This is a genomic window from Streptomyces sp. NPDC003691 (assembly GCF_053981115.1).
This window is the reverse complement of record NZ_JBSFNQ010000001.1, coordinates 1-57,671: the sequence shown is the minus strand read 5'-3', so window position 1 is coordinate 57,671 and position 57,671 is coordinate 1. Positions and strand designations below refer to the sequence as shown.

The 57,671-nt window shown below is 74.5% G+C and carries 41 protein-coding genes, 2 pseudogenes and 2 riboswitches (1 of these 45 running past the window's edge); of the genes and pseudogenes, 25 read left to right on the top strand and 18 right to left on the bottom strand.

Annotated elements, in window-relative coordinates; genetic code table 11:
- On the bottom strand, window positions 1–278 hold the 5' portion of the coding sequence (locus tag ACWDR0_RS00215) for a hypothetical protein (RefSeq protein WP_456349298.1). The gene continues 136 nt to the left of window position 1, outside the view; 278 of the gene's 414 nt are visible here — the first part of the coding sequence; its start codon is at window positions 276–278; its stop codon lies off the left edge, out of view.
- A 312-nt stretch (window positions 279–590) separates the two neighbouring features.
- Between ACWDR0_RS00215 and sigJ the strand changes: the two genes are divergently transcribed.
- From sigJ to ACWDR0_RS00200, 3 genes are all read left to right on the top strand, one after another.
- Window positions 591–1,484, top strand: coding sequence for an RNA polymerase sigma factor SigJ (gene sigJ, locus ACWDR0_RS00210; protein ID WP_456349297.1), 894 nt, complete (start codon window positions 591–593; stop codon window positions 1,482–1,484).
- A gap of 216 nt (window positions 1,485–1,700) precedes the next feature.
- On the top strand, window positions 1,701–2,510 hold the full coding sequence (locus ACWDR0_RS00205; RefSeq protein WP_456349296.1) for a hypothetical protein: 810 nt from the start codon (window positions 1,701–1,703) through the stop codon (window positions 2,508–2,510).
- Window positions 2,511–2,597: 87 nt separating this feature from the next.
- Window positions 2,598–3,851 carry a DUF7638 domain-containing protein gene (locus tag ACWDR0_RS00200; RefSeq protein WP_456349295.1) on the top strand — a complete coding sequence of 418 codons (1,254 nt, stop codon included), beginning with the start codon at window positions 2,598–2,600 and terminating at the stop codon, window positions 3,849–3,851.
- Here the strand turns inward: ACWDR0_RS00200 and ACWDR0_RS00195 are convergent.
- The 3 genes from ACWDR0_RS00195 to ACWDR0_RS00185 form a co-directional block, all read right to left on the bottom strand.
- Entirely contained in the window at window positions 3,796–4,149 is a 354-nt protein-coding gene (locus ACWDR0_RS00195) for a hypothetical protein (RefSeq protein ID WP_456349294.1), read from the bottom strand. The genes ACWDR0_RS00200 and ACWDR0_RS00195 overlap by 56 nt on opposite strands.
- Window positions 4,150–4,164: 15 nt before the next feature.
- Window positions 4,165–5,277 carry an ABC transporter substrate-binding protein gene (locus ACWDR0_RS00190; RefSeq protein WP_456349293.1) on the bottom strand — a complete coding sequence of 371 codons (1,113 nt, stop codon included), beginning with the start codon at window positions 5,275–5,277 and terminating at the stop codon, window positions 4,165–4,167.
- Between the two features lie 179 nt (window positions 5,278–5,456).
- The gene (locus ACWDR0_RS00185) at window positions 5,457–6,530 is read right to left on the bottom strand and encodes an enoyl-CoA hydratase/isomerase family protein (protein ID WP_456349292.1); all 1,074 of its coding nucleotides are present in this window, start codon (window positions 6,528–6,530) and stop codon (window positions 5,457–5,459) included.
- 204 nt (window positions 6,531–6,734) lie between these two features.
- On the opposite strand from ACWDR0_RS00185, the gene ACWDR0_RS00180 reads away from it, so the two are divergent.
- The 6 genes and pseudogenes from ACWDR0_RS00180 to ACWDR0_RS00155 form a co-directional block, all read left to right on the top strand.
- Complete coding sequence (locus tag ACWDR0_RS00180) at window positions 6,735–7,925, top strand: acyl-CoA dehydrogenase family protein (protein ID WP_456349291.1); 1,191 nt, start codon at window positions 6,735–6,737, stop codon at window positions 7,923–7,925.
- A gap of 269 nt (window positions 7,926–8,194) precedes the next feature.
- Entirely contained in the window at window positions 8,195–8,998 is an 804-nt protein-coding gene (locus tag ACWDR0_RS00175) for a HEAT repeat domain-containing protein (protein WP_456349290.1), read from the top strand.
- Window positions 8,999–9,147: 149 nt separating this feature from the next.
- Entirely contained in the window at window positions 9,148–11,334 is a 2,187-nt protein-coding gene (locus ACWDR0_RS00170; RefSeq protein WP_456349289.1) for a WD40 repeat domain-containing protein, read from the top strand.
- A gap of 639 nt (window positions 11,335–11,973) precedes the next feature.
- Window positions 11,974–12,240 (top strand): hypothetical protein, encoded by a 267-nt coding sequence (locus ACWDR0_RS00165; protein WP_456349288.1) that lies wholly within the window; start codon window positions 11,974–11,976, stop codon window positions 12,238–12,240.
- Between the two features lie 10 nt (window positions 12,241–12,250).
- Window positions 12,251–12,463, top strand: a pseudogene (locus ACWDR0_RS00160) (helix-turn-helix domain-containing protein); the annotation flags it as partial.
- 453 nt (window positions 12,464–12,916) lie between these two features.
- Window positions 12,917–14,680, top strand: a pseudogene (locus ACWDR0_RS00155) (BTAD domain-containing putative transcriptional regulator); the annotation flags it as partial.
- A 98-nt stretch (window positions 14,681–14,778) separates the two neighbouring features.
- Here the strand turns inward: ACWDR0_RS00155 and ACWDR0_RS00150 are convergent.
- Window positions 14,779–15,579 (bottom strand): response regulator, encoded by an 801-nt coding sequence (locus ACWDR0_RS00150; protein ID WP_456349287.1) that lies wholly within the window; start codon window positions 15,577–15,579, stop codon window positions 14,779–14,781.
- Entirely contained in the window at window positions 15,576–16,868 is a 1,293-nt protein-coding gene (locus tag ACWDR0_RS00145; protein ID WP_456349286.1) for a sensor histidine kinase, read from the bottom strand. The genes ACWDR0_RS00150 and ACWDR0_RS00145 overlap by 4 nt, the downstream gene beginning before the upstream one ends.
- Window positions 16,869–17,230: 362 nt before the next feature.
- Between ACWDR0_RS00145 and ACWDR0_RS00140 the strand changes: the two genes are divergently transcribed.
- The 4 genes from ACWDR0_RS00140 (at window position 17,231) to ACWDR0_RS00125 (ending at window position 21,955) form a co-directional block, all read left to right on the top strand.
- Window positions 17,231–18,598, top strand: a complete 1,368-nt coding sequence (locus tag ACWDR0_RS00140) for a 3-hydroxybutyrate oligomer hydrolase family protein (protein ID WP_456349285.1) — start codon at window positions 17,231–17,233, stop codon at window positions 18,596–18,598.
- Between the two features lie 121 nt (window positions 18,599–18,719).
- Window positions 18,720–19,280: a hypothetical protein gene (locus ACWDR0_RS00135; protein ID WP_456349284.1), complete on the top strand. Its 561-nt coding sequence runs from the start codon at window positions 18,720–18,722 to the stop codon at window positions 19,278–19,280.
- A gap of 45 nt (window positions 19,281–19,325) precedes the next feature.
- Window positions 19,326–19,766, top strand: a complete 441-nt coding sequence (locus ACWDR0_RS00130) for a hypothetical protein (RefSeq protein ID WP_456349283.1) — start codon at window positions 19,326–19,328, stop codon at window positions 19,764–19,766.
- Window positions 19,767–19,813: 47 nt separating this feature from the next.
- The gene (locus ACWDR0_RS00125) at window positions 19,814–21,955 is read left to right on the top strand and encodes a HEAT repeat domain-containing protein (protein ID WP_456349282.1); all 2,142 of its coding nucleotides are present in this window, start codon (window positions 19,814–19,816) and stop codon (window positions 21,953–21,955) included.
- Window positions 21,956–22,144: 189 nt separating this feature from the next.
- On the opposite strand, the gene ACWDR0_RS00120 is transcribed toward ACWDR0_RS00125, so the two are convergent.
- A complete protein-coding gene (locus ACWDR0_RS00120) occupies window positions 22,145–24,031 on the bottom strand; it encodes a helix-turn-helix domain-containing protein (protein WP_456349281.1) in 1,887 nt (628 codons plus the stop codon).
- A gap of 193 nt (window positions 24,032–24,224) precedes the next feature.
- On the opposite strand from ACWDR0_RS00120, the gene ACWDR0_RS00115 reads away from it, so the two are divergent.
- Both ACWDR0_RS00115 and ACWDR0_RS00110 read left to right on the top strand, forming a co-directional pair.
- On the top strand, window positions 24,225–25,028 hold the full coding sequence (locus tag ACWDR0_RS00115) for a class II aldolase/adducin family protein (protein ID WP_456349280.1): 804 nt from the start codon (window positions 24,225–24,227) through the stop codon (window positions 25,026–25,028).
- A gap of 58 nt (window positions 25,029–25,086) precedes the next feature.
- Window positions 25,087–26,490, top strand: a complete 1,404-nt coding sequence (locus ACWDR0_RS00110) for an amidase family protein (RefSeq protein WP_456349279.1) — start codon at window positions 25,087–25,089, stop codon at window positions 26,488–26,490.
- Between the two features lie 205 nt (window positions 26,491–26,695).
- On the opposite strand, the gene ACWDR0_RS00105 is transcribed toward ACWDR0_RS00110, so the two are convergent.
- The 8 genes from ACWDR0_RS00105 to ACWDR0_RS00070 all read right to left on the bottom strand — a co-directional run bounded on the left by ACWDR0_RS00105 (window position 26,696) and on the right by ACWDR0_RS00070 (window position 37,401).
- Entirely contained in the window at window positions 26,696–27,559 is an 864-nt protein-coding gene (locus ACWDR0_RS00105) for an NAD(P)-dependent oxidoreductase (protein ID WP_456349278.1), read from the bottom strand.
- Window positions 27,560–27,661: 102 nt separating this feature from the next.
- Complete coding sequence (locus ACWDR0_RS00100) at window positions 27,662–28,801, bottom strand: RNA polymerase sigma factor (protein ID WP_456349277.1); 1,140 nt, start codon at window positions 28,799–28,801, stop codon at window positions 27,662–27,664.
- 107 nt (window positions 28,802–28,908) lie between these two features.
- Window positions 28,909–29,316, bottom strand: coding sequence for a YciI family protein (locus ACWDR0_RS00095; RefSeq protein ID WP_456349276.1), 408 nt, complete (start codon window positions 29,314–29,316; stop codon window positions 28,909–28,911).
- Window positions 29,317–29,467: 151 nt separating this feature from the next.
- Window positions 29,468–30,442, bottom strand: coding sequence for an ECF transporter S component (locus ACWDR0_RS00090; protein WP_456349275.1), 975 nt, complete (start codon window positions 30,440–30,442; stop codon window positions 29,468–29,470).
- Window positions 30,439–32,112, bottom strand: coding sequence for an ABC transporter ATP-binding protein (locus tag ACWDR0_RS00085; RefSeq protein WP_456349274.1), 1,674 nt, complete (start codon window positions 32,110–32,112; stop codon window positions 30,439–30,441). The genes ACWDR0_RS00090 and ACWDR0_RS00085 overlap by 4 nt, the downstream gene beginning before the upstream one ends.
- Entirely contained in the window at window positions 32,109–33,284 is a 1,176-nt protein-coding gene (locus ACWDR0_RS00080; RefSeq protein WP_456349273.1) for an energy-coupling factor transporter transmembrane component T, read from the bottom strand. Before ACWDR0_RS00080 ends, ACWDR0_RS00085 begins: the two co-directional genes overlap by 4 nt.
- Before the next feature lie 11 nt (window positions 33,285–33,295).
- Window positions 33,296–34,144 (bottom strand): hypothetical protein, encoded by an 849-nt coding sequence (locus ACWDR0_RS00075; RefSeq protein ID WP_456349272.1) that lies wholly within the window; start codon window positions 34,142–34,144, stop codon window positions 33,296–33,298.
- A gap of 473 nt (window positions 34,145–34,617) precedes the next feature.
- A complete protein-coding gene (locus ACWDR0_RS00070) occupies window positions 34,618–37,401 on the bottom strand; it encodes a prenyltransferase/squalene oxidase repeat-containing protein (protein ID WP_456349271.1) in 2,784 nt (927 codons plus the stop codon).
- A gap of 119 nt (window positions 37,402–37,520) precedes the next feature.
- Window positions 37,521–37,618, bottom strand: a riboswitch (cobalamin riboswitch).
- A 162-nt stretch (window positions 37,619–37,780) separates the two neighbouring features.
- Window positions 37,781–37,855, top strand: a riboswitch (cobalamin riboswitch).
- Between the two features lie 189 nt (window positions 37,856–38,044).
- Between ACWDR0_RS00070 and ACWDR0_RS00065 the strand changes: the two genes are divergently transcribed.
- From ACWDR0_RS00065 to ACWDR0_RS00055, 3 genes are all read left to right on the top strand, one after another.
- Window positions 38,045–39,433, top strand: a complete 1,389-nt coding sequence (locus ACWDR0_RS00065; RefSeq protein WP_456349473.1) for a hypothetical protein — start codon at window positions 38,045–38,047, stop codon at window positions 39,431–39,433.
- 169 nt (window positions 39,434–39,602) lie between these two features.
- The gene (locus tag ACWDR0_RS00060; RefSeq protein WP_456349270.1) at window positions 39,603–41,810 is read left to right on the top strand and encodes a tetratricopeptide repeat protein; all 2,208 of its coding nucleotides are present in this window, start codon (window positions 39,603–39,605) and stop codon (window positions 41,808–41,810) included.
- Window positions 41,811–41,949: 139 nt separating this feature from the next.
- Complete coding sequence (locus tag ACWDR0_RS00055) at window positions 41,950–44,232, top strand: WD40 repeat domain-containing protein (protein WP_456349269.1); 2,283 nt, start codon at window positions 41,950–41,952, stop codon at window positions 44,230–44,232.
- Between the two features lie 381 nt (window positions 44,233–44,613).
- Here ACWDR0_RS00055 and ACWDR0_RS00050 read toward each other — a convergent pair whose 3' ends face one another.
- The gene (locus ACWDR0_RS00050) at window positions 44,614–45,327 is read right to left on the bottom strand and encodes a hypothetical protein (RefSeq protein ID WP_456349268.1); all 714 of its coding nucleotides are present in this window, start codon (window positions 45,325–45,327) and stop codon (window positions 44,614–44,616) included.
- A 191-nt stretch (window positions 45,328–45,518) separates the two neighbouring features.
- Between ACWDR0_RS00050 and ACWDR0_RS00045 the strand changes: the two genes are divergently transcribed.
- From ACWDR0_RS00045 to fabG, 4 genes are all read left to right on the top strand, one after another.
- Window positions 45,519–45,680: a hypothetical protein gene (locus ACWDR0_RS00045; protein ID WP_456349267.1), complete on the top strand. Its 162-nt coding sequence runs from the start codon at window positions 45,519–45,521 to the stop codon at window positions 45,678–45,680.
- A 334-nt stretch (window positions 45,681–46,014) separates the two neighbouring features.
- On the top strand, window positions 46,015–46,980 hold the full coding sequence (locus ACWDR0_RS00040; protein ID WP_456349472.1) for a LysR family transcriptional regulator: 966 nt from the start codon (window positions 46,015–46,017) through the stop codon (window positions 46,978–46,980).
- Between the two features lie 9 nt (window positions 46,981–46,989).
- Window positions 46,990–48,525 (top strand): phytoene desaturase family protein, encoded by a 1,536-nt coding sequence (locus ACWDR0_RS00035; RefSeq protein ID WP_456349266.1) that lies wholly within the window; start codon window positions 46,990–46,992, stop codon window positions 48,523–48,525.
- A gap of 349 nt (window positions 48,526–48,874) precedes the next feature.
- Complete coding sequence (gene fabG / locus ACWDR0_RS00030) at window positions 48,875–49,651, top strand: 3-oxoacyl-ACP reductase FabG (protein WP_456349471.1); 777 nt, start codon at window positions 48,875–48,877, stop codon at window positions 49,649–49,651.
- A 66-nt stretch (window positions 49,652–49,717) separates the two neighbouring features.
- Here the strand turns inward: fabG and ACWDR0_RS00025 are convergent, their stop codons facing one another.
- A complete protein-coding gene (locus ACWDR0_RS00025) occupies window positions 49,718–51,502 on the bottom strand; it encodes a serine hydrolase (protein ID WP_456349470.1) in 1,785 nt (594 codons plus the stop codon).
- Between the two features lie 392 nt (window positions 51,503–51,894).
- On the opposite strand from ACWDR0_RS00025, the gene ACWDR0_RS00020 reads away from it, so the two are divergent.
- The 3 genes from ACWDR0_RS00020 to ACWDR0_RS00010 all read left to right on the top strand — a co-directional run bounded on the left by ACWDR0_RS00020 (window position 51,895) and on the right by ACWDR0_RS00010 (window position 55,932).
- A complete protein-coding gene (locus tag ACWDR0_RS00020) occupies window positions 51,895–53,016 on the top strand; it encodes an NAD(P)H-dependent flavin oxidoreductase (RefSeq protein ID WP_456349265.1) in 1,122 nt (373 codons plus the stop codon).
- Entirely contained in the window at window positions 53,016–54,599 is a 1,584-nt protein-coding gene (locus ACWDR0_RS00015) for an acyl-CoA synthetase (RefSeq protein ID WP_456349264.1), read from the top strand. Before ACWDR0_RS00020 ends, ACWDR0_RS00015 begins: the two co-directional genes overlap by 1 nt.
- A 232-nt stretch (window positions 54,600–54,831) precedes the next feature.
- Window positions 54,832–55,932 carry a calcium:proton antiporter gene (locus tag ACWDR0_RS00010; RefSeq protein ID WP_456349263.1) on the top strand — a complete coding sequence of 367 codons (1,101 nt, stop codon included), beginning with the start codon at window positions 54,832–54,834 and terminating at the stop codon, window positions 55,930–55,932.
- A gap of 116 nt (window positions 55,933–56,048) precedes the next feature.
- Here the strand turns inward: ACWDR0_RS00010 and ACWDR0_RS00005 are convergent, their stop codons facing one another.
- Window positions 56,049–57,638, bottom strand: coding sequence for a hypothetical protein (locus tag ACWDR0_RS00005; protein WP_456349469.1), 1,590 nt, complete (start codon window positions 57,636–57,638; stop codon window positions 56,049–56,051).
- Window positions 57,639–57,671: the final 33 nt, after the last annotated feature.

Here is a 57,671-nt window from a genome sequence, read left to right as displayed (position 1 = left end):
TGCACCGATGCCAGGGCGAGAAACCCGGACGCGTAGACGACCGGCCGGCGCGACCCGCCACCCGCCCGCCGGGCCAGCACCGCGGCGAGCAGATACACCATGGCCGAGCCGTACATCACGCGGGAACCTCCGTCGTGCAGGGCGTGCCCATGGGACGCGAACAGCAGCGTCCCGGCGGTGACCGCCTGGAAGAGGAGCGCCGCGGTCTGCGCGGCGACGGCGACCCGGAGAAAGGTGCGGCTGCGGTTCCCCGGCTCTGTGGTGGCGGCTCCGGCCATGGCACGGTCCTCTTCTCTGCCTCGCGGCGCTGTTCCGAAACGTCTCGCCGATCCGACGGAACAGGCCCCCGGAATGTCAGGCGGGGCGCCGGAATCACCGCCGGATGCGGTGATTTCCCGTACCGGAGACCATGGGCCGGTCACCAGTGAGCAGGGGGAGCCGCGACCATGAGCACGCCGTCCCGGCCGGATCACGACCGGCCGCACCCGCACCCACACCCGTACCGGTACCAGGGGCCGCACCCGGGCCCGGACCCGCGCCCGGAGCCGGACCCCTGCCAGGCGCCGGACCCGTACCCGTATCCGGACCCGGTGACCGGGGAGCGGCACCGGCTGACCGGGCTCGCCTACCGGCTGCTCGGCTCCCTGGCGGAGGCGGAGGACGCCGTCCAGGAGACCTACGCCCGCTGGTACGCGATGCCACGGCCGCGGCGCGAGGACATCGGGTCGCCGGCCGCCTGGCTGACCACGGTGGCCACCCGGGTCTGCCTGGACCTGCTCGGCTCGGCCCGGGTGCGGCGCGAACGCTATGTCGGGGCCTGGCTCCCCGAACCGCTGCCGGACGGTACGGAGTGGACCGGCGGCCCGGTGCCCGGCGGCCGGTCCGGACCCGCCGACCCGGCCGACCGGGTCGCCCTGGACGAAACGGTCGGGATGGCGTTCCTCGTCGTCCTGGAGTCGATGACACCGGCCGAACGCGCGGCGTTCGTCCTGCACGACGTCTTCCGCTACCCCTTCGCCGAGGTCGCCGGGATCCTCGGCCGGACCCCCGCGGCCTGCCGCCAACTGGCGTCCTCGGCCCGCCGCCGCGTCCGCGCCGCCCGCACCCCGCCGGTGCCGCCGGAGCACCAGGCCCGTACGGTGCGGCACTTCAAGGAGGCATGGGAGGCCGGGGACATCGAGGCCCTCGTCGCACTCCTCGACCCGGACGCGACGATGACCGCCGACGGCGGCGGACTGGCGGGCGCGGTGCGCCGCCCGGTCGAAGGCGGCGAGCGCATCGCCGGATATCTGCTGCAACTCGCCGCCGGAGCCCGCGCGCCGGTGCTGCGGGAGCGGACCGTCAACGGCCGGCCCGGTCTGGTCGCCGAGTACGACGGAACCGTGGTGACCGTGGCCGCGTTCGGCCTCACCGGCGGCCGCATCACCCGTATCTGGGCGGTCCGCAACCCGGAGAAGCTCCGCCGGTGGAACCTGCCGGGCTGACCGGTCGCCCGCGCCCGGCCGCCCGTGCGGGACCGGTGCGCCGGAGCGGCCCTCGGTACCACCGGCCCGCGGAACCACCGACCTGTTTAATTGCATTAGGCACCGAACGGGTCCTGATGTGATGATCATGCGTGCCGCCGCCGGTCTGCGCTGTCTGAGCAGCGCTTCCGGCCGACGGCGTTCACCAGCCCCTGAGCACCACCGGAGCCGTACCCCGTGTCTGTCGTTTCCCGTCGCCCGTCCCGCGCCCTCACCACCGCTCTCGCCCTGCTCGCCCTCGGCGCGGCGGGCTGCGGCGGCGACCCGGTGGCCGGGCCGGGCAGCACCGCGGTCGCCGAGAGCAGCGCCCCGCCGAACGGTGAACGGGCGTGGGCCGAGAAGGGCATACCGGCGGTCCGGGCCTTCCACGCGGCCCCCTCGATGAGGATGGACCTGGTCGCCGAGCGGAGCAGTGGAGATGTGCGGGCCACCATTCGGGCGGCCCGTACCGGGGAATGCCTGTTGGACCTGAAGATCGGCTCCGCGCGCTCCTCCCAGACGCTCAGGACGAGTGACGGCGTGATGTACATGAAGATCAGCGAAGCCCAGATCAGAGCCGCCGTGGCGCACAAGGGTCCGGAGCGGACCGAGGCGGAGGTACGCCTGTTCGCGGACCGCTGGCTGCAGGGCGACCCGGTCTCACCGACCGTGCGCCAGGCACACGGCCTCTGCGACTTTCGGAACCGGATCCCCACGGATCCGGGGGACCCGCGGACCGCCCCGGTACCCGTGACGACCACGGAGAACGGCCGGGAGCTGCTGGTCTACCGGATGCGGGACAGCGGCACCGACATCGACATTGAGATGCAGGTGACCACCGGACCGGAGCCGGTGCTCCACCGCTTCCGGCTGTCCGGGCCGGACGCGGCCACCCTCACCTTCTCCGAGTACGGCAAGCCCGTACGGGCCGAGCGCCCCCCGGCGCGTGACGTTCTCACCACCGAACAGGCAAAGGCGCTCTACGAAGCGGCCCCGGACGGCCGGTAGCGGCCGCGGCGGACGGGCGGCGAACCGGCCCGCGGCGAAGCGTCAATGGGCATGCGCCGCGGCCGGGCCGTCGGGCATGATCACCGGATGATCGGCAGCAACGTCACCCACCGCACGGCGGACGGCATCCGGATCCCCGGCACCTGGCGCCACGCGTTCATCCGCAACGGCGACACCTACTTCCTCACCGACCTGTTCATCTACGCCGACGGTCTGGTCGACTGCTGGGGACTGGTCACGCTCGACGAGTTCGAGGAGAAGCTCCGCAGCGGATGGGTGGCCACCACGCTGCCCGAGGGCGGTGTGGCGTCCGCGCACCAGCTGGCCCGCTGGAAGTTCGCCGAACCGCAGACCTGGACGACTCCTGAGGAACTGCTCGCCGAGGTCCGCGACACCGTCGACGAGCTGAACGGCCGTTCCGACTCGACCGATCGCTGCCTCGCCGCGGTGGACGTCTTCCTCGCGGACCGCACCGAGGAGAACCGGGACGCTGCCAGGGCCGCCTATCTGGCGATCCCCGAGACCGTACGCCACTACGCACTCGGCGACATGGACAACAAGGACGGCCCGCTGCGGGACCTGGTGGCGGGCCCGGGCGGGCGGATACCCGGCGGGTACCCGGTCACCCCGAAGGAGTACGAAGCGGCCCTCGCCTACTTCGAGGAGCGCTTCCGGTGGACCGCCCGGGCCGCCGAGCGGGTGCCCGCGGACGGACCTGTGGACTCCTTTGCCCCCGCGGTCCGGCTGCCCCACTCGTATCCTCTGCGCGCCCTGGAGAACCCGGACAACCGGGCCCTGCGCAACGACTACCCCGCCCCCGTCACCGTGGACGGGATCACCTACCCGTCGGTCGCCCACGCCTACTGGGCCCGGTCCGTCGCCGACCCGGCGGACAGCGCGGCAGTCGCCGCCGCGGAGACCGGGGCGCAGGCCGCCCGGCTCGCCGCCGGTGCGGCCCGCCACGACGGCTGGGAGCGGACCCGTACCGCGGTCATGGCCCGGCTGCTGCGCGCCAAGTACGCGCAGCACCCCGCGCTCGCCGCGGTCCTGCTGGCCACAGGGGACGCCACCGTCCTGTACAACGACGCCGACTCGGACTACTGGGGCGACAACGGGGGCCGCGGCCGCAACTGGGCGGGGCGCCTGCTGGAACTCGTCCGGTCGGAGCTGGCGGCGGACGACGACGGTACGGATGGCGACCGTGCGGACGGCGACCTTACGGGCGACGGGGGTACGGGCGGCGACGCGGCGGACGGCTCCGCGCCCGTCGCCCGGGACCGCGGCCTCAGCCGCTGGCCTCGCGCAGCAGCTCCTCGTCCGCCCCGTACAACTCCAGAGTGAAGCCCAGGCCGAAGCGGGTGATCAGCTTTGCGAGAAGGCCGAGCCGGTCCGGGTCGATCACTCCGTTCATCAGGACCTCGCCCTTGTGCGGGTCGAGTTCGAGGCGGCACCAGTCCGTCTCGACCTCGTACCCGTACCAGGACGACGACCGCGACCGCCAGCCGGCCCGGGCGAACCACTCGGCCACCGTGGACGCGTTGCGCACCCGCACGGTCCCGTAGAGGGCGAAGTCGGCCTCCTCCCACTCGGGAGCGAGCTTCGGGCCCTCGTCCTGCTCACCGTCCACCAGACCGTCCACGACCGGACCTCCCCCTCAGCCGTTGCGCAGCACCCGGAACCGGCCGGGTGCCGCTGGATCCCGGTCCACGACCTGGACGGGTGGCCAGGCCCACTGCCGTACGCCGATCCCCGGGGTGCGCGTGAGGGCGACCGTGCCCCGGGTGCCCTCCACCGCCGTCCGGGCCCAGGCCGCCGCGACGGCCGCCCGGCCGGTGCCATGGGTGCGCAGGGCCTCGGCGAGGACGGTGACGGTGTCCCAGCCCTCGAAGGCCACGAACGACGGCGCCGTACCCAGCCGGGCGGTGAGCCGCTTCCCGACGCGTTCGCCGAGCGGGCCGGGGCGCTCCGGCAGATAGCGCAGAAACGGGATTCCGGCGCCGTCCCCGCCCAGCTCCGCCGCCCATCCGGCGAACTCCGGCTGTCCGGCCGGAGCGCCGATCAGCAGGTCCGCCAGCCGCCGGTCGGCCCGGACGGCCCGGACGATCGGCACCGCCGGATCGGGCTGGCCGACCAGCAGCAGCAAGGCCGTCGCACGGTGCGCGGCGAGCGCGTCGCACAGTGCCTCGGGCGTCAGCTCGACGGCGTCGAGTTCGACGACGGTGCCGCCGCGGGGCGCCAGCCGGTCGCGCAGGATCCGGGTTCCCGCGGCCCAGTAGGCACTGGGCTGCGCCGCGACGGCGATCCGGTCGCGGCCGGAGGCGAGCAGGAAGTCCGCGTAGATCCGCCAGCCGTGGGACTGGGCCGGGGCGATACGCGCGACCCACTCCGTCGGTTCGTCGGTGAGCGCGTCGAGGACGGCCGACGAGCAGAGGAACGGCACTCGGAGGGCGTCGGCTCGGGCGGCCGCGGCGCGCGCGACGACGCTGTGGTACTCGCCCACGACGGCCGTGGCCCCCAGGGCGGCCAGTTCGTCCACGGCCGCCGCGGCCCGCTCCGGATCGGCCGCGGTGTCCCGGACCAGCAGCTCCAGCGGCCGGCCGTGGATCCCGCCGGCGGCGTTCGTCTCGTGGACCGCGAGGTCGAGTCCCGCCAGCAGATGTTCACCGGCCTCCGTCCAGCCGGGCCGCGTCAGCGGGGCGAGCGCACCGACGAGGATCGCGGGCCTGTCGGCGGGGTCCGTCCCGGAGGGCGCGGAGGGCGTGTTCATGGGACGGGGTCTCCCTCGGGTTCGGGACCGGACCGGCCCGGCCCGCAGCGGCCGGGCGGCGGGCAGCGGGGCCGTACGCCGGGTCATTGGAACCGCCGCCGCGCCCCGGAGGCAACCGAATATCGCCCGCTGCCCGCTGCCCGCCGCCCGGCGGTTCACCAGTTCACCGGTTCACCGACTCAGCGGCCCGGGGGCCGGACCAGCCCCAGCCCGCTCCCCGCCGCCTCCCCTGCCGCGAAGAAGCGCGCCACCGCCGCCTCCGTCACATCCGCCGGGTCCGCCGGTGACCAGCGCGGGCGGCGGTCCTTGTCGACGACCTGGGCCCGGATGCCCTCCACCAGGTCGGGGGAGGAGAACGCGGCGCACGACACCCGGTACTCCTGCTCCAGGACCGCTTCCAGCGATTCCAGCTCCCGGGCCCGCCGCAGCGCGGCCAGGGTCACCTTGAGGGAGGTGGGGGAGCGGGTGAGGATCGTCCCGGCGGCCTCCTTCGCCGCGGGGGAGCCGTGGGCGAGCAGGCGGCGCACGATCTCCTCCACCGAACCGGCCGCGTAGCAGGTGTCGATCCACTCCCGCTGCTCCGCGAGTTCGCCCGCCGGGGCCGGGCGCGCGTACTGCCGTACGGTGTCCCGTACGTCCCTCTCCGCCAGCGCGGCCGTGAACGACGGCAGGTCGCCCGACGGCACATAGTGGTCGGCCAGCCCGCACCGGATCGCGTCGGCCGCGCCCACCGGGAGCCCGGTCAGCGCCAGATGGGTGCCCGTCTCGCCCGGCGCGCGGGCCAGCAGATACGTACCGCCGACGTCCGGGACGAACCCGATACCGGTCTCCGGCATGCCCACCGCCGACCGCTCGGTGACGATCCGTACGGAGCCGTGCGCCGAGACCCCTACCCCGCCGCCCATCACGATGCCGTCCATCACCGCCACATACGGGGTGCGCAGCCGGGCGATCCGGGCGTTGAGCCGGTACTCGTCGTACCAGAAGTCGAAGGACTCCCGGCCGCCCGCGACGGCGTCTGCGTGGATGGCGCGGATATCGCCGCCCGCGCACAGCCCCCGCTCCCCGGCGCCCGTGAGGACCACGACCGCCACCGAGGGGTCGTCCTCGAACCGGTCCAGCTCCGCGGCAAGGGCGCGGACCATCCGATGGGTGAGTGCGTTGATGGCCCGCGGCCGGTTGAGCACGAGATGCCCGGCCCGGCCCTCGGTGCGCGACAGTACGGGCGCGGGGTCCACCTCGTCGTGGGCCATGCGGCGGTGTCCTTCCTCGTCGGGCTGCTTGCGGATCTTCCCCGCCATCCTCCCGGCCCCGGCCGCCGCGTCAATCCCTCCCCGCCGCCGCCCGCGCCGGGACCCGCCCGCCCCTTCCGGATTACTGCAACAGGTTCTACCGTGTGCCCGCGCCCGTGACCGGGATCCCGGTACGCCGCCGACCGCGAGAGCACTGGAGGGGCCGTGCACCTCGACCACACGCCCGAGCAGCAGCAGTTGCGCGAGGAACTGCGCGCGTACTTCCGCACCCTGGTGCCGGACGACGCCCGCGCCCGGTTCACCGACCCCGCCGGGCAGAAGCGCTTCTACCGGGAGACCATCCGCAGGCTCGGCGCCGACCGTTGGCTCGGCATCGGCTGGCCCGAGGAGTACGGCGGCCGCGGAATGGACGCCTTCGCGCAGTTCGTCTTCTTCGACGAAGCGGCCCGCGCGGGCGTACCGCTGCCGCTGATGGCCCTCAACACCGTCGGGCCGACCCTGATGCGGTACGGCACCGAGGAGCAGAAGACGTACTTCCTGCCGCGGATCCTCGCCGGGGAAATCGACTTCGCCATCGGCTACAGCGAACCGGACGCGGGCACCGATCTGGCCGCGCTGAAGACCCGGGCGGTACGGGAGGGTGACGAGGAGACCGGCACGTACACCGTCAACGGCCGGAAGATCTGGACCACCAACGGCGACACCGCCGACTGGATATGGCTCGCGGTCCGCACCGACCCGGACGCCGCGCCGCACCGGGGCATCACGATGCTGCTCGTCCCGACCACGGCCCCCGGCTACTCCTGCACCCCCATCACCACCCTCGCCTCGCACGCCACCACCGCCGGTTTCTACGAGGACGTCCGGGTCCCCGCGAACCGCCGGGTGGGCCCCGAGAACGGCGGCTGGCGCCTGATCACCAACCAGCTCAACCACGAACGCGTCACCCTCGCCGCCCACGGAGCCATGGCGATCCGCGCCCTCCGCGACGTCCAGGCCTGGGCGGCCGCCACCAGGCTCGCCGACGGCCGCCGGGTGATCGACCTCAACTGGGTCCGCGGCCGCCTCGCCCGCACCCACACCGCACTGGACGCCCTCAAGCTCATCAACTGGCGCCTGGTGAGCGCGGTGCAGGACGGCACCCTCACCCCGCAGGACGCCTCCGCCGCCAAGGTCTACGGCTCCGAAGCCCGCCGCGACGCCTACGCCTGGCTGATGGAGATCACCGGCGCGGCGGGCCCCCTCAAGGACGGATCCGCCGGAGCCGTACTCCGCGGCGACCTGGAACGCGGCTACCGGGCCGCCGTCATCTTCACCTTCGGCGGCGGCAACAACGAGATCCAGCGCGAGATCATCTCCTGGCTGGGCCTGGGCATGCCGCGCGTCCGCCGGTGACCGCCCGGCCGGGCAGGGCCGTCTCCGTATCGCCACCGGCCGGGTGGGACGGCGCCGCGCACCGTGGTCCCCCGCTGCGCATATCGCGATGGGCGACGTCGGCCGGGCATGCCGAGAGCACGGAAACCGCTGGAACCGCCCCGGAACAACGCCCTACAGTCGCCGCTGTGGCTCGATTCGTTCATCTCACGCCGACCTCCCGCGCCGCGCAAGTACGCCGTTCCGGGCTGCGGGCCCACCGGCGCAGCCGGCCTACCGAAGCGCGGGGCGTGTACCTGTTCCCCGTCCTGCCGTCGTTCACCCTCACCCACCAGTGGCTGCGCGAACTGGCCCGGCACAAGAACCCGCGCGGCATGTCGGCCGTCGACGTACTGCTGCCCGACGACGAGGCCGTACTGGTCGGACACTACGGCGAACCCAGTCCGGCCGCCGTGAGCGCGGCCGAGGCCGTCGGCCGGATCACCGCACTCGACGACCCGCGCGGCTGGGAGGTGTTCCTGCCCCGCGCCGTGGCCCCGGCCGAGATACGGCGCGTCCGGGCCGTACCGCAGGGCGTCGGCTGGCGGTACCGGCCCGACGTCCACGGCAGGCGTCCGTGCCCCTGCCTCGGCTGTGCCCCCGTCGGTTCCTACGGTGCCGCCCGTCTGCGCAGGCGTCTGGCGCGCCCGGAGGACGAGGCGGAGTACCGCGCACCGTGGCCGGGGACCCCGGCGCTGCTGGAGCGGATCGCGGATGCGGAGGCGGCCGGTGACGCCGCCGCCCTCGCGCGGGCCCTGATGGTGCTCGGGCGGCGTGATCGCGGCCCGCTGCGCGAGGTGGCGCGGCTTGCGGACCACCCGCATATGGACGTGCGGGAGACGCTGGCCTTCGCCGTCACGTCCTGGCGGACACCGGGCGCCGCTGAACTGCTGGAACGCCTCGCGGCCGACCCGGCCCGCCAGGTCGCCGTCGCGGCCCGTGACGGGCTCACCGACCGGGCGTGGTGGTCCGGAGCCCCGAACCCCGACGACCCGTCCGACGACGGCACGTCCCGTCCTGCCTGGGGAAGTTGGCGCCCCTTGCCGGCCCGGTAGCCGAACCGTCCGACCCGCGGCGCCGCCCGCTGCCGCACCGAATCCGTCGGGACACCCGCGGCCGGGATCCCCGGTGCCGGGGCAGCCGCTTCTGAACCTGTGCCGTTCCGCGGCTTGTCCCCGTTGATCCAGAACGGATGATGGTGCACATGTCTGATGGGCTTCATGCCGACGGTGCCGCCCCTGTGTCTGCGGGACCGCACGGGCAGTGGGCGGATCCGGGGGGCCTGGTGAACTCCGACCCCGGGGAGGTCCTGGGGCTGGTGGATGCCGCCCCGGGCCCGGCCGGGCGGTTGGCGGCGGTGTACCGGGCGTCGGCGCACTTGCACCGGGACGCCACGGCAGGAGTGCGGAGGCAGTTGCTCGCCCTGGACGCCGCCCGGTACGGGGACCGAGAACTGTCGGCGCGGATCACCGCCGTACCCGTGAAGGGTGAACCGGCCGCGGAGTGGGGTGTGGACTGGGCCACCGGCAGTCTGGTCGACCACCGGTTCCGGTATGCCCTGACCGGCCACACCGGCGGGGTGTACGCGGTGGCGACGGCGGTGGTGGAGGGCCGTCCGGTGGCCGTCACCGGTGGGGACGACGGCATGGTGCGGGTGTGGGACCTGGCCACCGGTGAGCAGGTCGGTGAACCTCTGGCCGGGCATACCGGCAGGGTGTGGGCGGTGGCGACGGTGGTGGTGGAGGGCCGTCCGGTGGCCGTTACCGGTGGGGACGACGGCATGGTGCGGGTGTGGGACCTGGCCACCGGCGAGCAGGTCGGTGAACCTCTGGCCGGGCATACCGGCAGGGTGTGGGCGGTGGCCACGGCAGTGCTGGACGGCCACCCCGTCGCCGTCACCAACGGCACCGACAAGAAGCTGCTCGTATGGAACCTGACCACACGCCGCCGGACACCCCTCACCGGCCGCACCCGCAAGGTGGAGACTGTCGCGACGGCGGAGTTGCACGACCGACCCGTCGCCGTCACCGGCGGCCGGGACGACACGGTGCGGGTATGGGACCCGGCCACCGGCGAACAGATCGGCGAACCCCTGCAAGGCCACACTCGCACGGTGGCGGCGGTCGCGACAGCCGCGCTGAACGGCCACCCCGTTGCCGTCACCGGCAGCGGAGACGGGACGGCGCGGGTGTGGGACCTGGCCACCGGCGAGCAGATCGGGGAACCTCTGGCCGGGCACACGGGCGGGGTGCAGGCGGTGGCGACGGTGGTACTGGACGGCCGCCCGGTGGCCGTCACCGGTGGGGACGACGGCATGGTGCGGGTGTGGGATCCGGCCACCGGCGAGCAGATCGGCGAACCCCTGACCGGGCACATCGGCAGGGTGTGCGCAGTCGCGACAGCGGTGGTGGAGGGCCGTCCCGTCGTCGTCACCGGTGGTCGGGATGACACGGTGCGGGTGTGGGATCTGACCACCGGCGAGCAGGTCGGCGAACCCCGCCCCGGCCACACCGGCCCCGTGGACGCCATGGCGACGGCGGTGGTCGACGGCCGCTCCGTCGCCGTCACCGGCGGTCCCGACGGAATGGTGCGATGGGACCTGGCAACCGGCCAGCGCATCGGTGAACCTCCGGGCTGCCGGACCGGCGGGGTGGCGGCGGTGGCGACGGCGGTGGTCGACGGCCGCCCGATCGCCGTCACGGGTGTCGCCGACGGGATGGTGCGGTGGGACCTCACGACCGGCCGTCAGATCGGCGAACCCCTGGGCTATGTGGGGGTGTGCGCGGTGGCCACGGCGGTGGTGGACGGCCGCCCGGTCGCCGTCACCGGCGACGGGGACTGGGATGTGGAGGTGTGGGACCTGACCGCCGACGGCCGGACCGGAGAATTCCTGACCCATCACCCCCTCGGGGTCTGTGCGGTGGCGACGGTCGTGGTGGACGGCCGCCTGGTCGCCGTCACCGGCTCCCGGGAGGAAACCGTGCAGGCATGGGATCTGGTCACCCGGCGGCGCATCGGCGAGACGAAGATCCCGGGCGGCCATTTCGCCCCGGTGTGGACGGTGGCGGCCGCGGTGGTGGACGGGCGTCCGATCGCCCTCATCGGCGCCCCCGGTGGTGTGGTCCGGTGGGACCTGACGACAGGTCGGCAGACCGGCGAACCCCTGCCCCACGACCGGGTGTGCGCGATGGCGACAGCGATACTCGACGGCCGCCTGACCGCCGTCACCGGCAGCAACGACGGGACGGTGCGGGTATGGGACCTGACCACCGGCCGGCTCGTCGGGCAGGAGCTGGTGTTCCCCGCCCCGGTCAAGGCGCTGGCCCTCACTCCGGACAGCAGGCTGCTGGTCGGCTTCGGCTGGGAGGTCGCCGTGCTCTCCCGCCGCTGACGGGCCCGGAGAACGAGCGGCCCGCTCCAGCCCCGGTTCTCTTCATTCCGTTCACTCATTGCCCGTGCGGATGGACATCATTGCCCGAATGGACGCCCCTGCCCTCGCCGAACAAGGCGGCACAAGGCGGCGAATGCCCGCCCGTGCCCGGGGAGGGCCCGGATCGGCGCCCCGGCGGGCGGAGCGCCGATCGTGGTCGGTACACGCGGCAACGTGCCCCACCGGATCTCCTGATCGTCTGGCTGGAGCCCGCAACTCTCAGGGACGGCCGGAGTATTCCGGTCGCTAGAAGAGAGTCCCCGACGCCCTTAACCGAACGGTGAACTGCGCGGGGACAGTCAGGCATCAACACTGGGACGCCCCCGCATCAATATCATCGCCCGTCGCGCCGCGAACCGGACTCCCCCCGCAGACCGGCAGGTCGAGAGCCGGTCCGGGCGCGAGACCGCCCCCGGCGGCCGGGCCCGGCGCGTGGACGTGCGCGCATCAAGGCCCCGGGGGCTGCCGTGACGGCCCGGGGGAGTGGCACGCTTCAGATCCCGCCGGTGTCGGCAAACACCGCCGGACGCAGTGCCCTTGGAGCCCGCAACACGCCCACGCGCCTTGCGCGGGGCCGCTGAATTCTCAGGAGGCAGCACCATGTCGCACACCCCTCCGTCCGCGCGCTGTGTCGTGCACGGTGTCCCCGCGCCACGCCGGTCCTCCGTGCCCGACGCCGTTGTCGTCGTGGTCATCGCCGTACTCGCCTGCGGCCTCTCGCTGTCCGGCCTGCCGCCGCTGTCCGTCCTCGCGGTACTCGGCGGCGCCGGCCTCGTGGCGGCCGTGACGGTACGGCTCCTGCGGCCGGACACCCCGGGGCCGGGCCGCACGATCGCACGCATCGCACACGCGGTCTCTGCGCCGTAAGGGCGCTGCGGTGGCGGGACGCAGAGAGAACCCGATACGGACGTCCAACCGCGCGCTGGCCGCGCTGGCGCAGTGGCTGCGCGACCAGCGCGCGGCCCGGGGATGGTCCTACACCCGGCTGGCGGCCCGCGCGGGCTGCCACGCCACGACCCTCCAGCGCGCCGCGTCGGGGCGGGCGGTACCGAGCGCGGAAATCGTGAAGGCGTACGCGGAGGCATGCGGAGCCTCCGCCGACGTCGCCATGAAGCTGTGGCTGGAGGCCCGCAGGGCCGAGCAGCGCGGCCTGCCCGGCGGGCGGGCGTCGAACCCCTACGACATCGAGGACCCCGAAGCGCTCCGCGCCGGGCTGCGGGAACTGCACACCGCGGCGGGGCGGCCGTCGATGCGGGAGATGGAACGGCGCGCGGGCGGCCTCGGCAGGCTGCCGCACAGCACGGCGCACCGCATCGTGCTGGGCCGGACCGTGCCGCGCGACGAACAGCAGCTCGCCGGATATCTGACGGCGTGCGGGGTGATCGGAGCGGCCCAGCAGCCGTGGATCACCGCATGGCGGCGTGCGCTGGGCCTCGGGACGCGCATCCCCCCGGCCCCGCGCCCACCGGAGCAGCCCGCCCCGCAGCGGGAGCAGCCGGTGCTCGCGGCACCCGCCCCGATCCCCCGGCCCGGGCCGTACTTCATGCTGCTCGGGCCGGTCCGGGCCGCCCTCGACGGCCGCCCGCTGCCTTCGGGCTCCCCGCAGCAGCGGGCCCTGCTCGCCGCCCTGCTGCTGCGCGAGGGGCGCACCGCGACGGCCGCCGAACTCATCGACGCCATCTGGGGTGACGAACCGCCCTCCCAGGCGCTGGCCGCGCTCCGTACCTACGCCTCACGGCTGCGCAAGGTCCTCGGACCCGAGGTCCTCGTCAGCGAGTCGGGCGGCTACGCGATCCGCGCCGACGAGGGTGCCCTCGACCTCCGCACCGCCGAGGAACTGGCCGGAGCCGCGGAGAAGGCCCGGACCAGGGGCGACCTGAACCGGGCCCGCGCCCTCCTCAACGAGGCGCTCGCCCTCTGGGAGGGCGAGCCGCTGGCGAACGTGCCGGGGCCGTACGCCGACTACCAGCGCACCCGGCTCGACGAGTGGCGCCTCCAGCTCACCGAGGCCCGGCTCGACCTGGACCTGGAGACGGGCCGGCACGCCGAGGCGGTCTCCGAGCTCACCGCGCTCACCACCGCCCACCCACTGAGCGAACGCCTGCGCGAGCTGCTGATGCTCGCCCTCTACCGCAGCGGGCGGCAGGCCGAGGCACTGGCCGTGTACGCCGACACCCGGCGTCTCCTCCGCGAGGAACTCGGTGTCGACCCGCGCCCCGAACTCTCCCGTCTCCAGGAGCGGATCCTCCGGGCCGACGAGGATCTGAACGGGCCCGGCGAGACCGTGAAGGACACCGTCCCCGTGCTGGTGCGCCCCGCCCAGCTGCCCGCCTCGGTACCGGACTTCACCGGACGCGCCTCCTTCGTACGCGAACTGACCTCGCGGCTGGTGCCCGCCCGGAGCGAGGTCATGGCGGTGGCCGCGCTCGCCGGAATCGGCGGGGTCGGCAAGACCACCCTGGCCGTGCACGTGGCGCACGCGGCCCGCCGGTACTTCCCCGACGGCCAGCTCTACACCGACCTCCAGGGGACCGGCCCCCGGCCCGCGGAGCCGGAAGCGGTACTCGGCGGGTTCCTCCGGGCCCTCGGCACACCGGACTCCGCGCTCCCGGACACCCTCGTCGAGCGCTCGGCGCTCTACCGGTCGCTGCTGGGCGGACGCCGGATCCTGGTCCTCTTGGACAACGCCCGGGACGCGGCCCAGGTCAGACCCCTGCTCCCCGGCACCGGAGGCTGCGCGACCCTGGTGACCTCGCGGATCCGCATGCTCGGCCTGGCGGGCTCCCGCCCGGTGGACCTGGACGAGATGTCCCCGCAGGAGGCCCTGCTGCTCTTCACCAGGATCGTCGGCGAGGAGCGGGTCGACGCCGAACGCACGGCCGCCCTGGACGTGGTGACGGCCTGCGGCTTCCTGCCCCTGGCCATCCGTATCGCGGCGTCCCGCCTCGCTTCCCGCCGGACCTGGACGGTCTCGGTCCTCGCGGCGAAACTCGCCGACGAACGCCGCAGGCTGGACGAACTACAGGTCGGGGACCTCGCCGTGAAAGCGAGCTTCGAACTGGGCTACGGACAGCTCGACGAGGAGCAGAAACGCGCGCTGCGGCTCTTCGGCTCCATCGCCGCCCCGTTCGTCACGCTGCCGTTCATGGCTGCCCGGCTCGCCCGCGGCGAGGCGGCGGCGGAGGCGCTGCTGGAGAGCCTGGTGGACACCGGGCTGCTGATGTCCATGGGGCCCGGCTGCTACCACATGCACCATCTGGCCCGGCTCTTCGCCCGGTCCCGGGCGGAACGCGACGAACCGCCGCCGAGGCCCGGCGCGTGACAGGTGCCCGGCCGCGCGAGCCGGGCACCTGCGTACCGGGCGGGCCGCCCCCGCGCCGGGCCGCCCCGGCGCGGCGGACGGGATCAGAGGAGTCCGTGGTCGCGGGCGTACAGGGCGGCCTGGGTGCGGTCCCGCAGCCCGAGACGGCCGAGGATGCGCGAGACATGGTTCTTGACGGTGCCCTCGCTGAGATAGAGCCGGCCGGCGATCTCCCGGTTGGTCGAGCCGCCCGCGATCAGCCGCAGCACGTGCAGTTCACGTTCGGTCAGCGCCCCACCGGGCGGTGCCTGCGGTGCCGCCGGGACGGCCGGGGCGCCGGCCGTCAGTCCGGCGAGTACCGAGGCGTCGAACTGGGCGACCCCGGCCCGGGCCAGCCGGACCGCACGGGCGAGTTCGGCGGAAGGCAGGTTCTTCAGCAGATAGCCGACGGCCCCGGCGCGCAGCGCACCGGTCACATAGCCGAGGTCGTCGAAGGTGGTCAGCATGACGACCCGGCAGGACGGCACCCGCGCGGCGAGCGCGGCGGCGGTCTCCACACCGTCCGTCCCCGGCATCCGCACATCGACCAGGGCGACGTCCGGCCGGTGGACGACGGCGGCCTCGACGGCCGCGGGCCCGTCGCACGCGGTGGCCACCACGGTGACACCGGGCTGGACGCCCAGCAGTGAGGCGATGCCCTCCCGCACCAGCTCCTGGTCGTCGACGACCAGGACCCGTACGACATCCGCCGCGTCCCCGTCCCCGACCCTGCCGCCGGCGCTGTGTCCGTCACCCCCGTTCCGGTCCCCGACGTTGTTCCTGTCTCTGTCGGCGTGGCCGCCGTGGGGGCCGTCGTCGTGGCCGTCCCCGGCGCGCGGCCCGCCCCGGGCCCCCGGGGCGGTCATCCGGCGCCTCCCGGAGCGGGCCGCACACGCGGAACGGTCACGGTGACCACCGTCCCGGCAGCCGGGCGGCCGTCGACGTCCACCCGTCCGCCCAGCAGCTCGACCCGTTCCCGCATCCCGCGGATCCCGGACCCGGACCCGGACCCGGATACGAAGCCGGGGCCGGGGCCGGTTGCGGATACGGCTACGGATGCGGAGCCGGGGCCGGGGCCCGCCGAGCGCGCGGTGGACCCGGCGGCGAAGCCCCGGCCGTCGTCGGTGACCGTCAGCCGGGCCGCGGACTCGCCGAACGCGGCCGTCACATCGACATACGTCGCCCGGCCGTGCCGCCAGGCGTTGGTGAGCGCCTCCTGCGCCGACCGGTACAGCGCGGTGAGCGCACCGGTGTCGTACCCGGCCTCGTCCCCGGTGGTGCGGACGGTCACGGTCAGCCGGTCGTCGCCGAACCGGCGGCCCAGCTCGGTGAGCGCACGGCCGAGGGAGAACGGCCGCGCCTCGCGCAGCGCGCCGACCGACTCCCGTACCTCCGTGAGCGCCCGCCCGGCCGACCAGCGGGCGTCCGACACGGCCCGGGCCGCGGCCGCCGGATCGAGATCCCGGAAGACCTCCGCCTTCTCCAGCTGAATCCCCACCGCGGTGAGATGGTGCCCCAGACTGTCGTGGATCTCCCGCGCCACCCGGTTCCGCTCGTCGGCCGCGGACAGCTCCGCCACCCGCAGGGCGTACCGCGACAGCCGCTCGTGCGCGTCCGACAGCTCCGTCAGCGCGCCCTCCAACTCCGCCCGGCCCCGCTGCTCCCGTACCGCGACGGAGGCCATCGACAGGGCCAGCGCCAGCCCCAGACCGAGCATCAGCAGATCGGAGACGTACTCCGCCCGCACCCACCACCGCGGCACCGCTACCGTCCAGCCGCCGACCAGCAGGGCCACGCACCCCGCGCCGGACACCAGCCCGGCGCGCGGGCCGAGGGCGAGACGGGCGGTGAACGGCACCAGGAAGAACAGCGCCCGGGAGACCCCCGAACCGTCCAGCGCGGCAACAACCGCGAACAGCGCGATACGGGTGGCGAGCAGAACCGCCGCGGTACGGGCCGGGGCGCCCGGCCGGGGCGTCCGCCGCCGTTCGGCGCTGTCGAGGGCGAGCAGCAGGAGCAGCCCCGCCGCGAACCCGGCGGTGCGCCCCGGGTGAACCGGCCCGTCCGATACGGCGGTGTGGTAGAGCCCCCCGGCCAGAACCGCCGTGTACAGCACGGGCGGAATCCACGGCACGGCGGTCGGCGGCGGCAACATGCGCTCCCCTCCCGGTCGCTGCTGCACCGGACGTTACGGGACCGCGTTCCCCGGTGGGGGGCCGGCCGGAGTCCGGTCCCGGAATTGGCCACAGGTCATGTGCCGGTCGGCACGGGGGCGGCCACGGCCGGAGTGCCGGACGGCGGCAGAACCGGCCGTCCGGCACTCCCCGCCACCCGGCCGCGCGCCCTACGTTCTGCCGGAACCCGGAACCCGGAACCCGGAACCCGGAACCGGGCTTCAAGGGCCCAAGGGCCCGCGCCCCGGAGGCCCCTAAGCCACTGAGTCCCGCAGCCCGAGCCCCCGGATCCGTATCCCGTACACCGTCCCGTCCCGCCCGCCCGGCAGAAGGAGTCCCCGATATGTCTCGTACGAAGTACCGGCGCCGTCTCGTCGCCCTGGTGTCCACCCTGCTCACCGCCGCCCTGCTGCCCGCGGCCGGGGCGAGCGCCGGCGGCCCCGGCTGCGCGGCGGAGCGGCTGCGCGTCCCCGGCGCGGAGCGGGTCACCGGCCACTGCCCGGCCGATCTGACCACGGCCGGTCTGGTGCCGCTCGGCCTCACCAACCCGGCGGACTACGCCGGGCTCCAGGCGGCGGGCACCGTCAACCCCTCGAAGGTGCCGGGCATCCAGCTCGACGGCTACTTCCCCGACACCTCCACCACCAACACCAACCACGGCTGGAACCACGACAGCCAGTTCGTGATCCGGCTGCCGGAGCGCTGGAACGGCGGCCTGGTCGTCGCGGCCCCCTCCGGCACCCGCCGTCAGTACGCCAACGACCGGATCATCAGCGACCACGTCCTGGCCCGGGGCTTCGCCTACGCCGCCACCGACAAGGGCAACACCGGCCCCGCGATGTACCGGGACGGGGTGGAGCCCGGTGACGCCATCATGGAGTGGCACCTCCGCCTCACGCAGCTGACCGTCGCCGCGAAACGGGTGGCGGCCCGGCACTACGGCCGCCCGCCCGCCCGGACGTACGCCGCCGGTCTCTCCGCCGCCGGATATCTGGTCCGCCGCCAGCTCGAACAGTTCCCGCGGCTCTACACGGGCGGTATCGACTGGAACGGCCTGCTCCTCACCCGCGACCAGCCGGGCCTGCTGACCAACATCCCGCCCGCTCTGCGCGCCTTCCCCCGCTGGGAGCGGGGCGAGCCCGGCGCGGCCGAGGCCATGTACGCCGAGGGATACCCCCGGGGCTCCGAACCCCTCTGGAAGGCCCACTATCTGACCCAGTGGGACGTGCTCCAGCGCGTCATGCGCGAGGAACTCGACCCCGGCTACGACGGTGACGCGCAGGCGGGCACACCGTTCTGCCCCGAGGGGACCGGCGCGGGCTGCGACACCGACTACGACTACGGCTCCCGCCCGGCCGCCGTCCACGACGCGGTGGAGCGGGTCTCGCTCACCGGCCGCATCGGCCGCCCGCTGATCACCGTCCACGGCACCCTGGACGTCCTGCTGCCGATCAGCCGCAGCGGTGATGTGTACGCCCGGAAGGTCGCCGCGGCCGGTCGCGGCGACCTCCACCGCTACTACCGGATCCAGGACGGCACCCACACCGATGGCTACTACGACCTCGCGCCCGCGACGGTCCGCCCCATGCAGCCCTGCTTCATTGAGGCCTTCGACGCGCTGGTCGCCTGGACCACCCGGGGCACCACCCCGCCGCCCGGCCGTACCGTCCCCCGGCCCGCCGACGGGACGACGGCGGGCTGCGGGCTCTGACCCCCGAGACCGGACAACCCTGAAAAGGCCGAACAACCCCGGAAACGCCGGACAGCCCCGGCCCTGCCGGGTGCGAACCGGGGCGGAGGCGTTGTCGGACCGGGTTGATAGCGTCACCGCCGTGACGGAGTTGGCGGAACTGGTCCTGACCCCCGGCGAGCGCGCCGACGGGGTCCGTGTCGACAGCGTGGTGTTCAGCATGGACTGGACCGGCGAGGAGGAACCGGGGGAGCTGGCGGCGTTCGTGGCCGCCCGGGTACGGACCTTCGGAGCGGAGCCGTACGGAATCGGCACCGAAGGCGTCCCGCATACGGACGAAGGCGATCCGGCCCTCCGCCGCGGCGACCTGCCGGTCCGCCTGCTCGACCATCTCGCCGCCGCCCTGGCGGAGAGCGGCGGCACGCTGCTGGCCGTGGAGAACGGCACCGACACCTACGAGATCCTGGTCGCGCCGGCCGTCGGGTCCGCACCGGACGGACTGATGTACGGGGGCTCCCCGGTACGGGCCTGGGGCTCCGTCTGCGAGGCGCCCCTGACCAGCCTGAACTGCCCCGGCTGCACGGCGATGCTGGTCTGGGAGGTACCGGACACCCGGGTCCTGGCCGGTGAGCGCTGCGACTGCGGGACCGCGCTGTTCGACGACGGCGGACGGCCGCTGCCCGGTGTCGCCCTCCACGACTGAGCAGCCGGACCCGCCGCCGCTCCCGGCGTCTGGAACGATGGGCCCGTGCATGCTGATGACCGGGTCGGCGGGGGAGTTCCCGCCGGACTCGCCGAGCTTCTGCGGGGCGCCGACGACGGCCGCCCGGTGACGATCGTCCCGTCCGTCTGCCGGGCTTGCGGCGGCCGTACGTTCCTCGTCCTGGTCAACGCCTCCGGCGCCGAGCGGAAGTGCTCCGGCTGCGACGCCACCGCGTTCATCGCGGACACCGGGGAGTACTGGGACGACGGCGAAGACGCGGACTGGGAGGGCGACGAACCCGGCCTCGCCGGATGCCCCTGCGGGGGAGAGGAGTTCGAGGCCGCGGTCGCGTTCTCCCTCGGCGCCGACGGAGAGGTCCGCTGGGTGACCGTCGGACTGCGCTGCACCGACGACGGATTCTGCGGCGTCTACGCCGACTGGAAGATCGACTACAGCCCCACCGGCCATCTGCTGACCCTGGTGTGAACGCGCGGGCGGCACCGCTGTCGGTGGCGGATGGCACGATGCCCCGCATGGAACTCGTACATCCGCTCGACGGCCTGGACGACCACCCCTGGGCATCCTTCTCCCACGCCTACGGCACCGCGGAGGACCTGCCCGAACTGCTGCGCGCCCTCGCCGGAACCGACGAGGAGGCCGCGGAGGAGGCTCTGTCCGAGCTGTACGGAAGCGTGCTCCACCAGGGCACGGTCTACGGTGCCAGCGCGGAGGCCGTGCCGTTCCTCGCCGGGATGGCGGTGGCCGGGCACCGTACGGCGGACGTTCTGGTGCTGCTCGGCGGGATGGCGGAGAGCGGGGACGAGCGGGGTGTCGCGCCCGGCGTGGTCCGGGCCGCCGTGACGGACCGGCTCCCCCTGCTGCTGCCCCTGCTCGCGGCGCCCGATCCGGGCGTGCGCAGGACCGCGGCCTGGGCGGTCTCCCACACCCGCGCCGCGGCCGCGCTCCCCGCCCTGCTCGCCCGCTGGGAAACCGAGACCGAACCCGCCGTCCGCGCCGAACTCCTGGCCGGGCTCGCCCGGATCGCCCCGCCGTCCGCGGTGGCGGCCGCCGACGCGGTGCTGGAATCGTTCGAGTCCGGCGAGGTGCTGCTGGCCGCGGTCCTCGCCCGCCTCGACACCGGCGCCCCGTGGACCGAGGCCATGCACCAGGCGATGCTGGCCCTCCTGCCCGCGGACTCCGTCGCCTCCGATCTCGACTTCGAGCGCAGCGAGCCGCTCTGCGCGGTCGTCGAGGCCCTGCTGCTCCGGGACCGGGAAACCGAACGCGAGGCCGCGTTGGCCCTGGTCGACGCCGCTCTGCGGGATGCGCGCGCCGAGGTGCGGGCCGAGGGACTCTGGGCGGCGGACCGCGCCTGCATGCTCTCCCGCAGCGCGCCGGGGCGCCTGGTGGGGAGCCTGTGCGCGTCGGTCACCGACGATGCGTCCGCGCTGGACGCGGCCTCTCTTCTCGGCGGTCTCGGCGAAGCCGCCGGACCGGCCGCGGCCTTCCTCGTCCCCCTCGCCGCACGCAACCCGGACCGGGCCGACGACCATGCCGACCGTGCCCTGGCCGCACTCGTGCTCATCGCGCCCGGCCGGGCGGCGCCCTTCCTCGCCGCCGCCCTCGGACGGCGCCCCCGGGCCCTCGGCGCCACCACCGAACTGCGGCAGCGCACCGGTGCCACCGTGCCCTTCGACCGGAAGCTCCTCGACGCCGTGCGGGACCGGCTCTCCCGGCCCGGGGAGCTGACCGGCAACGAACCGTCGTACCTGCTCCAGCTGGCGGCCTCCTGGGGCGCCGACGCCGCACGGGCGCTCCCCGAACTGTGCGGGATGCTCCCGCACCATCCGGAGCAGGCCCCCCGCGCGGTTGCCGCCGTCGCCTCCGACTGTGCCCCGGCCGTACGGGCCCGTGCCGTCGAAGCGCTCCGGACGGCCGCCGACCGGGGAGCCCTCGCCGCGGCGAAGGCCCTCCATGAACTCGACGGAACTGCCGAGCCCCTGCTGCGCTGCCTCGACCGGGAGCTCCGGAGCGGCGGCGGCCGCGACGGGGACGCCGCCCGGACGGCCGCCGGACTGGGTCCCGGGGGAGCGGTGCTGGCTCCGGCCCTGCGTGCGGCGTTCAACGGCACCGGTACCACCGGCCCGGAGCTGGACGGCGATACGGCCGTCGCCGAGGCGCTGTGGCGGATCACGGGGGACGCGGACGGGACGGTCGCCGCGCTGGACTCGGTCTTCGAACGCGCGGGACGGAATGCGTGGTCCCGGTGGCAGGTGGTGCGGGCCGCCCGCGCCGCCGCGCTGCTCGGTCCGGCCGGGCGTCCCCTCACCGCCCGGCTGGAGGCCGCCCTCGGCGATCCGGAGCAGGTACCGGCGGTCGTGTCGGCCCTTCTCGCGGTGGCCGGACCCGCCGTCCCGGACCGTGTCGCGCTCGCCGCGGCGGTCCTGAGGTCCGCCGAATCGGAGGCCGATCCCGAGGGGGCCTGCCGGGCCCTGGAGGCCCTCGGCGCCGATGCCATGACCCCCGGTCATCTGAGCCGGCTGGCCGCGCTCGCCGACGGCGACGCCCGCACCGTCCGCTCGGGCCTGGAGGGCCGCATCATCGTTCAGGACGAGGAGTTCCGGCGGCAGGCCCGGGCACTCCTCGCGGCCTTCACGGACCGCCCGGCGTCCTGACCGGCCGCCCGCCGGCCGCGCGCCGCGACCCGTCCGCCGCGCCCCGCGCGCCGAGGGCGGGGAACGGACCCGGGGTACGGACTTCCGGGCCCGGGACACGACCCGGCCGCGGGGTGTGCGCGGTCCCCTGACCGCCCCCCGGGCCCGGGCGTCCCGCGCCCGTCCGGAGCGGCGGCGCGGCACCGGCCGTCAGGGGCCTGGCGCCTCCCCGCCGCCCGCCTCGCCGTCCGGTCCGCCGTCACCGATCCGGCGGGCCAGGCCGTGCAGATGGACCGCGAGCTGGAGCCGCAGGGCGTGGTCCGGCTGCTGCCAGTCGGGGCCGAGGAGGCCGCCGATCCGGTCCATGCGCTTCAGCAGCGTATTGATATGGATATGCAGGGCGCGGGCCGTCGCGGCGAGATTGCGGGAGTGGTCGAAGTACGCGGCCAGGGTGCCCAGCAGCTCGGTGCCGCGTTCCGTGTCGTGCGCGGTGATCCGCCCGAGTGAGCCGTCGAGGAACGCCCCGAGGTCCTGGTCGCGGTCGGGGTCGAAGAGGACCGCGTACACGGCCAGCCGCTCGGTGGTGGTTCCGCCGTCCCGTACGCCCAGACCGTGCAGCAGCCGGCGGCAGCGGTTCGCCAGGGTCACATCGGTGCCGAGTGGTTCCGGGCCGGGCCGGACCGGAGCGGCGCACACCAGGACCGGCGCGCCGATGACCCGGGCCAGCCGCCGGTGGACGCTCCGCGCGGCAGCTTCGGCGGTACGGCCGGTGTCTCCGTTCCTCCCGGCGGCCGCCCCGGCGCGGATCAGCGCCACCGGCACCCCGAGATGTTCGCCCGCCAGTCCCCCGTACTCCTCGGCGAGACCGTGCAGCAGCCGGGTGGTCTCGGCCTGCCGGTCCGCCGTCGCGGTCACCACCAGGACGGTGTCCAGCAGCTCCGGCTCGACGCGCCGGGCGCGGGCGCGCAGCGCGAGTTCCCCGGCGAACGGGCGCGGGGCGGTCAGAAGCTGGGTGAGCAGTTCGCCCCGTACCCGCTCCTCCGCCCGGACCACGGCGTCCTGCGTCAGGGTCAGCAGGGCCGTCGTCTGCGCCGCCCGCTCCAGGGTGCGTGCCTCCACGGGGTCCGGTGTGCCGGCGCGGGACAGGACCAGCGCGCCCATCTGGGTCGCGCCGACGACGACCGCCGCCACCGTATGGCGCAGGGTGCCGTCCCGTTCGACCGTGACGCACCGCCCGGACCTGCGGCTCTCCTCGATACCGCGGACGACCGCCGCGGCCATCATCGGGGAGGCGCTCAACACCGCCCGCTCGCGGACCGCCGCCTCCTCGGAGTCGGAGGGCAGGCCGCGGGCCGCGAGCACCCGCCGCGCATGGTCGAGGACCAGTACGCTCCCGCCCAGGCCGGCCACCACCAGATCCGCGACCGCGCCCGTGTCCCCGCCCGCCAGCACCACCCGGGTGAGCGCCTCGTGGACCTCCTCGGCCTTCTCGATCGTCGCGTACGCGCTCTCCAGGGCGCGCAGCGCGCGACGGCTCTCGTCGTACAGCCGGGCGTTCTCCAGGGCCACCGCGGCATGGTCCCCGAACGCGCTCAGCAGCGCCACGTCGTCCCGGACGAACGGCCGCTCCTGCCGGTTCGCCGCGATCAGGGTGCCGAGGAACCTGCCGCCCGCGACCAGCGGGACCCCGAGCATCGACACGATGCCCTCCGCCTCGACGGCACGGTCGACGCCCGGATCGTGGACGATCCCGGCCGACGCCAGATAGTCGCTCTCCCAGTACGGCGCCCGGGTGGCCGCCACCCGCCCGGCGATCCCGACCTGCGCCGGAGCGTGCATCCGCCCGGCGAACCCGGGGGTCAGCGCCCCGGCCGCGGAACGCACCCGCAGATAGGTGCCGTCCTCCTCCAGGACCGCCAGATACGCCAGATCCGCGCCGATCAGATCGTGCGCGTGCCCGACGACACTGGCCAGCACCTCGTCCGGGCCGCGGAGCGCGGTCAGGGACCGCGCCGTCGCGTACAGACTGGAGAGTTCGCGCTCCCGGCGGCGGTGCCGCTCGATCAGCTCGTCCGGCCGGTCTTCGGTACGGTCCATCGGCTGTCCTCGGTCGTCACCCACGCGCGGTGGGCGAAGCATACGCCCGGACGCCGGAAACAGTGGAGGAATCACACCTCCGCCCACCCGTCGGACCGTCCTAGCCTTGCCGACATCGAGCGGTGCCCCGGCCCGCTCCCCGCCCGGGGCCGCACCCCGGCAACTCCTCCGCCGCAGCCAGGGAAGGTCACGCATGATCACATCCCCCCGTCCCGACGCCCGTTCCTGGGACCGCATCGCCCTCCCCGACCCCACGGTCCGGGAGCGGGTCACCGCGGAGGAGTGGGCGGTCCGGGTCGATCTGGCCGCCTGCTACCGGCTGATCGCCCGGTACGGCTGGACCGACATGATCTACAACCACATCTCGGCCCGGGTGCCCGGCCGCCACGACCGTTTCCTCATCAACGCCTTCGGGCTGCTCTACGAGGAGGTGTGCGCGTCCAACCTGGTCACCGTCGACCTGGCCGGGAACGTCCTGGACGGGCCCGAGGCGGGCGCCAACCCCGCCGGGTTCATCATCCACTCCGCGATCCACCGGGCCCGCCCCGAGGTGGCGTGCGTCCTGCACACCCACAGCAGGGCCGGTTCCGCCGTGGCGGCCCAGCCCCGCGGACTGCTCGACATCAGCCAGCACGCCATGCGGTTCCACGGCCGGCTCGCCTACCACGACTTCGGCGGCATCGTCCTCGACGAGGCGATGCAGGAGAAGCTGACCGGCGACCTCGGCACCAAACGGGCCCTGATCCTCCGCAACCACGGTCTGCTCACCACCGGCGTCGACATCCGCTCGGCCTTCGAGGACCTCTACTATCTGGAACTGGCCTGCCAGATCCAGATCGCCGCGCAGGCCGGTGGCGCGGTCACCGAATGCGACGCGGAGACCGCCGGGCACACGGCACGTCAGTTCGACACGTCGAACGAGGCGTTCATCCACGGCCGGGACTGGGCCGCGCTGCGCCGCATGCTCGACCGCACCGACCCCTCCTACGCCCGGTGAACCGGCCCCGGGCCGCGACGGGCGCGGCGCCACCACGAACCGGCGGACGGAGAGCGGGATGACGGACGGAACAAACGGCCCGGCAGCCACCCTGGCGGCGCTGCGCGACGGCACCACCACCAGCGAGGCACTCACCGAGCGGCTGCTCGCGGACGCCGCGCGGAACGCGGACCTCGGCGCGTACATCACCCTGGACCCCGAACGGGCCCTGCGAGCGGCCCGCCGGGCCGACCGTTCCCCGGCGACGGGTCCGCTGCACGGCGTTCCGGTCGCCGTCAAGGACAACATCCATGTCGCCGGGCTCCCCAACACCGCGGCCACCCCGGCCCTGAAGGACTTCGTCCCCGACGAGGACGCACCGGTGGTGCGGCGGCTGGTCGAGGCCGGGGCGTTCGTCCTCGGCAAAACCAATCTGCACGAACTGGCATACGGGATCACCAGCACCTCCTCGGCCGCGGGCCCGGTGCGCAACCCCCGGGACCGCACCCGGATCGCCGGAGGCAGCAGCGGCGGCACCGCGGTCGCCGTCGCCCGCGGAGTCCCGGCGGGCCTCGGCACCGACACCGGCGGCTCCGTCCGGATCCCGGCCGCCCTGTGCGGACTCTGCGGGCTGCGGCCCACTCCCGGCCGCTATCCCGCCGGGGCGGTCACCCCCCTGTCGGCCTCCCGCGACACCGTGGGACCGATGGCGCACACCGTCGCCGACCTGGTGCTGCTGGACGCGGTGCTCGCCGCCGAGGCTGCCCCTGCGGTCCCGGCCGCGGAACCCGGGCGGCTCCGCCTCGGGATCCCGCGCGGTGCCCTCACCGAACCGCTGGGCCCGGAGACCGCCGCCGCGTTCGACCGCGCCGTCGACCGGCTCCGGGCGGGCGGGGTCGACGTCGTCGACGTACCGGCGCCCGGCTTCGACGGTGTGGAGGAGCGGCTCGGCTACCCGATCGCGCTCTACGAGGCACGCCGCGAACTGGGCCGCTACCTCGACCGTTACGTCCCAGGGCTGACCCTGGACGGACTGGCCGGGCGGATCACGGGCCACGACGTCCGTGCCCTGTTCCTGGACGCCATCGTCGACGGCGCGCCCCACCGGGTCACCGGGGCCGAGTACCGGGCGGCCGTGGGGGCGGGCCGCGACGGGCTGCGCGCCGTCTACCGCGGCCTGTTCGGGGGACGGCGGTTCGACGCCCTCGTCTTCCCCACCACCCCTCGGTCCGCCGGCCCGCTGGACGACCCCGCGGGCCCGGTCGACGTCGGCGGGCATCCCGTGCCGGCGTTCGCCGCCTTCACCCGCAACACGTCACCGGGCAGCATCGCCGGACTCCCCGGGCTCACCCTGCCGATGACCCCCGCGTCCGGCGGGCTCCCGGTCGGTCTGGCACTGGACGGACCGCCGGGCTCCGACCGCGCGCTGCTCGCGGCCGGACTGCTGGTGGAGCGGCTGGTCGACGCCGAGAGGGGGCCGTGAGCGGTACGGGACCGGGGAACCGGGACCGCGCGACAGCACCCGGGTACGGGACCGGGGGCCGGGACCGTACGCGACCCGGCCGGGCCCGCGGACGGCACGCCCGGGCACTCCGGGCGGTGCCGTCCGGCCGGAGTCATGGCTGCCGTGCCGACGGCCGACCGGACCGGTGCCCGGAGCCGTCCGCGGTACCCGGCCGCCCGGTGCCTCAGCGCGGCTGCTGCTCGGCGATCACGGCCCAGTCGTCCCCGGCGCGGCCGTCGGCGATCGTCTGGTCGAACACCTCCCTGAGAAGTTCCCCGAACGGGAGCGGGACCTCGTGGCCGGCCGCGGCGTCGAGGGCGAGGCCGAGGTCCTTGCGTCCGAGCGCGGCGGTGAACCCGGCCGGCCGGTACCTCCGCTCCGCGATCATGGCGCCGTAGCCGGAGTAGACGGGCCCGGGGAAGAGCGTCGACGACAGGAGCTCGGTGAACTCGGCCGGGTCGGCACCGGCCGCCTCGGCGACGCTGACCGCTTCGCCGAGGGACTGGATGGCGCAGGCGATCAGATAGTTGCCCAGGACCTTCACCGTGTTGGCCTGTTCGGGGCGATCGCCCAGCCGCCAGGTACGGGCCCCGATCACCTCGAAGAACGGCCGGGCCCGGTCGACGAGACCGGGCTCGCCAGCGGCGAGGATGTTCAGCGCACCGGCCTCCGCCACGCTCACCCGCCCGAACACCGGGGCGGCCAGGTAGCCGAGTCCGTGCGCGGTGTGTGCCGCGGCGGCCCGGCGGGCCAGGTCCACACCGACCGTGGCCATGTTCACATGGAGGCCCCCGGGGCGCGCCGCGGCGAGGACCCCGGAGTCCAGGAAGGTCTCGGCGAACGCGCGGTCGTCCGAGAGGACCGAGAGCACCACCGGGCTCCGCAGGGCGTCCGCGACCGACTCGGCCCGGCGGGCCCCCTCCCCGGCGAGTTCCTCCGCGGGCCCCGCCGAACGGTTCCACACCACGACCTCGTGGCCCGCGCGCACCAGATTGCGGGCGATCGCCCGCCCCATCCCGCCCAGTCCGACAACGGCGACCTCGCCCATGTCCCGGCCTCCCACACCAAGATCGAATACCTGAGAAGGGGCCATTCTGGCGTACCGCGATCCGACGCGCCGCACCGCGGCGGCCCGCGCGCCCGGCCCGGGTCAGCGGTGCGGGCGGGTGTTCAGCCGGGCCGCTCGCCGGGTCAGATGGTCGCGTTCGGCGAGGTCGGTGGCCTGGTGGGCCGCCTCCGCGTAGAGCCGGGCGGCCGTCACCGGGTCACCGTCGCGCTCATGGAGGTACGCGGCCACCGCCGTGTAGCGGGGGAGTGCGGCGTCCAGCTCCGCCAGCGCCTTCAGCCCGGCGCGCGGCCCGTCCGCCTCGCCTACGGCGACCGCCCGGTTGAGCCGGACGACCGGGCTGTCCGTGAGGCGCACCAGCTCGTCGTACCACTCGACGATCTGCACCCAGTCCGTCTCGGCGGCGGTGGGCGCGTCCGCGTGGAGCGCCGCGATCGCGGCCTGCGCCTGGTACTCGCCCAGCCGGTCGCGGGCCAGCGCCGCCTGGAGGATCCCGGTGCCCTCGGCGATCAGCCCGGAGTCCCAGCGGGTCCGGTCCTGTTCGGCGAGCGGCACCAGAGCGCCGTCCGGAGCGGTCCGGGCGGCGCGCCGCGCGTGGTGGAGCAGTATCAGGGCGAGCAGCCCCGCCGCCTCCGGATGGTCGACCGCGGCCGTGAGCTGCCGGGTGAGCCGTACGGCCTCGGCCGCCAGGTCGATGTCCCCGGAGTAGCCCTCGTTGAAGACCAGATAGAGGACGCGCAGCACGGTCGCGACCTCACCGGGCCGGTCGAACCGCACCCCGGACACGGTCCGTTTGGCCCGGCTGATGCGCTGCGCCATGGTCGCCTCGGGCACCAGATAGGCCCGGGCGATCTGCCGGGTGGTGAGCCCGCCGACGGCACGCAGGGTCAGCGCGACGGCGGACGACGGCGTCAGCGACGGATGCGCGCAGAGGAAGTAGAGCCGGAGGGTGTCGTCCACCGAGGACACCGGTCCGGGACCCGGTTCCTCTTCGGCGAGGCCCTGCCGGCGGCGGCGGGCCGTATCCGCCCGGGTGGCGTCCAGGAACTTCCGCCACGCCACGGTGGTCAGCCAGCCCTTCGGGTCCCGTACCGCCTCCGCCGTCCCGTCCGCGGCGCCCACCACCCCCGGAGCCCCGCGGCGGACCGCCTCGACCAGGGCGTCCTGTACGGCGTCCTCGGCCGCCGCGAAGTCGGCTCCGCGGCGGACGAGAACGGTGATCACGCTCGGTACGAGGCTCCGGAGCAGGGCTTCGTCCGTGGGTGATGCGGGTGATGTGGGTGACGTGGGCGGCCCGGGGGATGCGGGGGACGCAGGGGACATCGGGGCCGTTACTCCGTGATGGTGGGCGGGGCGGTCAGCAGCGGACGGACCTCCAGCCATTCGTGGATGGGCCGCCCGCCCGCTCCGGGGGCGGCGGACAGCTCCCCGGCCAGTTCGACGGCGCGCTCATGGCTGTCGACGTCGATCACCATCCAGCCGGCGATCAGATCCTTGGTCTCGGCGAACGGCCCGTCGGTCACCGGCGGCTTCCCCTCGCCGCCGTACTGGACCCATTCGCCCTCGGGGGCCAGCGCCAGACCGCCGACGTACTCGCCGGTCTCCTCCAGCCCGGCCGCGAAGTCGTTCATGTACTGCACATGGGCCGAGATCTCCTCGGGCGTCCACCGGTCCATGGGGACGTCGTTCACCGGAGCCGGGGCGCCGCGGTAGTGCTTGAGCAGCAGGTACTTGGCCATGGTGGTTCTCCTCGGTGCGGGTGCGGTCATTGTCACCGCGTTCGTACCGGGGACGGAGCAGGGCACGGATTCTCGACATCCCGCGCGGGATTTTTTGGTTCCGGTGGGGGAACGGGGCGAACACGGCGATTCCCGCCTCCCCGTCCCCGTATCAGGCCGCCGGTCCGCGCTCCCGCGGCGGCGCGAAGCGGACCGGTGCCCGGAACCGGGCCCGGCGCGCCGCCCGGCGCAGGACCGTCAGTACCGCCGGGCCCGCCAGCAGGATGCAGACGAAGTTGGTGACCGCGCGGCCCGTGTCCCAGCCCAGCGACGTCGCCACGTCGAAGGCGAGATAGCGCTGCCACTGCTCGGTGAACGGCAGCCCCGGCAGATAGGCGATCGAACTCCCCGGGTCGGCCGAGAACGGCCAGAACGACAGATTGAGCAGAAAGCCGAAGAGATAGCCGGAGAACGAGCCGTACACCGCGAGCATCAGCACCTCCCGGCGGCCAGAGGCCCTCGGCAGCATCCCCGCCAGCATCCCGACGAAGGCACAGCCGAACATCTGGTACGGCATCCACGGGCCGACCCCGCCGGTGATCAGCGCCGACGCGAACAGCGACGTACACCCCAGGGTGAAGCCGAAGCCCGGCCCGTAGACCCGGCCCGCCAGGACCAGGACGAAGAACACCGTCTCCACCCCGGCCGTGCCCGCGCCGAGCGGGCGCAGCGCCGCGTTCACCGCCGACAGGACGCCGAGCATCGCCAGCGCCTTGGAGTCGATACCGCCCTCGGCGATCTCGGAGATCACCACGGAGAGGACGAGGACCAGCAGCACCCCGAAGATCAGCGGGGGCGCGTAGTGGGAGGCGAAGGTGCCCGGGGCGACGACGAACGGCCAGAAGAAGGCCACCAGCCCGAGAAAGGCCGCCAGGGTGATGACGATCCCGGCCCGCGGGCCGATCCTGATCGCCGGAGCCGGAGCCGGAGCCGGAGCCGGAGCCGGAGCCGGAGCCGGAGCCGGAGCCGGAGCCGGAGCCGGAGCCGGAGCCGGAGCCGGAGCCGGAGCGTGGGTGTGGGTGTGGGTGTGGGTGTGGGCATCGGCCGGAGCCGGGGCCGTACCGTCCTCCCGGTCCGCGCCGCTCATTCCGCCCTCCCCCCACCCGCCGCTACCGCGGTCACCTGTCTGACGGTGAGATACGGCAGCGGCGCCAGCACCTTCGCGACCTGCGGGGCGAACACCGGCGATGCCGTGATCACCTCCGCCGTCGGCCCGTCCGCGACGACATCGCCCTCCGCCATCACCACCACCCGGTCCGCTGTCCGGGCCACGAACTCCACATCGTGCGTGGCGACCACCACCGCCCGGCCCTCCCGCGCCAGCCCGTCCACGATCCCCGTGAGCTGCTCCTTCGCCCGGTAGTCCAGCCCCCGCGTCGGCTCGTCCAGCAGCACCACCGGCGGGGCCGCGGCGAGCTGGATCGCCAGGACCAGGGCGAGCTTCTGCCCCTCGGAGAGGTCCCGCGGATGCAGGTCCCCCGCGATCCCCGGCACCAGCCGGTCCAGGACCGCCCGCGCCGATACCGCCGCCCCCGCCGCCCCGTCCGCCCCCTCCGGCGCCGACTCGCGGTCCGCCTGCGCCAACTCCTGGTCCACGGTCTCCAGATAGAGCAGGTCGGCCGCCGTCTGCGGCACCAGGCCGACCAGCCGCCGCGCCCGGGCCGCGGGCAGCCCCCGGGGATCGGTGCCCGAGGCCGGCGGCCCGCCGTCCCCGGCCACCCGGACGGTCCCGGCCTGCCGCGGCCCCGAACCCTGGAGCGCCCACAGCAGCGACGACTTCCCCGAACCGTTGCGGCCCATCAGCGCCGTCACCTCCCCCGCCCGCAGCTCCAGCGCGGCCTCCCGTACCGCGGGCACCCCCCGGTACTTCACCGTCACCCCACGGGCCGCCAGCACCGTACGGCCGGGCGCCGGGGGAGCGGGCCGCGCCGGAGGCGGCGGGACGTCCGCCAGAGCGGCCCGCAGCGGGCCCGCCGCGCGGCGCGCGTCACGGATCGACAGCGGCAGCGGCGACCAGCCCGCCGCCCGGCCCAGCTCCACCACCGGCGGTGCCACCGCCGCGTCCCGGAACACCTCGGCGGGCGGCCCCGACACCACCCGCCCGTCGCCCGGCAGGTGCAGCACCCGGTCGGCGTACTGCACCACCCGTTCCAGCCGGTGCTCCGCGACCAGCACCGTCACCCCCAGGTCGTGCACCAGCCGCGTGACGGCCGCGAGGACCTCCTCGGCCGCTGTCGGGTCCAGCGCCGACGTCGGCTCGTCAAGGACCAGCACCCGCGGATGGGCGGTCAGCACCGAACCGATCGCCACCCGCTGCTGCTGACCGCCGGAGAGCTCGTACAGCGGCCGGTGCCGCAGCTCCGCGAGGCCCAGCAGGTCGAGGGTCTCCTCCACCCGTTTCCGCATGGTCGCGGCGGGCACCGCCAACTGCTCCATGGCGTACGCCAGCTCCTCCTCCACGGTGTCGGTGACGAAGCCGTCCAGCGGATCCTGGCCCACCACCCCCACCACATCGGCCAGCTCCCGCGGCGGATGGTGCGCGGTGTCCCGGCCGTCGACGACCACCCGGCCGTGCAGGGTGCCGCCGGTGAAGTGCGGCACCAGCCCGTTCACGGCCCCCAGCAGTGTCGACTTCCCCACCCCCGTATGCCCGGTGACCAGGCAGAGTTCGCCCTCCTCCACCGTCACCCGGATATCGCGCAGTACGGGTTCCGGCGCCCCGTCGTAGACCACGGAGACTTCGTCGAAGGTGATCACAGGGCGGCGTCCTCGGTACGGCGCGCGGCGGCGCGCGGAGCGGAAAGGGGGGCCGGTACGGCGGACGGCGGCGGCGACAGGAACCCGGCGGCCCCGGCGAGCAGCACCGCCGCGGCCGGGACCGGCGGCAGCGACGGCCAGTCCAGCGGATACAGCGAAGGGTTCAGCGCGGCCGCGTCGAACCCGGCCCCGCTGAACAGCAGGGCGGCCGCGAGCACCCCGCACCCGGCGACCGCCCACTCCGGAAGCTGCCAGGGGTCCGGCCGGTAGACCGTCCGCGTCACCCGCCGCCCGCCCAGCCGCAGCCCGGCCAGGCAGAGCGCCGCCCCGGCCGCCATGGCCGGCAGCCCCAGCGGCCGCGGGGCCGACGCGTCCAGCAGCCCGTACGCCCCCGCGCACAGACCGCACATGCCCAGCAGCATCAGCGCGCCCGTCAGCCTGCGCGAACGGGGTGTCGCTGAGCCCGCCCGGCCGTAACCGCGCGAATCCATCGCCGCGGCCAGCCGCAGCGACCGCTCCAGGGCGTCCTCCAGGACCGGCACCACGATGCCGCGCAGCGCCCGCAGGCCCTTCGTCCGGCCCGCCCGCAGCCTGCGCGCCCGGTGCACCCGCCGTACGCTCTGGACCAGTTGGGGCGCGACGCTGATGGACACCGTGACGGCGACGCCCAGTTCGTACAGGGCGCCCGGCAGCACCCGCAGCGCCCGCTTCGGATTGGCCAGGGTGTTCGCCGCCCCGATACAGCACAGCATGCAGGCGAGCCGCAGGCCCTCCACCGCCGCCGACAGCAGGGCCTCCAGCGACACCGGACCGCCGATGCGGATACCCGCGTACCAGTCCGGGGTGGGGACCGTGGGCAGCGAGAACAGGAAGTGGTCGTCGGGCGTGATGCCGGTCCCGAACACGGCCCGGAACACCACCCGGATCGCGATCACGATCAGCGCCAGATACAGGTAGTAGTGGAAGCCGCGGGCCCACGGCGCCTCGGTCCGCCGCACGGTGACGACATATCCGAGGACCGCGAGGACCAGCAGGAGCAGCAGCGGGTTGTTGGTCCGGCTGACCGCGGTGGCCAGCGCCAGCGCCCAGATCCACCAGGCGACGGGATGCAGGGTCCGCGGCAGGGTGCGGCCGCCCGGGGACGGCGCGGGCCGGGAAGGGGTACGCGGCACGGCGGCTCCGTCTACTCCGTACGGCGGCGGCGCCGCAGCGTGACCACGGCCGCCCCGCCGAGCACCACGACCAGCCCGGCCGTCGCCAGCACCGGGAGCGCCGAACCGGAACCCGAATCCCGGCCCGCGGCGTCCGCCGGGGCGGCATCCACGACCACCGGGGCCTTGCTCGCAGGGGCGGCGATGGACGGCGGTGCGGGGGACTGCGACGGGGACGGGGGCGGGGCGCTTGTTGTCGCGGGGGCGGAGACCGTGGCCCGGGCGGAGGGCGCCGGGGGCGGGGGCACGGGTGCCGTGGAACGCGCCGGTGCCGGGCCGGTGTCCGTACCCGGCGGCACGGCGGGTGCCTTCCCGGTCGGTGCCGCAGCTCCGCCCACCGGCCTGGTGTTCCGCGCCCGGACCTGGTCGGGGGTGATCCGGGGCCGCCCCTTGGTGCCGTCGATGTCCGTCCCGCCGAAGATCCACAGGTCGACGCTGCCGGGCTCCGGTTCGTAGAGCATCGCGCCGAGGGTGCTGTACTCCCAGGTGTTCTCGCCCGGGTCCGCGTGCCAGTACGACCAGTAGGCGGTCGCCGGGGGAGTGAGGACGCAGTCCTCCTGCTCCGGCGGCGGGAACATCTTCCCGCCCCGGTGCCCGCTGTAGCCGATGCGGCAGACGAACGCGGGGCCGTCGTGCCCGGTGCCCGCCGTCCGCCAGCCGCCCTGGTTCAGCAGTTCGTAACCCGTGGTCGGAGTCGTACCGCAGGAGCGGTAGACCGGCCCGCCCCACGGCCCGAAGTCGACCGCGAGCACCGCACCCGACGAGGTGGTGCACCGCCCCATCGGCTGCGGATCGGCGGCGACGGGGACGGCCGGCGCCACCAGCGCGGCAGCCGTCAGCCCGAACGCGGCCAGGGCACGGGCGGCCCGTGCGCGGCGGGGCGCCGAAGCCGCCGGGCCGGCCGCGGCACGCGCCGCCCACCCGTCCCGGGGGCGGGCAGCCTCGGCCGCCCGCGGACTCGGCGCGCCAGCCGCCCCGAACGCTCCCACGGTACGGGCTGCTCGCAGCTGGCGGGGTACGGGAACGGCGGGGAGTCCCAGTGCCGCGTCCGTCGGTCCCGAGGCGGGCACGGTCCGGGTCGTCCGCGAGTGGCGGAGGCGGGGTGCCGGAGCCGTCGGGGGCGTCGGTGCGGCGGCTGTCGGGCCGACCTCGGCCACGGCCCGGGCCGTCCGCAGACGGCGGGGTACGGGGGCAGCAGGGATCCTCGGCGCCGCGGCCGTCCGTCCGGCCGCGGCCACGGCACGCGCCGCCCACCCGTCCCGGGTGCGGGCTGCCTCGGCCGCCCGGGGACTCGTCATCGGCCCCGCCCCGCGGCGGTACGGCGGCGGACCGCGGCGACCGCGCCCGCACCCGCGACCAGCAGGGCCGCCGCGGTACCGGCGAGACCGAGGACACCGGTACCGGTGGACGCCAGGCCGCCCCCGCCGGAACCGCCCCCGGCCGCGCCGCCGGTGCCCGCGGCCCCGCCCGGGTCACCGGGGGTGACGATCACCGGCGGTTCCGACGGATCCGGGCCCGGGTCCGGCCGCGGCGACGTCCCGGTCAGACTGCGCTCCAGCACCGCGAACGAGATCCCCGTCGCACCGCTGACGGCCTGCGCCGACGCCCGTACGTCCGAACCGGGCCGGCCGTCCGCGGCCACATTGAACCCGCCGTCCCGGTTCTGCTGCCCGGCGAGGAACAGCCGGGCCTTCGTGATCCGGTCGCGGTGGCGCGCGGTGTCGAGGGAGAGCCCCTGCACCGCCAGCCCGGCCGAGTTCACCGAGTTGCCGGACGCGCCCGGGAAACCGCCGTCGGCGAGCTGCTTCCCCGCGAGCCACTCCAGCGCCCGCGCCACCGCGGCGTCCGCCCGTTCGCCGCCCGCCAGGGCGAGCGCCATCGCGGCCATCGCCGTGGAGTCGACCTCCTGGTCCGCGGGATCCTTCGCCGGGATCACGCTCGGGAAGGCGCCCGACTCCCGCTGGAGGGAGAGCAGATACGCCACCGGCTCCGCCGCGGCGGCCCGTTCGCCCGCCCGGACCTGCGCGATGATCCCCAGCGCCTGCCCGAAGACGGAGGTTGCGTTCCGGTAGTTGCCGCGGGCGGCGCACTGCCCGTCCGCCGCCGTACACACCGCCTTCTCCAGCGCGGCGATCAGATCGCGCCCGCCGAAGTCCCGGGCGTCGCGGCCGACGGACTGCGCCAGCACCGCCGCCTTGCCGACCGCCCCGCTCACGGGCCGGTCCGTCCCGGCGCGGGTCCAGTCGTGCAGGGCGCGCCCCTCGTTGTCCCGGCCGCCGCCGTCCAGGAAGTCCACCATCCCGCGGAGCGTGTTGTTGTCGTACCCGGTGGCGGCGAGCGCGAAGGCGCCGTCGATCGTCAGCCCGAAGTCGGCGCGCGGCGAGCCGGGTGCGGCGGGGTAGTAGCGGCCGCGCACCAGCCGCCCGCCGCCCGTGAGATAGGCCACCGCCTTCTTCAGATCGGGGCCCCGGCCCTGGCCGGGCTCCCCGGGACCGCCCGGCTCACCGGGGCCCCCGGGCTCACCCGGATTGCCGGGCTCCGCCGGGATCTCCCGGGCCACCAGGGTCAGCAGATCGGCGTCCGCCCCGGCGAGCGCGGCGGCCTCCGTCGGATACAGATGAGGCTCCAGCGCCAGCTCGTCCGAGCTGAAACCGCCCAGCGGGAACTGACGGCCCGCCAGCCAGGCGACTGCCCTGTCCGCCCGGGCCCCGTCGCCCACGGCCCGCAGCACCTGGGCGGCCAGCGCCGTGGTCCCGACGTCCCCGTACCCGGTGCCGCCGGTGTAGACCGGGAGGGAACCGTCCGCCCGCTGCTGCCCCTTCAGCTCGGAGAGGACTTCGGCCAGCGCCCCGTCGTACCCCTTCGCCGCATGCAGGGCCAGGGCGATCCAGGCCGTGGCGCCCGGTTCGCCGTCGCAGTACTGACCGGGCGGGTTGAGCATGCCGCCGTGGCCGCCGCCGGGGCAGTCGAGCCGGGTCAGCCGGGCGACCGCCGCCTCCGGGGGCTTCACACCCGCCCGGACCAGGGCGATCACGGACTGCGCCTGCGCCTCGGTGGAGCCCGCGCCGCGGAAGTCGCCCGCGGCCGAACAGCCGGGCTCCGGCGGGGCACCGGCGGCGGGTTCGGGACAGACGGTCTTCAGCAGATCGCCCGCCAGATCGTGCCCGCCGAAGTCCCGCGGATCCTTCTCGGTGATCTCCGCCAGCAGCGCGAGCTGCGCCGCGGCAGCCGGATCCGGTGCCTGGTCCGCGCCCCGCGGATAGGCATAGGCGGTGGTACGGGAGCGCAGATAGGCCGCCACCCGGTCCAGTACGGCACCCTTGCCCACGGTCGCGGCCAGCGCATAGGCCGCCTTCACCGTAAGCAGGTCACTGGGCTCGCCCGGCGCGGTCTCCACCCGCTCGCCCCCGGTCAGCCGCTGCTGCACCCAGCTCCCCACGGCCCGGGTGCGGACCTTCCCGGGACCGGCCCCGGCCCGCACCTGGTCCGGGGTGAACGACGGCTTCCCGCCCGCGCCCCCGGGCTGCGTGGCCCCGAAAACCCAGGCGTCGGTGTCGCCCGGCTTCAGCGTCCGGGACATGGCGCCGAGCGTGCTGTACCGCCAGTCCTTCGCGCCTTTCGCGGCGACCCAGTACGACCAGTAGGCCCCCGCGCCCGGGGTGTCCTTGCACTTCTCCGCGTCCGGAGTCGGATACTGCCTGCCCTCGGGCGCCGAGGCATGGCCGATACGGCAGACGAAGGCGGGGCCGTCGTGCTCGGTGCCCGTGGTGGCGAAACCGCCGGTGTGCAGCAGCTCGTACCCGGTCGTGGGAGTGGTGTCACAGCCCCGGACCACCGGCCCGCCGAAGGCACCGAAGTCGACGGCGACGACCGCGCCCTTCGCCGTGGTGCACTTCTCGGGCGCACCGGCACCGGCATCGGCGGCTGTGGCGGTTGCTGCGGCCGCCGGGGCAGCGGCGGCGCTCGCCGGAGCCGTGGCGTACAGCCCGCTCGCACCGAGCACCAGCAGCGCGGTCAGCGAGACCACCGGGGAGCCCGGGCTCCGCCCTCCGCCGCGCCGCCCCCGAGCCCGTCGCATCGTCCCCACCGCAGCCCCTCGTGTCGTCCGCGCGGGCACGGCACGTGGCGGGGCGGCCCCGCACGGCGGGGAACACACCCCACCGGAGGCCGGTCGACCACGCCGTAGTCCGCGACGGCGTTTCTCGCTGATTGAGCACCCAGACCAGGCAGTCCGGCTCGTCCGCCGCGCGGCGGACTCACGGTTGCGGGTCAGCGCCGGAATTCCACCGGCTTCCCCTGGTACCTGAGCGTGCGGGCCGTGTCGGACACGGCCCGGCAGCCGGATTGGAACATGTGGCCGAAACGGACGTCAAGACGGCCTCCCCCGCCGGCCGCCCCTGAACCGGGGCCGGTAGCGCGGCAGTTGTGCCTCGGGTACCGTCCAGGGCTGTCACATGGGGGAATCCGGTGGGAATCCGGGACTGACGCGCAGCGGTGTGGAACGGCGGGAGCCGGACCGAGTCCGAATGCCCATGCGGCGAGCACCACCTGGAAAGCCGTCACCTCGCGTTCGGACGACGGCCGGCGCCCCCGCCGCCCCGGTTCCCCGGGCCCGGTGACGGGCGTTCGCGGCCGGCGTCCCCCGACACAGGAGCAGGCCCATGTCCCGTACCCCCGCCTCCGCGACCTCCGCCGCCCCGCCCTCCCGCCGCCGCACCCGGATGCGCGGCCTTACCGTCGTCACGACCGCGGCCGCCGCGCTCGTCGCGGGCACCCTCCCGGCCTCCGCAACCTCCACCCCCGCCCAGATAGCCACCTCCAAAACCAACGGTGTGAACTATCTGAAGACCCTCCAGGCCGCCGACGGTTCCTACGCGGGCTCCGGGCTCTCCAACGAGTGGGCGTTCAGCGCCTTCGCCGCCGCCGGAACGGCCGCCGTCGACGTCGCCCCCGGCGGCGACACCACCAAGAACGCCCGCACCGTCTACCGCAACCTCCTCGCCACGGCCGCCTGGCCCTCCGCCGCCCCGGTCGTCACCGACTACGAGCGTGCCGCCCTCAACGCCCACGCCGCGGGCATCGACCCGGCCCGGGTCTCCGCCTCCCGCAACCTCATCGGCGACATCTACTCCTACTGGCAGACCGCGGAGACCGGATACTTCGGCAGCTCCGCCAACTACAACGGCACCGTGTTCGCGGGCCTCGCGCTCGCCGGCGCCAGAACCCAGTCCGGGGACCGGCGCGTACCGCAGGCGCTGCTCGACGCGATCGTCACCCGTATCCGGGCCAACCAGCACAACGACGGCGGCTGGGACTACCAGAAGGCCGAAGGGAATCCGACCCGGCTCGCGGCCCCCGGCGACGTCGATATGACCGGCGCGTCCATGGCGGCCCTCTGCGCCGCCGGAGTCCCCGCCACCGACCCCGACATCGTGCAGGCACGCCTCTTCCTCAAGGGCAAGTTGGTCAACCTGTCCGGTGCCTTCACCGCCATGTACGGCATCAACTCCAGCTCCAACGGCTGGGCCGTCTCCGGTCTGAACGCCTGCGGCATCAACCCGCAGACCGGTGACTTCCTCACCCCCGCCGGAAAGACCCCCGTCGACTTCCTGATCGCCCAGCAGTTCAACCCCGGCGGCGGCTTCCGCTACCAGCCCGCCGACTCCGCCCCCTCCGCCTACTCCTCCACCGACGCCCTGCGCGCCGTCGCGGGCGCGGGCTTCACCGCCGCACCGCCCCTGCCCACCTCCGGCGCCCCCCGCTGGGTCGCCCAGAGCGCCTTCACCCCCGGCACCGCCACCGAACTCGCCCTGAGCGTCGCCGACGGTACGGGCGCCCTCAAGGTCTGCTCGGTCGCCTTCACCCCGACCGGCACCACGACCACCCTCGGCGCCGTACTGGACGCGGCCGCCACCGCCGCCACCCCCGCGGGCTGCGTCACCTCCGTCACCCCCGCCACCGGCACGGGGACCGTCACCGCGGTCAACGGCACGGCCAACAGCGGCACCTCCGTCTGGCGCGCGAGCACCGACGGATCCGCCTTCACCGCCGCGACCCGGGGCCGGGTGATCTCCGTCGGTGACACCATCGCCCTGAGCTACGGCTCCTGACGCTCCGGCCGGTCCGGGGCCGCGCCGCACGGCCCGGACCCGGACCCGGCCCGAAATTCCCGGCCGTTCGCCCGGCACACCCACCGGCCCGTACCCACTGTCCGACCGCCCCGCCATACTGGACACCAACGGGGAGGGCGGAGCACACCGACGGGGGCAACGGAAGGCAATGGCGGATTCCAGGCTGATCCAGGGCCGGTACCGGCTGGACGAGGTGATCGGGCGCGGCGGCATGGGCGAGGTGTGGCGCGCCGTCGACGAGTCCCTCGGGCGGGGCGTCGCGGTCAAATGCCTCAAGCCCGTGGACCCCCACCACGACGCCTCCTTCGCCACCGTCCTGCGCGAACGCTTCCGCCGCGAGGCCCGGGTGGCCGCCGCGCTCCAGCACCGCGGGGTGACCGTCGTCCACGACTTCGGCGAACACGACGGTGTGCTGTTCCTGGTCATGGAGCTGCTCGACGGGCGCAACCTCAGCCAGCTCCTGGAGGAGAACGCCCATGAGCCGCTGCCGGTCGACGATGTCGTGGAGATCGCCGTCCAGGTCGCCGACGCCCTCGCCTACACCCATGAACGCGGTATCGTCCACCGCGATCTGAAGCCCGCGAACATCGTCCGGCTCACCGACGGCACGGTGAAGATCTGCGACTTCGGCATAGCGCGCCTCGGCGAGAACATCGCCACCTCCTCCCGGCTCACCGGCACCGGCATCGCCATGGGCACCCCGCACTACATGTCGCCCGAGCAGATCGGCGGCGGCCAGGTCGACCACCGCAGCGACCTGTACTCCCTCGGCTGCGTCCTCTACGAGATCTCCACCGGCGTCCCGCCGTTCGACGACGAGGACGCCTGGGCGGTCCTCGTCGGCCACCGCGACACCGTTCCGCAGCCGCTGCGGGTCCACCGCCCGGAGATCCCCGAGCATGTCCAGCAGACGGTGCTCGACCTGCTCGCCAAGACCCCGGACGGCCGCCCGGCCGACGCCCGCGACCTGCGGCGGCGCATCACCCGCCCCGACGGCGTACCCACGGTCCCCGCCCCGGCCGCGGCCCCGCCCGCCGGGCCCGCGCCCCTGCCGGCCTGGGGCAGCCGGATGACCGGCGGCCACCACGCCACGGCCACCGCCCTCCGGCCCGTCCTGCCCGACCACACCGCCGGGCTCACCGGCGAATGGACCACCGGCACCGCCGTACGCACCGTCCTGACCCGCCCGTCGGTACGCCCCGCGCGCCCCACGCCCACCCCGGAGACCCTGGCCGTCCTGGCCGGCCGCCACAGCGCCGGGCTCAGCCTCGGCCGACTCGGCCGCTGGGAGGAGGCGGGCGAGGTGCACCGCGCGGTCGCCGCCGAACGCGAACACGCCCTCGGCCCGGACCACCCCGACACCCTCGCCAGCATCTACGAGGTCGCCTTCACCCTCAGCCGCACCGGCCGCGCGGAGGACGCCCTCGAAGGCTTCCGCCGGGTCGCCGAGGGCCGCGACCGCGCCCTGGGCGCCGACCACCCGGACACCCTGGCGGCGCAGCAGGAAGCCGCCTACGTCCTCGGCGGTCTCGGCCGCCACCTGGAGGCCCACGACCGCTATACGGAGGTCCTCGCCGCCCGGGAGCGCACCATGGGCCCCGACCATCCGGACACCCTGCGCTGCCGCCACAACCTCGCCTTCAACCTCAGCAGACTCGGCCGTCTCGAAGACTCCTTCCGGATGGCCTGCCGGGTCGCCGAGGCCCGCACCCGGGTCCTGGGCGCCGACCACCCCGACACCCTGGTCACCCGGTACGAAGTGGCCTACGCCCTGGGCCAGCTCGGCCGCTGGACCGAGGCCCTGGCCGAGTACCGCGAGGTCGCCGACGCCCGCGGCCGCTCCCTCGGCGCGGACCACCCCGACACCCTCGCCGCCCGCTACGAGGTAGGCATCAGCCTCGGCCGCCTGGGCCGCGGCGCCGAAGCCCTCGACCTCTTCACCGCTCTGATCGCCGACCGTACCCGTATCTCGGGCCCGGACCACCCCGAAACCCTCCGCGCCCGCCACGGCCTCGGCGTCAACCTCGGCCGCACCGGCCGCTGGCCCGAAGCCCTCGACCAGTCCCGCGACATCAGCACCCGCCGCACCCGCACCCTGGGCCCCGACCACCCCGACACCCTGGTGAGCCTGCGCGAGGTCGCCGTCGCCCTCGGCTGGCTGGGCCGCTGGCCGGAAGCCCTGACGGTCTACACCTCGGTAGCCACCGCCCGCGACCGCGTCCTGGGCCCCTCCCACCCCGACGCCCTCGCCAGTCGCAACGACGAGGCCCACTGCCTGGAACAACTGGGCCGCCACGAGGAGGCGGTGGAGCTGTACCGGAGAGTGGCGGCCCTGAGGGAACGGAGGGGGCACTAGCGGGCGGGCAGCGGAGTGCTTGACCAGCGCAAACTCCGGGCCGGGGCCGTGGGATCCGTGAAACTGCGTAAACAACTACGTGATCGTGTGGGGGTGCCGGGTCGGGGGACGTGTCGGTGTGGGCTGGTTGGATGCGGTTATGTCTGATGACCTGCGCGATGACGGTTCCGGTGGGCAAAACGCCGAAGTGGACAGGCGACTGGCGGATACGGGGTTCTTGGTGCATGCCGATCCGAGGGAAGTACTGCGTCTGCTGGATGGTGCCTCGGGTCCGGCGGCCCGGTTGACGTCCACGGTCTACCGGGGGTCGCTGCACCTGCACCAGGGGGCAAGCCCGGCCGTAAGGCGTCAGGTGCTGGCGTTGGGGGCGGCCCGGTTCGGGGATCGGGACTTGGCGCGGCGGTTGGCCGAGGCGACGGTCGACGGTGCCCCGGCAGGGGCGGGCGGCTGGATCCCGGTATGGGCCACCGGGGCGTTGGCGGACCAGCGGTTCCGGCAGTGCCTGACGGGTCATGCCGATGCGGTGATGGCGGTGGCGACCACAGTCGTCGACGGCCGCCCGGTCGCCGTTACCGGAAGCGGGGACACGACGGTGCGAGTGTGGGACCTGGCCACGGGCCGGCCTGCCGGACCGCCCCTGGAGGGCCACGCTCACGAGGTGACCGCAGTGGCGACGGCCGTCGTCGACGGCCGGCCGATCGCCGTCACCGGTGATGAAGACACGGTCCGGGTGTGGGACCTGACCACCGGTAGTCCGATGGGTGACCCGCTCACCGGCCACACCGACAAGGTGGCTGCGTTGGCCACGGCGATACTCGACGGCCGTGCCGTCGCCATCGTAGGAAGCCACGACGACACGGTGCGCGTGTGGGACCTCGGCACCGGCCGGATGCTCGCCCCGCCCCTCGAAGGCATCAGTCTCCCCCGTGTACTGGCGACGGCGGTGGTGGATGAGCGCCCGGTCGCCCTCACCGTCACCGCCGAACAGGAGGAGGCGGTGCAGGTCTGGGACCTTGGCACGGGCCGGACGCTCGGTCCGCCCCTCGAAGGACACACCGGCTCGGTGTACGCCGTGACGGCAGCCGTCATCGACGGCCGGCCCGTCGCTGTCACCGGCGGTTACTTCTCCGACCCGACGCTACGGGTGTGGGACCTGGCCACCGGTCAACCTGTCGGACCGCCCCTTGCCCCCGAGGCCGACACCGACTACATCGACGCGGTGGCGTCGACGGTCCTCGACGGCCGCCCGGTGGCCGTCGCCATTACGCAGTTCAACGGCGCCACGTCGCTACAGATATTGGATCTGGGCACGGGCCGAACACTGGGCCGGCCCATGCACACCCGCAACGAAGCTGCCGGCATCGCCGGCTCGTGCGAGATGACCTCTGTAGCGACGGCAGTGGTGGACGGCCGCCCCCTCGCAGTCACCGGCTGCCACGACGGGACGGTCCAGGTGTGGGACCTCACGGCCGGTCGAACCGCCGGATCGAGCCCTGAAGGCCACGCCTACGAGGTGACCGCGGTGGCGACGGCGGTCGTCGACGACCGCCAGGTAGCCGTCACCAGCACATGGAGCACCGATGCCGACGGCACCGTCAACATGTGGGACCTGGCCACTGGCCAACCAGTGGGCGAGCCCCTCTACGCCCACTACAGTCCGCTGCACGGGCTGGCGACCGCAGTAGTGGACGGCCGACCGGTCGCTGTCAGCCTCGGCCACGCCCCTGCGGTTGCGGTCTCGGACCTGGCCACCGGACAACCCGCCACCCGGCCTTCCGAAGACAGCATCCGGTGTACGGATGTGGTGGCGACCACGGTCATCAACGGTCGTCCGGTCGCCGTCACCGGCGACAGGAACGGCTTGCAGATGTGGGATCTGGGCACAGGCGAGGCCGGAGAACCCTTCGGCTTCGTCAACTGCCACGTGATCTCATTGGCGACAGCCGTCCTCGGCGACCGTCCCGTCGCCGTCACCGGCAGCGCAGACCGGACGGTACGGGTATGGGACCTGATCACCCGCCAACAGGTCGGCGAACCCCTCACCGGTCACACCAGCCAGGTGCAGGCAGTGGCGACGGCCGTGGTGCAAGGCCGTCCGGTCGCCGTCACCGGCAGCGCCGACGACCGGATGGTGCGGGTATGGGACCTGATCACCCGCCAACAGGTCGGCGAACCCCTCACCGGTCACACCAGCCAGGTGCAGGCAGTGGCGACGGCCGTAGTGGAAGGCCGTCCGGTCGCCGCCATCGGCAGTGGGCACGGAGTGCGGGTGTGGGACCTGACCACCCGCCGACAGGTCGGACCCGAACTGCTCCTCCCCGGCCGGGTCAACGCTCTCGCCGTCACATCCGACGGGCGGATCGTGGTGTGTTTCGACCGTGACATCACGGTCCTGACCCACCTGCGTTCCCTCAGCGCCTGATTCCGGACCCGGCCCGCAGCGCACCCCACTGGCGAGGAAGCGGCGCAGCATCGTCAGGGGTTCGGTGGTGCGGGCGATGCCGGTCAGGAACGTTGCGGACATGGTGTTCGGCCTGCTGCGGAGTCGTGACATCGGTGCGGGTCCCGGAGCTCAGGACCCCGAGGGGGCCGGGCCCCGCAAGGCGCCTCCGGGGCGTGGCCGTTCGCGCCGGGAATCCGCGCGGGGCGGGGCGGTCGAGTGGTCACACGGCCGCATGCCCTCACCAGCCGAATCCCGCACACCCCGTCCGTCGCTCATAACAGCCTGCCTGCCAGGCGGTCTCCCGCCTGGCACCACCCCACCACCTTGACCAAACCCATAGGGGCCCCGTGGGGCTCCCTCCTATACCTCCCACCACCACCCCTCCAGCTCGTCATCCTCCGCGAACTCCACCGGTATCGCGTACGGCGACTGCCGGGCCGCGGCGAGGGCGCCGGTGCGGGTTGCCACCGTGCGCAGGTCCCGGACCGCGGGCATCTCCGCCACCTCCGTGACGTCGAAGGGGCAGCCCGCCGGGCCGCCCACCAGCGTGGCGCAGCCGAACGCGTACCACATGGCGATCAGGTCGCGGTCGCCCTGCCGCTCCGCGGCGACGGCGATTTCGCGGACCACGTCGATCAGCGGGGTGCGGCGCGGCGGGAGGGCGTCGGGGCCCCGGAGTTCGCCCGCGTCCGCCAGGCGGCGCCACAGTGCGGTACCGGCGTCGCAGTAGAAGTAGGGCGGTTCGGCGTAGCCGTCCTCCAGCCAGGATTCGTAGCCCTCGAAGTCGGGAGCCTCCTCGTCGAACGTCCGCAGGCCGGTGAATTCGGTCAGCCCGTCGAAGTACGCGCGCCGCGCGGCGTGGTCGGGGTGCCGTTCGAGGGGGAACCGGTACGTGTACCGGCGCCGCAGCAGGATGTCCATCACCCGGAAATGGGTGAACGAGCAGTCGTAGTCGTTCTGGAAGCCGTAGAGCACGGCGAACCAGTCCCGGACCCGCGGATCGTCCGGCCCGGCCAGGCCGTTCAGGACCCGGACCGAATCGGCCACCAGGTCCTCGATCTCGTGCATGGACATGGTGATCTCCCTCGCTCGGCGGCCGGTCGGTCCGTATCCAAGCAGTGCCCACCGACAGGCGCCCCGCCCGGCGAGGCGGGGTAGCGGGGCCCGGGCGCCCTGTCTACGATCCCGAGAACGCCGCGGAAGCGGACGGAACCGTCCCGAGCCGCAGGAACAACCGTCCCGAGCCACAGGAACAGGAGCGTGCCATGAAGTCCCGCCGCCGTCTGTCGTCCGTTCTGCTCTCCCTGGCCCTCGGGGGAGCCCTGCTGATCGGTGCCGCCGCCCAGCTCGCCAAGATGTCCGCCCCCGACGCCGCCGCCCACGGGCACAAGCGGATCAGCGATGTGGCCCCGATCCTCATCGGCTGAGACACCGCGCCCCGGTGACCCGCGGGCCCGCGGGTCACCGGCAGCGGCGCGCGCTCCCCGCGCACGCGGGGATGATCCCCTCGGCACGATGGGCGCGGGCACCCCGCCGCCAGTGCTCCCCGCGAACGCGGGGCTTCGCGGGGCCGAACGGGGCCGCGGCCCGGAGCCGGAGCGTCCTCATCCAGGGGATGACCAGGTACGAACTCCCCTTTAACGCAACGCCGATGACCCCGCCCGGGCGCCCCGCGGAAGGTCCTCCGGCGCCACGACCGGGGATTCGTGCGCGGGGGGCTCCGGGGGGCCTAAGCTTCGCCGTGTGCTCGACGTGAGGCGTATGCGCGTTCTCTGCGCTGTGGTCGCAGGAGGATCGGTCACCGCGGCGGCCGCCCGGCTGGGGTACACACCGTCAGCCGTCAGCCAGCAGGTGGCGGCGCTGGAGCGGCAGACGGGGACGGCCCTGCTGGAACGGGTCGGACGGGGGGTGCGGCCCACCGCCGCCGGACGGCTGCTCGCTGAGCACGCCGTGCTCATCGGACGGCAGCTCGCCGAGGCGGAGACCGCGCTCGCCGATCTGCGGGCCGGCCGCACCGGACGCCTGGTCGTCCGGTACGCGCCCGGCACCGGCGCCGCTCTCGTCGTCCCCGCCGTGGCCCTCCTGCGGGCGGGGCATCCCGACGTACGGATCGACCTCGGTCCCGCGGACGACACCGCCGCGGTCGCCGACGCGGCCCGCGGCCTGGTCGATCTGGCCGTCGTCACCCGGCTGCCGGGCCCGCCCGACGGCGTACCGGACGGGGTACGGCTGGAACATCTGATGGACGACCCCTACCGGGCCGTCCTGCCCGCCGGACACCCGCTCGCCGCCCGCCGGGTCGTCGACCTCGCCGAACTGGCCCGCGAACCGTGGATCGGTTCCGACGAGCCCGGCCCCGACGCGCTGCGCCACGCCCGGGCCGGTACCGTCCCCGGGCCCGAGACCGTGGTGAGCGGGGAGGACCAGGCCGCCGTGCAGAGCCTGGTCGCGGCAGGTCTCGGGGTCGCCCTCACCCCGCTGCTGGGACTCGGCACCCGGCACCCCGGGGTGGTCGTCCGCCGGGTCCGCAACCCCGAGCCGGTACGGCCGGTCCATGCCGTCCTGCGGACCGTGCCCGGCGGGCATCCGGCCCTGCTCGCCCTGCTCGAAGCCCTGCGCTCGGAGGTGCCCCGCGGCGCCGAGCGCCGTACGGCCCGGCGGCCCGGGGTGCGCGCCCCGGACCGCCCCGGCGGGCTGCGGCTCCCGCGCCCGGCCCCCGCGGGTTAGGGTCCGGGCATGCCCGCACAGACCTCGTACGACGCCGTGATCGTCGGTGGCGGCCACAACGGCCTGGTGGCCGCCGCCTATCTGGCCCGCGCCGGCCGCTCCGTGCTCCTCCTCGAACGCGCCCCGGTCACCGGCGGCGCGGCCGTCTCCACCCGGCCCTTCGCGGGGGTCGACGCGCGGCTGTCCCGCTACTCGTACCTCGTCTCCCTGCTCCCGGACACCATCGTCCGCGATCTCGGCCTCGACTTCGCGGTACGGAAGCGGACCGTCTCCTCCTACACCCCGCACGGCACCGGCGGTCTGCTCGTCGGGGCCGGCCGGACCCGGGACTCCTTTGCCGCGCTGACCGGCGGCGACCGCGAGTACGAGGCGTGGCGCGCGTTCTACGGAATGACCGCCCGGGTCGCCGAACGGGTGTTCCCGACCCTCACCGAACCGCTGCCGGAGCGTACGGAGCTGCGGGCACGGATCGACGACGACACGGCGTGGCGGACGCTCTTCGAGGAACCCGTCGGAGTCGCCGTGGAGGAGCGGTTCCGGCACGACCTGGTCCGGGGCGTGGTCCTGACGGACGCTCTGATCGGCACCTTCGCGGACGCCCACGACCCGGGGCTGGTCCAGAACCGCTGTTTCCTCTACCACGTCATCGGCGGCGGCACCGGCGACTGGGACGTCCCGGTCGGCGGGATGGGCGCGCTCACCGACGCCCTCGCCGCGGCCGCCCGGTCCGCGGGCGCCGAACTGCTGACCGGGCACGAGGTCACCCGTATCGACACCGACGGCACCACCGCCGAGGTCTCGTGGAAGGCGGCGGACGGGTCCGGCACGGTCGCCGCCCGCCGGGTTCTGGTGAACGCCGCCCCGCGCGAACTCGCCCGGCTGCTGGGGGAGGAGCCGCCCGGCCCCGCCCCGGAGGGCGCGCAGTTCAAGGTGAACATGCTGCTGCGCAGGCTGCCCGCGCTGAAGGACGAAGCGGTCGATCCGCGCGACGCCTTCGCGGGCACCTTCCATGTCTCCGAGGGGTACGAGCAGCTCGCGGCCGCCTACCGGGAGGCGTCCGCCGGGCGGCTGCCGGGCGCGCCGCCGTCGGAGATCTACTGCCACTCGCTGACCGATCCCTCCATCCTCGGCCCGTCGCTCGCGGCCCGGGGCCACCACACCCTGACCCTCTTCGGACTGCACACGCCCGCCCGCCTGTTCGCCGGGGACAACGACCGCGCCCGCGCCGAACTCCTCGCCCGCACCCTCGCCGAGCTGGACTCCCATCTCGCCGAACCGATCGCGGACTGTCTTGCCGAGGACGCGGACGGCGCGCCCTGTATCGAGGCCAAGACCCCGCTGGACATCGAGCGGGAGATCGGCATGCCCGGCGGGCACATCTTCCACCGGGACCTGTCCTTCCCGTACGCCACGGAGGAAACCGGCCGCTGGGGCGTGGAGACCGCGCACGCCAATGTCCTGCTGTGCGGGGCGGGCGCGGTGCGCGGCGGCGGGGTCAGCGGGATCCCCGGGCACAACGCGGCGATGGCGGCCCTCGGCCGCTGAACCGGGCCCGCCCGCCGCCGTACGCCCGAACCTTCCCGCTCCGGCGCCGTACGCCGACCCCCTCCCGTCCGGCGCCCTGCGGCGGTTTCCGGCCCGTATGCCGGGTCCGTATCCCCGGTCCGTACGCCGGGCCCGACCTCCTGCGCCCGGAGCCCTCGGAACCGGGTTCCGGGCCGTCCGGCCCGGGGTGCGGACGGTCCGCCGCCCCGTCCGTTGGACGGCTTCTTTCGGCCGTCCCGCCGTGTTCGGCACCGGACCCCGGCCGGCCGCCCGTACCGTGATGATCATGGTCGTGTCCGTGCTGACGGGCGCGTCGGTGGTCGAGCGGAGACGAGGGAGCGGGCGAGAGATGGGTACCGACTGGCGGAAGCGGTCCGTGGTCGTCACGGGCGGGACACGCGGCATCGGGCGGGGTGTTGCCGAGCTGTTCGCCTCGCGGGGCGCGGCGGTGGCCGTCACCGGCCGGGACGGGACGGCCGCGGGGAAGGCCGCGGCGGAGATCGCCTCGGCGACCGGCGGCCGGGTCACCGGGCTGGCACTGGACCTGCGGGATCCGGACGCCGCCGAGGTGCTGGCGGCCGAGGCCGAGGAGCGGCACGGGCATGTGGACGTGGTCTGCGCGAACGCCGGGGTCTTCCCGGAGAAGTCGCTGCGGGAGATGACGGCGGCCGATGTGGACGAGGTCCTGGCCGTCAACCTCCGCGGGTCGATCCTGGTGACGAAGGCGTTCCTGCCCGCCCTGGAGCGCGCCGGGCACGGCAGGATCGTGCTGACCTCCTCCATCACGGGTCCCGTCACCGGCTACCGCGGCTGGTCCCACTACGGCGCCAGCAAGGCCGGCCAGCTCGGTTTTGTACGGAGCGCGGCCCTGGAGCTGGCGCCGGCCGGGATCACCGTCAACGCCGTTCTGCCGGGCAATGTGCGCACCGAGGGCCTGGCCGGGCTGGGGGAGGACTATCTCCGGCGGATGACCGCCTCGATTCCGGCCGGCCGGCTCGGGGAGACCGCCGACATCGCGCACGCGGTGCTGTTCCTCGCCTCCGACGAGGCCGCGTTCATCACCGGTCAGACGCTCACCGTCGACGGCGGGCAGACGCTTCCCGAGTCCCTGGACGCCATGGCCTGAGCGCGCCGGGGCCCGGCCGTCCCGGGGCGGCGGTCCGCCGTCCCGGGGCCGGAGCCGTCCGCCCGGTCAGTCCTCCGAAGGGGTCCAGCCGCTCGCCTCGATACGGGCCGCGTCCCGTGACCGCGCCTCGTCGAAGACGGTCCGGTGACCGTCCTCGACCCGGATCCCGTCCACGTACACCCCGCGCCCCACATACCGCCGGTCGGTGGTGTACCGCCAGCGCAGCCGCAGTCCGGCGGTACCGCGCCAGGGGGACAGATCCGCCGTCATCCGGTGCCAGCGGCGGCCGGACCAGCCGGTCGCGGTGCCCGCCGGATGCTCGCGGTCCGCGGCCCCGGGGCGGGCCGTGCGGAACGGTACGGGCACCCAGGCGGTGCCGCCGTCCGCCGAGGCCTCCAGGAACAGGGTGTCGGCCGACGGTTCGGTGTCCCACCACAGGGAGCAGCGCAGCCGGGCGGTGCCGCCGGTGAGGGCGGGCAGCGCGGGCAGGGCGAGGAGCGCGGTCGTACCGGACGCCATTCCGGAGAACCAGGCGGTACGGCCGTGGGCCGGGCGTACGGGGACGGCCCGCGCCAGCTGGTCGGCGGCCGCGACCCGGGGCGCGCTGCCGGAGCGCCAGGTCCGCACCGGGTGCACGGAGTTGCCGAGGACGATCAGGAACGAGTCCGTCGTCGGGTCCAGTACCAGGCTCGTTCCGGTGAAACCGGTATGGCCCGCCGTCCGGGGCGTGGCCATCGCGCCCATGTACCAGTGCTGGTTCAGCTCGAAGCCGAGTCCGTGCTCGTCGCCGGGGAACGCGGTGTTGAAGTCGGTGAACATCAGCTCGACGGACTCGGGGCGCAGGATCCGGGCCCGGCCGTAGGAGCCGCCGTTGAGCAGGGTCCGGGCCAGCACCGCGAGATCCCAGGCGCAGGAGAAGACACCCGCATGGCCCGCGACCCCGCCGAAGGAGTACGCGTTCTCGTCGTGGACCTCGCCCCACACCATGCCCCGGTCGAGACCGGACCACGGCGGCCGGGCATCCTCGGTGGCGGCGATCTTCGGGCGCCAGGAGGACGGCGGGTTGAAGCGGGTACGGCTCATCCCCAGCGGCGCGGTGATCTCGTCGTGGAGCAGGGTGTCCAGGGTGCGCCCGGTGAGCTTCTCCAGGATCAGCTGGAGGGAGATGAGGTTGAGGTCGGAGTAGAGGTACGCCGAACCGGGTGCGGACGCCGGGCGCTCGGCCCACAGCATCCGCAGCTTTCCTTCGAGCGTCGGCTCCCGGTACAGGGGGATCCACGAGCGGAACCCCGAGGTGTGGGTCAGCAACTGCCGTACGGTGACGGCCTCCTTGCCCGCGGCCCCGAACTCCGGCAGATACGCCGCCACCCGCTCGTCCAGCTCCAGCGCGCCGCGCTCGACGAGCTGGACCGCGAGCAGCGAGGTGAACAGCTTGGAGACCGAGGCGAGGTCGAAGACGGTGTCCCCGGCCATCGGGATCCGCTCGTCCGCGGGCAGTTCGACGCCGTTGCCGGTGGTCTCGTCGTATGCGGCGTAGCGCCGGGCCAGCCCGATCGGCCGGTGCAGCGCGACCGTACCGCCGCGTCCGGCGAGCAGTACCGCGCCCGCGTACCAGGGGCGGGTGGGGGAGGGGAGCAGGTACGTTTCCGCGTCGGCGACGAGCCGGTCGAGCCGGTCGGCGAGCAGCCCGGCGCGAGCGGGGCTGCCGTACCGCAGCACGGGACGGCCGCGGCGGAAGGCCGCCGTACCCGTCCCGGCCGGGGCGGGTACGGCCCGTGCGAACGGTACGGGCGCCAGGGCCAGGGCGCCGCCCAGCGCCAGCACCCCGCCGCTCAGGCGCCGCCGGCTGATTCCGTGTCTCTCCGCCGCCTCGCCCTCCGCTGTCTTGTCCTGCGCCGTCCTGCTCTCCGCCGTCTTGTCCTGCGTCACCCGCGCCCCGCTCTCTGCGTTTCCGCGTCGCTGCGTCGCTGAAAGTATTTTTCGGCTTGTCCGACCGGCAGTGAAACGTTCTTCCAGAGCGTGCCCGCTGTCAACCGCCCGGCGGTGCCGGGCGTCCGCCGGGCTTCCTCCGGGCGGACGGTGCGGCCGGGTCGCAACCTGTCTGCCGGGCGCCCCGCCGCATCCACCCGCCGGGCCGCCCCGGGCCACGGGCCGCCCCGGGCCCGCGGGGCGGTTGCCGAATATCTGACGCAGCATCAGAAACAGTCTTCCGGTCTCCGCGCCGCTGGGGCATCCTGCGCCCCATGGAGACGGAGCTGAGCACGGCCCTCGGCGTTGAGCACGCCATCTTCGGCTTCACGCCGTTCCCCGCGGTGGCCGCCGCCCTCACCCGCGCCGGCGGACTCGGCGTCCTGGGCGCCGTCCGCTACACCGCGCCCGACGACCTCCGGCGCGATCTCGACTGGATGGCGGAGCACACCGGCGGACAGCCCTACGGCCTGGACGTGGTCATGCCCGCCCGGGCCGCGGAGGCCCCCGGCAACCGGCCGCTCACCGAAGCGGACGTCGAGGCGATGATCCCCGAAGGCCACCGCCGTTTCGTCGACGGTGTCCTCGCCCGCCACGGCGTCCCGGAGCTGCCCGGCGGCGAGTCCTCCGGCTGGCGGATCACCGGCTGGATGGAAGGGGTCGCCCGCAGCCAGCTCGACGTCGCCTTCGACTATCCGATCGCGCTGCTCGCCAACGCCCTCGGCTCCCCGCCCGCAGATATCGTCGCCCGCGCCCACGACCGGGGCGTACGGGTCGCCGCGCTTGCGGGCAGCGCCCGCCACGCCCGCCACCACGCCGACGCCGGAATCGACATCGTGGTCGCCCAGGGGTACGAGGCGGGCGGACACACGGGGGACATCGCCACCATGGTGCTCACCCCCGAGGTCGTCGACGCCGTCGACCCGCTGCCCGTACTGGCCGCCGGCGGCATCGGCAGCGGCCGGCAGATCGCGGCCGCCCTCGCGCTCGGCGCCCAGGGCGTCTGGCTGGGCTCGCTCTGGCTCACCACCACCGAGGCCGATCTGCACTCCCGCGCTCTGACCGCCAAACTCCTGGCCGCCGGATCCGGGGACACGGTGCGCTCCCGCGCCCTGACCGGCAAGCCCGCCCGCCAGTTGCGTACTGCCTGGACCGACGCCTGGGACGATCCGGCCGGACCGGGTCCGCTGCCCATGCCCCTCCAGGGGCTGCTGGTCGCCGAAGCCGTGTCCCGGATCCAGAAGTACGAGGTGGCCCCGCTGCTGGGCACCCCCGTCGGCCAGATCGTCGGCCGGATGACCTCGGAACGGTCCGTACGGCAGGTGTTCGACGAGCTGACCCGGGAGTTCGAGACCGCCGTCGCCCGGGTCAACCGGATCGCGGGGAGGGACCGCTGATGCCCCGTACGCCCGCCGAGCACGGCACGGAGCCCGCAGCGCACCCCAACGGCTTCTGGGCCCAGGCCGCCGCCGACCCCGGCCGCACCGTCCTCGTCGCCCCCGGCGGCGAGACCTGGACCGCGGGCCGCCTCCACGGCGCCGCCAACCGGCTCGTCCACGGGCTCCGCGCCGCCGGGCTCACCCACGGAGACGCCTTCGCCACCGTCCTCCCCAACGGCCCCGAACTGTTGACCGCCCAGCTCGCCGCCACCCAGGCCGGGATGTACCTCGTCCCCGTCAACCACCACCTCGTGGCCCCCGAGACCGCCCATATCCTCACCGACTCCGGGGCCCGGGTGCTCATCGCCCACGAACGGTTCGCCGACACCGCCGCCGAGGCCGCGGACCTGGCGGAGCTGCCGCCCGCCGCCCGCCGCGCCGTCGGGGAGATCGGCGGCTTCCTCCCGTACGCCGGACTTCTGGACGGCCGGCCGGACACCCCGCCGGACGACCGCCGGCTCGGCTGGGTGATGAACTACACCTCGGGCACCACCGGACGGCCCCGCGGTATCCGCCGCCCCCTGAGCGGCCGCCCGCCCGAGGAGGCCCACCTCGGCGGCTTCCTCCGCTTCTTCGGCATCCACCCCTTCGACGGACACGTCCATCTGGTCTGCTCGCCGCTCTACCACACCGCAGTACTCCAGTTCGCCGCCGCGTCCCTGCACATCGGCCACCCCCTGGTCCTGATGGACCGGTGGACGCCCGAGGAGATGCTCCGTCTGATCGACGAGCACCGCTGCACCCACACCCATATGGTCCCCACCCAGTTCCACCGGCTCCTCGCCCTGCCCGAAGGGATCAGGAACCGCTACGACGTCTCCTCGCTGCGTCACGCCGTCCACGGCGCCGCGCCCTGCCCCGGGCAGGTCAAACGCGCCATGATCGACTGGTGGGGCCCCTGTGTCCAGGAGTACTACGCCGCGAGCGAGGGCGGCGGCACCTTCGCCACTGCCGAGGACTGGCTGAAGAAGCCCGGAACGGTCGGCCGGGCCTGGCCCATCAGCGAGATCGCCGTCCTCGACGACAACGGCAACGAGGTGCCGCCCGGCACCGTCGGCACCGTCTATCTGACGATGCGCACCGGCGGCTTCCGCTACCACAACGACGACGAGAAGACCGAGCGGAACCGGATCGGGGACAGGTTCACCGTCGGCGACCTCGGCCTGCTCGACGAGGACGGCTTCCTGTTTCTGCGCGACCGCAAAATCGACATGATCATCTCCGCCGGGGTCAATATCTACCCCGCCGAGACCGAGGCCGCGCTGCTCGCCCATCCGGCGGTCGCCGACGCCGCCGTCTTCGGCATCCCCCACCCGGACCGGGGCGAGGAGGTCAAGGCCGTGGTCGAGCCCGCCGGTGGCCGGGAGCCCGGGGAGGCGCTGGCCGGGGAGCTGCTCGCGCACTGCGCCGGGCTGCTCGCCCCGTACAAACGCCCCCGCAGCATCGACTTCGTGACCGCCCTGCCCCGCGACCCCAACGGCAAGCTGTACAAGCGCAGGCTCCGGGACCCGTACTGGGAGGGACACGACCGGCCGATGTGACGGGCACGGGCGGACGGGGTGGCGCGGGCCTGCAACGGCAGGGCCGTACGGGTGGCCCGGGCCCGCAACGGGCATGGGTGAAGGGCCCCGTACGGCCCCGCAACGGCAGGGCCGTACGGGGCCGCGGGCCCGCTCCGGGCAGGCGCGCCACCCCCGGCACGCGGGCGCGCCCCGCGCCCCCGTTGGCGCAACCCCGCGCGCGCCCCCGTCACCACGATGGCAGCGTGGCCTCATGACATCGGGCACCCGAGCGCTTCCGTTGCAGTGGACCACCCTGGCGCCGGTGCTCTCTGTGATCGCGCTCGCCGCGGCCTGGGGGCGGGACCTGCCCGGATTCGCCGTGGCGATCCTGACGGTCTGTCTTTTCGCGGCCGTCCTCGCCGCGGTCCACCACGCCGAGGTCGTCGCCCATCGCGTCGGGGAGCCGTTCGGCTCGATCGTGCTGGCCGTCGCGGTCACCGTCATCGAGGTCGGACTGATCGTCATGCTGATGATCGGCGGCGGCGACAAGGCGTCCACCTATGCCCGGGACACCGTCTTCGCCGCCGTCATGATCACCACCAACGGCATCGTCGGTATCTCCCTGCTCGTCGCCACCCTGCGCAACCGGGTCGCCTTCTTCAACGCAGAGGGTGCCGGCGGCGCCCTGGCCACCGGCTGCGCCCTGGCCACCCTGACCCTCGTGGTGCCGACCTTCACCACCAGCAAACCGGGGCCGGAGTTCACCGGCGGCCAGCTCGCCTTCGCCGCGGTCGCCTCACTGGCGCTGTACGGGCTGTTCATCGGCGTCCAGACGGTACGGCACCGGGACTACTTCCTGCCGGTACGGCCCGACGGCTCCCCGTGCGGTCCCGACGAGCACGCCGAGCCGCCCACCGTCCGCGACACCTGGTTCAGCCTGACCCTGCTGGTCGTGGCCCTGGTGGGAGTCGTCGGCAACGCCAAGCTGATCTCTCCGTCCATCGAGCGGGGGGTCGAATCGGCCGGGCTGCCCACCGCTTCCGTCGGTGTCGTCATCGCCCTGATGGTGCTGCTGCCGGAAACCCTGGCGGCGGTCCGGGCCGCCCGCAGCGGCCGGATGCAGACCAGCCTCAATCTCGCCTACGGCTCCTCCATGGCCAGTATCGGACTGACCATCCCCGTCATCGCCCTGGCCAGTATCTGGCTCTCCGGTCCGCTGATCCTCGGCGAGGGACCGACCAATATGGTGCTGCTGGCCCTGACGGCGGTGGTGAGCGCACTGACCGTGGTGCCTGGCCGGGCCACCCTCCTCCAGGGCGGCGTCCATCTGGTGATCTTCGCGGCCTTCGTCTTCCTGTCCTTCAGCCCCTGAGACGCCACCGGCGCTACGGGGCCTCCGGCTCCGAGGCTTCCGGACCCGGCTGTCGGAGGGAACCTCTAGGGTGCCGTTCACGCCGTCGCGCGGTGCGGATCCCGCGACGGCCCCTCTCACGGCAAGGACCTTCTGAGATGACGGATGAGCCCGTGTCCCGGCAGCCGCTGGACGACGAGCAGATCGAACGCCGACTGGCCCGGATACGCGAGCTGTCGGCGCGCTGGGCCGCCCTGCGGCCGGGCGACGGGGACGTATGGCGGACCGGTTTCTCCGCCCTGACGGAGGCCGAGGTGGTGGCGGCGGAGACCGGGCTGGGGCAGCGGCTGCCGGAGAACTACCGCCGGTATCTGCTGGAGTTCGGCGAGCCCGGGAACCTGCTGATGTCGTACGCCGGACGGCGCCTCGCCGACCAGACCGGCCCCCGGCCCGCCGAGCCCTTCCCCCTCGACCGCCCCTGGGCCGGCACGCCGGCGCAGATCGCCGACTGGGAGGACGAGGAGGGGACCGACTTCTTCGAAGCGGGCCCCGGCGAGTTCTACGCCCAGTTCGACGATCCGGAGGACGCCTTCTACGACCTTCCCGAAGGCGCCGGATACCGGGACGGGACCGTGGTCCTGGGTGCGACCCGCAGCCACTTCCTCGCCCGGCTGGTGCTCAACGGCCCCTGGGCGGGCACGGTGTGGTTCGACAGCTTCGGCAACGACGGCGAGCTGATCCACCTGGCCGACGAGGACTTCTTCGACGACTACACCCTCGGATCGTTCATCGACGCCGCGGAATGGCGGCCGCTCACCGAACTGCCCTGGTACCCGGCACCGGAGGAGGGCGTCGCGGACTTCGCCCCGGGAGACTTCCTCGATCTGACGATCGCCGTGCTGTGCCGCCGGGTCCGACAGGCCGCGGCCGCCCGGGCCTGCGACCGGCTGGACCCGGCCGTGCTCCTGGACGCCCATCTGCGGCTGCGCGACCCCCGGGCGTACGGCTTCCCGGCCGGACACACCTACGGAAGTCTCGCCCCCCACCTCTCGGGACGGGTCCGGGACGAACTCCTGCGGGCCGCCCCGGACCCGGAGGCCGCCGAGTGGATCCTCGAACGCACCGGGGCGATGCTGGGCCCCGCCGCCCGGCCGGCGGCGCTGATCCTGGCCGGGCGCTGGGCGGAGCTGGCCGCCCTCGAAGCGGACGAGTTCCCGGACGACGCGCGCAGCGCGGTCAATCTGGCGCTGGCCGCGGAGTTCCTCGGCGCGGCGCCCGGGCCCCTGAGCGTCCCCACCGCGCCGGGCACCCCGCGCCCCGAGAACGAGCGGTGGGCCGTACTGAGCACCCTCGCCCGCCTCGACGCCGGACGGCGGCAGTCGTTCCTCGGCCGGCTGCCCGCCCAGGACGCCGCCGAACTGGGCCCGCTGCTGGACATCGCCGTACTGCCCGCGAGCCCGGAGGCCCTCGACGGGCTGCTCACCGGTGAGCTGTCCGGCCCGGAGCGCATTGCCGCGACCGTCGCCCTGGTGCGGGCCCTCCACACGGCGGCCGGGGGTGTCCCGGACCCGGCGCTGCCGGACCGGCTGTGCGCCCTGGCCGTCGCGGCCGGCCGGGTCGGCGAGGTCTTCGACCTGCTCGCCGCCGTGCCGGGGGTCCGCTGGAGAGCAGAACCCCTCGGCGTCCGTGGAGCCGCGGAACGCGCGGTCGAGCGCCCGGAATTCCACCGGATCGCCGAGTCTGGTTCCGGTGCCGTGTGC

What these genes read in the sequence shown, in the direction of transcription:
- ACWDR0_RS00015 (WP_456349264.1), top strand. Translation starts at nt 53,016, where the DNA reads ATGCCCCGTACGCCCGCCGAGCACGGCACGGAGCCCGCAGCGCACCCC.
- ACWDR0_RS00170 (WP_456349289.1), top strand. Translation starts at nt 9,148, where the DNA reads ATGTCTGATGGGCTTCATGCCGACGGTGCCGCCCCTGTGTCTGCGGGA.
- ACWDR0_RS00035 (WP_456349266.1), top strand. Translation starts at nt 46,990, where the DNA reads ATGCCCGCACAGACCTCGTACGACGCCGTGATCGTCGGTGGCGGCCAC.
- ACWDR0_RS00040 (WP_456349472.1), top strand. Translation starts at nt 46,015, where the DNA reads ATGCGCGTTCTCTGCGCTGTGGTCGCAGGAGGATCGGTCACCGCGGCG.
- ACWDR0_RS00055 (WP_456349269.1), top strand. Translation starts at nt 41,950, where the DNA reads ATGTCTGATGACCTGCGCGATGACGGTTCCGGTGGGCAAAACGCCGAA.
- ACWDR0_RS00010 (WP_456349263.1), top strand. Translation starts at nt 54,832, where the DNA reads ATGACATCGGGCACCCGAGCGCTTCCGTTGCAGTGGACCACCCTGGCG.
- fabG (WP_456349471.1), top strand. Translation starts at nt 48,875, where the DNA reads ATGGGTACCGACTGGCGGAAGCGGTCCGTGGTCGTCACGGGCGGGACA.
- ACWDR0_RS00065 (WP_456349473.1), top strand. Translation starts at nt 38,045, where the DNA reads ATGCGCGGCCTTACCGTCGTCACGACCGCGGCCGCCGCGCTCGTCGCG.
- ACWDR0_RS00050 (WP_456349268.1), bottom strand. Translation starts at nt 45,327, where the DNA reads ATGTCCATGCACGAGATCGAGGACCTGGTGGCCGATTCGGTCCGGGTC.
- ACWDR0_RS00115 (WP_456349280.1), top strand. Translation starts at nt 24,225, where the DNA reads ATGATCACATCCCCCCGTCCCGACGCCCGTTCCTGGGACCGCATCGCC.
- ACWDR0_RS00190 (WP_456349293.1), bottom strand. Translation starts at nt 5,277, where the DNA reads ATGAACACGCCCTCCGCGCCCTCCGGGACGGACCCCGCCGACAGGCCC.
- ACWDR0_RS00150 (WP_456349287.1), bottom strand. Translation starts at nt 15,579, where the DNA reads ATGACCGCCCCGGGGGCCCGGGGCGGGCCGCGCGCCGGGGACGGCCAC.
- ACWDR0_RS00045 (WP_456349267.1), top strand. Translation starts at nt 45,519, where the DNA reads ATGAAGTCCCGCCGCCGTCTGTCGTCCGTTCTGCTCTCCCTGGCCCTC.
- ACWDR0_RS00120 (WP_456349281.1), bottom strand. Translation starts at nt 24,031, where the DNA reads ATGGACCGTACCGAAGACCGGCCGGACGAGCTGATCGAGCGGCACCGC.
- ACWDR0_RS00105 (WP_456349278.1), bottom strand. Translation starts at nt 27,559, where the DNA reads ATGGGCGAGGTCGCCGTTGTCGGACTGGGCGGGATGGGGCGGGCGATC.
- ACWDR0_RS00090 (WP_456349275.1), bottom strand. Translation starts at nt 30,442, where the DNA reads ATGAGCGGCGCGGACCGGGAGGACGGTACGGCCCCGGCTCCGGCCGAT.
- ACWDR0_RS00060 (WP_456349270.1), top strand. Translation starts at nt 39,603, where the DNA reads ATGGCGGATTCCAGGCTGATCCAGGGCCGGTACCGGCTGGACGAGGTG.
- ACWDR0_RS00020 (WP_456349265.1), top strand. Translation starts at nt 51,895, where the DNA reads ATGGAGACGGAGCTGAGCACGGCCCTCGGCGTTGAGCACGCCATCTTC.
- ACWDR0_RS00165 (WP_456349288.1), top strand. Translation starts at nt 11,974, where the DNA reads ATGTCGCACACCCCTCCGTCCGCGCGCTGTGTCGTGCACGGTGTCCCC.
- ACWDR0_RS00095 (WP_456349276.1), bottom strand. Translation starts at nt 29,316, where the DNA reads ATGGCCAAGTACCTGCTGCTCAAGCACTACCGCGGCGCCCCGGCTCCG.
- ACWDR0_RS00200 (WP_456349295.1), top strand. Translation starts at nt 2,598, where the DNA reads ATGATCGGCAGCAACGTCACCCACCGCACGGCGGACGGCATCCGGATC.
- ACWDR0_RS00145 (WP_456349286.1), bottom strand. Translation starts at nt 16,868, where the DNA reads ATGTTGCCGCCGCCGACCGCCGTGCCGTGGATTCCGCCCGTGCTGTAC.
- ACWDR0_RS00185 (WP_456349292.1), bottom strand. Translation starts at nt 6,530, where the DNA reads ATGGCCCACGACGAGGTGGACCCCGCGCCCGTACTGTCGCGCACCGAG.
- ACWDR0_RS00125 (WP_456349282.1), top strand. Translation starts at nt 19,814, where the DNA reads ATGGAACTCGTACATCCGCTCGACGGCCTGGACGACCACCCCTGGGCA.
- ACWDR0_RS00140 (WP_456349285.1), top strand. Translation starts at nt 17,231, where the DNA reads ATGTCTCGTACGAAGTACCGGCGCCGTCTCGTCGCCCTGGTGTCCACC.
- ACWDR0_RS00070 (WP_456349271.1), bottom strand. Translation starts at nt 37,401, where the DNA reads ATGCGACGGGCTCGGGGGCGGCGCGGCGGAGGGCGGAGCCCGGGCTCC.
- ACWDR0_RS00110 (WP_456349279.1), top strand. Translation starts at nt 25,087, where the DNA reads ATGACGGACGGAACAAACGGCCCGGCAGCCACCCTGGCGGCGCTGCGC.